The organism is Ancylobacter mangrovi, assembly GCF_024752335.1.
GTDB classification, from domain to species: domain Bacteria; phylum Pseudomonadota; class Alphaproteobacteria; order Rhizobiales; family Xanthobacteraceae; genus Ancylobacter; species Ancylobacter mangrovi.
The window spans coordinates 1-56,080 of sequence record NZ_JANTHY010000010.1; the positions used below are offsets into that span (position 1 = coordinate 1).

The window sequence follows — 56,080 nt, forward strand, 5'->3', positions numbered from 1 at the left end:
AGGAAGCTCGCCAAGCTCCTCCCGGGCGGACCGCAGATCAGCCCGGCATGACCGGAGAAGGCGTCCACCGGCGAAACCCGCCTTCGTGCCGGCGCGCCTCACAGGCCGAGTTTTTCAACGGAATCGGCCCCATACCCGACGTTCAGGCATGCGCTTAGTAAGGTCTGTTCCTGGCGCCGGCATGCCGGATTCGACGTCTCCCTGACGGGCTCTCGAGGCCGTGGGCTAACTGGGGCCTGCTTCTCGGAAGGAGAATGCCATGCGCGCCCATCGAGAGACCCATCTACAGGACGAGCCTTAAGGCGCCGGCCCGAATCGTCGGTCCCACGCCTTCCCTGAAGCCCATGCATATCTGGGCACGGCGCATACGGCTGCAGATTGCCAATCGGGTGGCCTACTTGCCGCTTCCAGGGAAAAAACGGCCACCGCGGGCTGCATGCCGGCAACGCCCCGAGGCGCCAGCGGCTATGCGCCAGCCGGCGCCGGGCCTGTCGCGGGCTTGTCGACCGGGCTGGACGCGCGAGCGCGGATCGCGGCGTCCAGTGCCAAGAGGCGGGCGGCGGACTGCGCGTGCAGTCGCTCCACCATCTGGCCGCCGAGCGTAATCACGCCCTTCTCCGCGTTCTCCGGCCGGGCGAAGGCGTCGACGATGGCACGCGCCTGCGCCACGTCGTCGGGCGCAGGGGCGAACACCCGGTTGGCGGACGTGATCTGCGAGGGGTGGATCAGCGTCTTGCCGTCGAAGCCAAGGCGGCGGCCCTGCGTGCATTCGCGGGTGAAGCCCTCCAGGTCGGAGAAGGCGTTGTAGACGCCGTCGAACACCCGCAGCCCGTAGGCGCGGGCCACCAGCACCGCCTGCAGCAGCCAGGGCACCAGCGCCGCGCGATCGCCGCCGGGCTGCACGCCGGTATCCTTGGCGATGTCGTTGGTGCCGAGCACCAGCGCGGCGAGTCGCCCGCCCGCACCCGCTCCAACGCCCGCCTGCGCGATCTCGCGCAGGTTCAGCAGGCCGAGCGGGGTCTCGATCGTCGCCCACAGGGCGAGGTAGGGCGGGGCGCCGGCGTCGTCGAGACGGCGGGACGCCTCGGCGAGGTCCTCTAGGCTCTCGATCTTGGGGAGCACCACCATGTCAGGCCGCGCGGCGGCGGCTGCCTTCAGATCGTCGGCGAACCACGCCGAGCCGCGCGGGTTCACCCGCAGCGCCAGCTGGCGGAAGCCGTAGCCGCCGGCGGCGATGGTGCGGCAGGCGCTCTCGCGCGCCTGCGGCTTCATCTCCGGAGCGATCGAGTCCTCGAGGTCGATGATCAGCGCGTCGACGTCGAGCCCGCGCGCCTTCTCCAGCGCCCGCGCCTTCTCGCCCGGCACGTACAGCACACTGCGCAAGGGATGGTCCGCGCTCATCGCGAGGCCTCCTCGGACAGGACCGGCGTCTCTCCGGCGGCCGCCCTCCGGCGTCGCCGGCCCAGCAGGGTCTGCACCAGCGGGGCGACGAAGATGATCGCGGCCAGCCCGAGGCAGACCGCCGAGATCGGCTCGCGCAGGAACACCGTCATGTCGTCGCCCGACATGACAAGGCTCCGGCGGAAGTTCGATTCCATCATGTAGCCCAGCACCAGCGCCAGAACGATCGGCGCCGGCTCGATCTCAACCTTGGCGAGTAGATAGCCGACAATGCCGAAGCCGACCGCGACGCCGACGGCGAAGATCTCGTTGGATTCCGAATAGGTGCCGAGCAGGCAGGTCGCCGCCACGATGGCGGTGACCACCGAAGCGGGGATGGTGGTGAGCCGCACCCACATGCGCGAGCCGAACAGACCGAGCATGACCATGAAGGGCATGCCGACCAGCAGCGCGATGTAGATGGAGTACGGGATCTCGGGGTGCTGGGTGAAGATCAGCGGCCCGGGCCGCACGCCCTGGATGGCCAGCGCGCCCACCAGCACGGCGGTGCTCGCCTTGCCGGGGATGCCGAGCGCCAGCATGGGGGCGAGCGCGCCCGGCATGCAGGCGTTGTTGGCGGTCTCCGCGGCCACGACGCCTTCCGGATTGCCCTTGCCGAAGGTCTGGGGCGACTTGGAGAACCGCTTTTGTACCGAATAGGCGGTGATGGAGGCGATGGTCGCCCCGGCCCCGGGGATGACGCCCAGGATGTAGCCGATGAAGGTCGAGCGCAGCATATTGCCGGTGTGCGGCTTGAGTAGTCCGATCTGAGCCGAGAGGCCCGGCAATGCCTTGAGCGGGGTGGTGCGGTTGCCGGGCGTCTCCAGCATCCGCAGCACCTCGGAGAGCGCGAACAGGCCGATCAGCGCGGCGATGAAGGGGAATCCGCCGAGCAGCCCGTCGTTGAAGACGTAGCGCATCACCCCGTCCACCGGGTCAGTGCCCACCGTGGTCAGCAGCAGGCCGAACAGCAGGGCGATGAAGCCGCGCAGCACGGAATGGCCGGCCAGGGTCGAGATCAGGCTGAGGCCGAGCACGGCGAGCGCGAAATACTCGGCCGGGCCGAAAGCCAGCGCGATCTTGGTCATCCAGAGCACGGAGAAGATCAGCAGGACGGTGCTGATCACCGAGCCGACGGCCGAACTGAGGATCGACAGGGTCAGCGCCTCGCCTGCCTCGCCGCGCTCGCGCATCGGGTAGCCGTCGAGCGCGGTGATGGCGGAGGAAGGCTCGCCCGGTGTGTTCATCAGGATCGCCGGAATGGCGCCGGAATACTCGGACGCCATGTAGAGGGTGACCAGCATCACCACCGAGACGACTGGGTCGAGGCCGAAAGTGAAGGGGATGAGCAGCGCCATGCCGACGCCGGCAGATAGGCCGGGCAGCGCGCCGACGATGTAGCCGATGACGACGCCACCGAACAGACCAGCGATGACCTGCCACGAGGAGAAAGCCGAGAGACCGGCGAGAAAACCGTCAATCATGGGAACCTCAGGGCAGCGGGATCGAGAGCAGCATCTCGAAGACGAGCTTGCTGAACAGCAGGAAGCCGGCGACATAGGCGAGGATGAGCAGCGGCCGGCGGCAGTCGGCGACCCACAGCGTCGCGGCGAGATAGACGGCCATGGTCGGGTAATAGCCGACGGCGCGCATGGCCGGCGCGAAGGCCAGCATCAGGGCGATGCCCATCAGTACCCGCAGCGGCCGCCCGATGGTCACCCAATGCCCGCTTGGGCCGGCGGCGAGCTGGCGCAGCCCGTTGGCGAACAGGACAAGAGCGCCAATGCCGAGCAGAAGCGCGATGCCGCGCGGAAAGGTCGCCGCGCCGATACTCCCCTCGCCGCCATCATCGATCTGGGCGCCGAGCACCCAGAAGGTGATGGACAGCGCCAGCAGCGCGGCGCCCACGAGCACGTCGCCCAATTCCAGGCGGAAGGTGAAGTCCTCGTCCTCCTCGACCGCGTGGTCGAGGGCGGATTCCTCATGTTGCGTTGCCATGGTCACGGTCAGGCTCTCATGATGGAAGGCCGAGAAGGGGAGGCCGCGCGCGGCGGCCTCCGGCGGAACGAGGCGGACATCAGCGCGTCAGCCCAAGCCGCTCCATCCATTCCTTGGTGAGCGCGTTCTCCCGGGCCGCGGTGGCGGTGAACTCGGCCGGGGGCTGGAAGGAGGCGATGAGAGACGACTCGTCCATGTAGGCCACCAGCTCCGGCGTCTTCAGCGCCTGCTCGACGGCTGCGGCAAGCTTGGCCTTGATCGGCTCGGGAATGCCCTTGGGGCCGATGATGCCGCGCATCTGCTGCCAGGAGGTGTCGGCGTCGAAGCCCTGCTCCTTCAGCGTCGGCACGTCCGGGAACTGGCGCGCCCGCTCCTCCGACATGATGCCGATGACGCGCAGGCTGCCGGCGTCGACATAGGTCTTGACCAGGTCGACATAGGCGATGGCGGCCTCGGCATGACCGCCGAGAGCGGCGGTCACCGCGTCGCCGACGCTGTCGAACGGCACCCAGCGCACCTTCTTGCTGTCGAGGCCGGCCGACTGGGCCATGATCTCCCAGGCGAAGTGCCCGCCCGAACCACGCACGAAGCCGGCCATCACCACGCTGCCCGGCTTGGCGTTGGCGGCGTCGACAAGATCCTTGAAGGACTTGATCTTGCTGTCCTTGTTGACCACGATCAGATACGGCTCGTTCACCAGCCGCGCGATCCAGTCGAAGCTGTCGACGTTGTACTGCTTCAGGGTCTGGTTGAACGCTCCGATATGGGTCGAGGTGACGGCGCCGATGGTGTAGCCATCCGGCTTGGCGGAAGCCAGATCGGCGAGCTGGGTCGCGCCGCGCCCGCCCGGCTTGTTTTCCACCACCAGCGGAACGCCGAGAGTCTTCTCCATCGCAATCGCGAGCTTACGGGCCATGACGTCGGTCGCGCCGCCCGGCGAGACGTGCAGCAGATAGCGGATCGGCTTTTCGGGATAGTCGGCCATGGCGACGGCCGGAGCCACGAACAGGGAAGCGGCGATAGCCGCAGCCCTCAGCAGGCGTGTGAGCATTTCCATTCTCCCTAGTCTGGCGGCCCTTTGGCGCGGGCTCTGTCGCCAGTTTTGTTCTGGTTCTTCGAGTTCAGGCCATCCAATCCCACGACAGGCAGCACGTCACGGCGTTTCGTTCATCCTCGGGCCTGGGACGAGGGACGAGCAGCAATCGGAAGTCGTGTCCGGGGCCGGCTGAGAGGTGCCGGCTCCTCGGTCCGTTTACGAGCCCCGCGTCCGTCCTGCCGTCCCCCGGAAGGACCGGACCGCACGGCCGGCATGGGATCGAATGATCCACGTTGCGCACTCTAAAAGTTCGTAGTAGCAATAGCAACAACTAATCGAGCGGGGCAGGCGGGCGGCTGGTCGAAGCGGCGCCGCGGCTGGAAACCAGCGCTGCCGCCGCATGCTCTCCCCGGGGGAAACGCCACCATGACGCATCTGCGACGCATACGTCTCAGCCGGCTCCGGCTGCCGCTGATCCGGCCCTACCGCCTGTCCTACCGGACCTTCGACGAGTTCGAGCCGTATCTGGTCGAGGTCGAGGACAGCGACGGACGGACCGGATTCGCCGACGCGCACATCTCGCCGGGCTCCAGCTCGGAAACCCGCGAGGGCGGCTGGGCGTTCTGCCTCGCCAAGATGGACGCCGTCCTCGGCAAGACGCCGGAGGAGGCGAAGGCGATCGTCCTTGCCGACTTCGCCAGCAGCAAGGTGGCCGCCACCGCGCTCACCGCGGCCATCGAAGTGCTGGAAGGCAGCGACCTGCTGGACGTGGGTGATGCGCGCAGCCAGCCGCTGCTAACGCCGATCAACGCGCTGGAGCCCGAGGCGATCGTCGCCGAAGTCGAGGAATGGATCGGCCAGGGTTTCCGCACCTTCAAGGTGAAGGTGGGCAAGGATGTCGAGGCCGATCTCGCCCGCGTTGCGGTGATTCAGAAGGCGGTCGGTGAGCGGGCGACGCTGCGGCTCGACGCCAACCGCGCTTTCAGCCGTGCGCAGGGTATCGCCTTCGCCTCGCGCCTGGACCCCTCCGGCATCGAGCTGTTCGAGCAGCCCTGCGATTCCGACGACTGGGAGGCCAACGCCGCCGTCGCCGCCGCTTCGACCGTGCCTCTGATGCTCGACGAGCCGATCTGCACGCTGGCCGACATCGATCGGGCGGCGGGGATCGAGGGGGTGGGCTTCTGCAAGCTCAAGCTCAAGCGATTCGGCAGCCTGCAGCGGCTCGCCGAGGGTCTGAACGCGGTGCGCGCCAACGGCATGAGCCCGGTGCTGGGCGACGGGCTCGGCAGCGAGGTGCAGGGCTGGCTCGAAGCCTGCGTAGCGCGCGACACGGTCGACAATGCGGGCGAGTTCAACGGCTTCCTCAAGCCCAGGACCGGCCTGTTCGCCAATCCGTTGCCCTTCGTCGACGGCGAGGTGCGCATGCCCGCCGGCTACCGCCCGCAACTCGATCGCGACGCGGTCGCGCGGGCCACCACCGCAACCCACGAACTTGTCGCCTGACGCGCCTCCGACGCGCCAGCCGCTCCCTCCGCCTCACGCAGGATGTCACGATGCCTCACGACGCAATGCTCGCCAAACTCGACGAGCGCCGCACCCGCGCGCAACGCATGGGCGGCCCCGACAAGCTGGCCAAGCGCACCGAGCGCGGCCAGTTCAACGCGCAGGAGCGGGTCGACGCGCTGATCGACCCCGGCACCTTCTTCGAGGTCGGGATGTTGGGCGCCTCCGGCGTGTTCGACGCCGACGTCGACGCCACCCCGCGCGACGGGAAGATCACCGGCTTCGGCAAGATCGAGGGGCGCGAGGTGGGTGTGGTGGTGAACGACTTCACCACCAAGGGCGCTTCCACCAGCGCCACCAACTCGAAGAAGATGGGCTACATACGCCGCACCTGTACCGAGCGCGGCATGCCCTTCGTGCATATCGGCGAGTCCACCGGCGCCCGGCTGCCCGACGCCATGGGTTCCAAGGGCATGGGCACGCTGCTGGGCAACGACACGACCCAGTTCAAGCGCATGCGCGAAACGCCCTGGGTAGCGGCGGCGCTCGACACTTCCTTCGGCTCCTCCGCCTGGCTGTGTTGCTGCGCCGACTTCTCGGTGATGAAGAAGGGCTCGATCATGTCGGTGTCGAGCCCGCGCCTAGTCTCGATGGCGATCGGCGAGAAGGTCGATCTGGAGGAACTGGGTGGCTGGCGGCTGCACGCCGAGCAGACCGGGCTCATCGACCATTTCGTCGATACCGACGCCGAGGCGATGGCAGCGATCCGCCGCTTCCTTTCCTACATGCCGAGCCACAGCGGCGAACTGGCACCGGTCGCGCCGGTCTCCGAGGGCTCGGGCGAGGGGCAGGACCGAATCCTCGACGTGCTGCCGGAGAAGCGCACGCAGGTATACAACATGAAGAAGATCATCGAGGTGATCTTCGATCGCGACAGCTTCTTCGAGATCAAGGCCCGGTTCGGCAAGTCCGCCGTGGTCGGCCTCGCACGTCTCAACGGGCAGGCGGTCGGCGTGGTCGCGAACAATCCACAGGTCGGTGGCGGGGCGCTCTCGGCCGAGGCCTGCCGCAAGATCATCGACCTCACCGTGCTGTGCGACAGCTTCAACCTGCCGATCGTGCGCCTCGTCGACACACCCGGCTTCGTCGTCGGCACCGAGGCGGAGCGGCGCGGGGCGCCCGGCCACATCATGAACTTCATGAACGCCACCTGCCTCACCACCGTGCCCTCGGTCACGGTGCTGTGCCGCAAGGCCTATGGACGCGCCTATGTGGCGATGGGCGGAGGCGCGCACAACGACGCCATGATCGCCTGGCCGAGCGCCGAGGTGAGCTTCATGGACCCGGTGTTCGCCACCAGCATCGTCCACAACCTGACCGCCGGGCAGGAGGGTTTCGAGGACGCGCTGGCACATATCCAGAAGGATCTCGAGATCTGGGACATGGCCCGCATCTTCTCAGCACAGGACGTGGTGAAGCCGCAGGAAACCCGCGCCTGGATCATCCGCATGCTCGAGATCCAGCGCCGCCGACGGTCCGGTGGCGTCGGCCAGCACCTGATGCGCACCTGGCCGACCAGCTACTGAGGAGGCGAGCATGACCGTACAGGACACTCCGGCGCTGCGCGCTGCCAGCGCACAAGCCCTGATCGCGGAGGCGCGCTGCAAGGGACGCGGCAGCCTCGACGAGGCGACCGGCAAGGCGCTTCTGGCCGAGTCCGGCATCCGGGTGCCGCGCTCGCGCTTCGCCGCCGACGCCGCGCAGGCCGCCGCCATGGCGGCCAATCTCGAGGGGCCCTTCGTCGTAAAGGTAGTCTCGCCCGACATCCTGCACAAATCGGACGCCGGCGGCGTGACGCTTCGCCTCGCCGACGCGAAAGCGGTTCGTGAGGCGGTCGACGCCATGGCCGCCAAACCTCTGATCGCCGCCGCCCGCGTCGACGGCTGGCTGGTGGAGGAGATGGTCCCGGTCGGCCGCGAGATGGTGATCGGGGGCTACCGCGATCCCCAGTTCGGGCCAATGATAATGGTCGGGCTCGGCGGCATCTTCGTCGAGGTGCTGCGCGACGTTGCGTTCCGCATCTGCCCGATCGACGCGGGCGACGCCGAAGCCATGCTGGGCGAGCTGAAGGGCCGCGCCCTGCTCAAGGGCGCGCGCGGCGAGGCGGGCGTGGACGAGGCGGCGCTGGTCGATGTCATGCTGCGCATCGGCGGGGCCGACGGCCTGCTGATGCGCCACCAGGCCGACATCGCCGAACTGGATCTCAACCCGGTCATCGTCTCCTCGCACGGCGCGGTGGCGGTCGACGCACGGGTGATCCTGTCGCCGACTCCGGAGAGCGTCGACGCCGGCACGGACTCGTCGGCCTCTCCCCTCGACACGTTCCGGCCGCTGTTCGAGCCGCGCACCGTGGCGGTGCTGGGAGCGTCGACCAAGGACGTCGCCATCGCCAATACCTTCATCCGCCGCATGAAGGCGTTCGGCTATGCCGGGCAGATCTATCCGATCCATCCGGCGGCCGAGGAGATCGAGGGGCTGAAGGCCTATCCCAGCCTCGCCGACACCCCCGAGCCGGTGGACTATGCCTATATCGCCGTCGGCGCCGAGCGCATTCCCGGCATCCTTGCCAAGGCGGGCGGGCGCTGCCGGATCGCGCAGGTCATCTCCTCCGGCTTCGGCGAGCTGGAGGAGGGCAAGGCCCTTCAGGAGGCGCTGATCGAAGGCGCGCGGGCCGGCGGGGTGCGGGTGCTGGGGCCGAACTGCCTCGGCACCTATTCGCCGCGTGGCGGGCTCACCTTCCCCTCCGACGCGCCGAAGGAGGTCGGCACGGTCGGCATCGTCTCGCAGTCGGGTGGTCTGACCACGGATATCATCAAGCGCGGCGAATGGCGTGGGCTGCGCTTCAGCGGTGCGGTGACGATCGGCAACAGCGCCGACGTTAAGCCGCACGAACTGCTGGCCTATTACCTTGCGGACCCGCAGACCCGCGCGATCGGCCTCTATCTGGAGGACGTGAAGCAGGGGCGTGCCTTCTTCGAGATGCTGAAGGGCGCGAGCAAGCCGGTGGTCATCCTCAAGGGCGGGCGCTCCGCGCTCGGCCGGCTGGCTGCGGCCTCGCACACCGGGGCGCTGGCCGGCGACGAAAAGGGCTGGGAGGCCTTGGGCAAGCAGACGCCGGTCAGCATCGTCGCCACAGTCGACGAGTTCATCGACATGCTGCTGGCGCTCCAGCACTTCACGCTGCGCCCGGACAAGCCGACCTACGCGGTCACGTTGTTCGGCAATGGCGGGGGATCGAGCGTGCTCGGCACCGACGCCTTCGCCGCCGCTGGGCTGGAGGTCGCGCCTTACGCACCGGAGGCACGGGACCGGCTGGAGGCGATGAAGTTGCCGCCGGGCACCAGCGTGGCCAACCCGATCGACACGCCGGTGCGCACGCTGCAGGAGAAGGACGGCTTCGTCGCCGGCGAGATCCTCGACATCGTCTACGGCCACGCCGATCCGGACGCGGTGCTGATGCACCTCAACCTGTCCGCATTTGTCGGTCGTGGCTCGGTCGACCCGATCGACAACCTGTTCGTGGTGGTCGAGCAGACCAAGGCGAAATGGCCGGGCGGCGCGCATTTCGCGCTGGCGCTGCGCACCGACGGCTCGGCGGCGCTTGATGAGCGGCGGCGCCACTACCGCGAGAAAGCCCGGGCGATCGGGGTGCCGGTGTTCGACGAGATTGCCCCGGCGGCGCGCGCGCTGGCCGGGATCGGGCATATCGAGCGCCAGCTCGGCCGGCGGTGAGCAGGAAGGGTGGGGCTCCCCGCCCTTTTCCCATTGGGGCCGATTAGTCGAGGCCGGTGCGGTGCTTGAAGGAGGCCGCCTGCTCGGGCGAGAAGCAGGCGAGGCGCAGGTCGCGCAGATAGGGGCCGAATTCCTCTTCGATCTGTGGCCCGAGCCGGGCGAATATCTCGGCCATGTAATAATCGTGGCGAACCAGCGACTCGGCGAGGTTCACGATCGGGCCGTTGCGCGTGTAGGAGGCGATCACCTCGCCTTCCACTGCGGCGGTGAGCGTCTCAACATGGTCGATCGACACCGTGAACAGGTTGTCGGTCGTGCCCATGCGCACGCCATTGCCTTCATGGATATAAACCCGGCAGGTCGGGCCGAAGCGGAATTCCTCGGCGTCCGGCCCGAACAGCACGATGAAGATGTCGAGTCCGCGCGCCGCCGCCTCGCGCAGTACGTCGGTGTGCCGGCGCAGCACGGTGTCGCTGGCCTTGATCCAGATTGAGACGCGGCTCTCCTTGATCAACGTCTCGATCTTGGAATGGACGCTCGATTCCCCACGCAGCATCCACACGTACTGGTCGTTCGGGGCGGGGGCGACGGAGGTGAGGCGCTTGGAGAGGTCCTCGCACAGCGCCTGCGTCTGGTTGGAGAGCGCGGCCAGGAACTCGTCCGGCGGGGCCGCCACGTAGCGCACCGGATTCTCGCTCACCGGAAGCACCGCGCCGCGCTGGGCGAGGGCTTCCAGCGAGTGATAGGTATTGGGCCGCGGCACGTTGGCGCCCTTGGAGATCTCGTAGGCCGTCGAGAGCGGCGTGCGCAGCAGCTGGACGTAGATCTTCGCCTCGTACTCGGTGAAGCCGAGCCGCTTCAGGTCGGTGAGAAGAGGGTCGGATTCATTTGCCTCAACGGCCAGCTTGCCTGCCACTATCGTCTCCGTCGTGCCCCGCGGGGCGCCAGTTCAGGCCGCGAGCAACCGGCCGCGATTGGCGTCTATGAAGCCGGTGTGGACGTCGCCGGCGGCGAAGTCGTCATCGGCCAGACACGCCAGCAGGAAATGGCGATTGTTGCGTATGCCGTCAATGGAGAAGGCCCGCAGCGCATCCATGGCGCGCAGCCGTGCCACCTCCCTGCTTTCGCCCCAGACCACGATCTTGGCGACCATGGGGTCGTAGAACGGAGTTACCGCGTCGCCTTCGCGATAGCCGCTGTCGACCCGCAGATGCGCCATGCCCGGCGGCGGCCGGAAAGTGGTAAGCGGGCCGGGGGAGGGCATGAACATCTTGGCCGGGTCCTCGGCATAGAGCCGGCACTCGATGGCGTGGCCGCGCGCGGCGACCTCGTCCTGCGGCACGAAACCAAGCGTGCCGCGCGCCAGTTCGATCTGCATGGCCACAAGGTCGCGGCCGGTGATCATCTCGGTGACGGGATGCTCGACCTGGATGCGGGTGTTCATCTCGAGGAAAAAGAACTCGAAGCTCTCCGCGTCGACGATGAACTCGACCGTGCCCGCGCCGCTGTAGGCCGTCGCCTCGCACAGCCGCACCGCGGCCGCCGCCATGGCGTCCGCCACCTCGGCGGGCAGGCCGGGGGCACGCGCTTCCTCGATCACCTTCTGGAAGCGGCGTTGCAGCGAGCAGTCGCGCTCGAACAGATGGATCGCCCGCCCGTCGCCGAAGCCGAACACCTGCATCTCGACATGGCGGGCCTTGGGCACGAAACGCTCGAGGAAAACGGCGCCATTGTTGAAGGACTTCTGCGCCATGGACTGGGTGGCGACCACCACGTCGATGAGCTTCTCGGGGCCGTCGACCCGGCGCATGCCGATGCCTCCACCCCCGCCCGCCGCCTTGACCAGCAGCGGATAGCCCACCGCCTCGGCGGCCTGCGCCAACCCTTCGATCTCGCCCGGCTCGAAGCGGGCGCTGCCGGGAACCACCGGCACGCCTGCCTCCGCGGCGATCTGGCGGGCGCGCTGCTTGTCGCCCATCTGGCGGATGGTGTGCGGAGAAGGGCCGATCCAGGTCAGCCCGGCGTCGAGCACGCTCTGGGCGAACTCGGCGTTCTCCGAGAGGAAGCCGTAGCCGGGATGGATGGCGTCGGCGCCGGCCTCGCGGGCCGCCTCCAGCACCTTCTCGACGCGCAGATAGCTCTCGCGCGCGGGCGCCGGGCCGACGCCGACCGCGCGGTCGGCGGCCTCGACATGGGCGGCGCGGGCGTCGGCGTCGGAATAGATCGCCACCGTGGACAGGCCGAGCGCGCGGGCCGAGCGGAACACCCGGCAGGCGATTTCGCCGCGATTGGCAACGAGGACGCTTTTCATCGTCACACCTCGATGCGCGCGACGACCGAACCCTCGGTCACGGTTTCGCCCTCGGCGACGAGGATTTCGAGAATCACCCCGTCCTCGGAGGCGGAGACCGGGATTTCCATCTTCATCGATTCGAGGATGAGGATGACTTCCTCTTCAGCGACGTTGTCGCCAACGGCCTTCTCGATCTTCCAGACGTTGCCGGTGATTTCTGTCTTGATGTCGACCTTAGCCACTGCTTCCTCCGTGATGCCTCGTTCGGCATTGACGCGCACTGTAAAGCGCCGCATTAGTAGTTGCAATGACAACTACGATAAGGGGAGGTGTAATGACAGGCTTCGATGGGTGGATCGGCCGCATCGAAACGGCGGTCGCGCAGCTGGACGGTTGGCCGCTGGCGGGCCTGTACGCGGCGCTCGATCAGGCCGGCACCGTCGAGATCGGCACCGCGTTGCCGCCGACGGGCCAGTGGCTCTATTTCCAGCCGCTGGTGCCTCAGGCCGGGCTAGGACCGGACGGGCACCCAGAGCGCGGCGGCTTTCTGCCGCCGATCGAACTGCCGCGCCGCATGTGGGCGGCGAGCGAGATCACCTTCCACCGGCCGATGTGCGTGGGCGACACGGTGGAGAAGCGCTCGCGGATCGCCGGAGTGTCGGTCAAGAACGGGCGCACCGGCACGCTTGCCTTCGTCACGGTCAACCATTCCTATCTCAAGGGGGGCCTGTTGATGCTGACCGAGGTCCAGACCCTCGTCTATCGCGAGGCTCCCGCACCCGGCGAGCCGGCGCCGCCGCCCCAGCCCGCGCCCGGCGGCGCCCTGTGGTCGCATCGCGTGGTGCCCGACACGCGGCTGCTGTTCCGCTATTCGGCCGTCACCTTCAACGCCCACCGCATCCACTACGATGAGCCCTATGCCCGTGAGGTCGAGGGCTATCCCGGTCTCGTGGTCCACGGCCAGCTGACCGCGACGCTGCTGGTGGATGCCTTCCGCCAAGAGCGCCCGACGATGGCGATCGGCGGCTTCTCTTTCCGCGCCATGCGGCCGGTCTTCGCCGGCACGCCTGTCCATCTCGAAGGCGCCGAGGACGGCAAGGGCTACGCGCTCTGGGCCCGCGACCAGGCGGGAGCTGTCGTCGTCGAGGCAAAAATCCGCCCCTGATGCCGAGGGAGTGGCACCAAATGGATGCCGCAGAGGCGCGCCGTTTCATCGAGGCCGCCGATGCGCGGGCCGAGCACGCCGTCACCGGGTCGGAGGGCGGCCGCGTGGTCTGGCGGCTCTTCGGCGCCGGTCCGCCCCTGGTACTGCTACACGGGGGCTTCGGTAGCTGGCTGCACTGGCTGCCGATGGTGGAGCGGCTGGAAGGCCGATTCCGGCTGCTGCTGCCCGACATGCCGGGCTTAGGCGATTCCGATCCCGTGCCGCCGGACGCCACGCCGGCACTGTTGGCCGACCGGTTGGCGGCCGGCCTCGCTGAACTCGCGCCCGCGCCGGCTCCCATCCACGTCGCCGGCTTCTCCTTCGGAGGGCTGGTGGCGGTCCACCTCGCCCGACGTCTGGACGCGCAACTGGCCGGATTGGTTCTGGTCGCCGGCGGCGGGCTGGGCGAGGAACGCGACGCGGTCGACCTGCGCAGCCGCCGTCCCGGCATGAGCGAGGGGGAGATGCGCTCGGTCGCCGCCCACAATCTCAAGGTCTTTATGATCGCCGACCCGGCACGCGTCGACGCGCTGGCGGTCGAGATCCAGCACTGCAACACCCGGCGCCGGCCAGAACTGAACAGCCGCGTGTTCTCGCGCACCCGCGACGCGCTGGGCATGCTGAAGGCGGTCAAGGCGCCGGTCGGCGCCGTCTGGGGCACGCGTGACCCGACCGTGGGCGAGCATCTGGCCGAGCGCCGCCGCGCGGTCGAGGCGGCCTGCCCCGGCGCGCTCACCGCTGCCCTGCCGGGCTGCGGCCACTGGATCATGCAGGAGCGGCCCGTCGAGCTGGCGGCCTTTCTTATGCGGACATTTGAGCCCGGAACATTCGGGCCGGCAACGGGAGGAAAGCATGGCGGACAGCCGGGACCTTGAGGGCCACACCGCGCTCGTGACGGGCGCGGCCCGCAATGTGGGGCGCTCCATCGCGCTCGAACTCGCCCGCGCCGGCGCGCGGGTGGTGGTTCATGCCCGGAGCTCGGTCGAGGCCGCCCAGGAGACGGTGGCTCTGTGCAGGGAAGCGGGCGGCGGCGAGGCGGCGGCCTTCGCCCATTTTGCCGATCTCACGGATCCGGCGGCGGTCGATGCGATGTTCGGCGAGGTGGAGGCGCGCTTCGGTCGGCTCGACCTGCTGGTGCACAACGCTGCCGAGCGCGCGGACGGCCCGTTCGAGACGATCGGCTACGACGAGTGGCGCCGCATCGTCGGCAGCATCCTCGACAGCGCCTTCCTGTGCGATCAGGCGGCGCTGCCGCTGCTGCGGCGGAGCGCGGCGGCAAGCATCGTCCATATCGGCGGCGTCGCCGCCCATGTCGGGGTGCGCCACCGTGCCCATGTCTCGGCGGCCAAGGCGGGGATTGCCGGGCTGACGCGCGCGCTGGCCGCCGAGTTCGCCGCCGAGAACATCACGGTGAACTGCATCTCGCCAGCGCAGATGGCGACCGAGCGCAAGGGCCCGTTGCCCGAGCACTTCGTCCAGCGCCCGGTGCCGATGGGGCGCCCGGGCGAGCCGGTGGAGCTGGCGAAGCTGGTGTGCTTCCTCGCCGGCCCCTTCGGGCGCTTCATCACCGGTCAGACGCTGCACCTGAACGGCGGCTGGTACACGGGATAGGCGAAGCCGCGCTCCGTGCCGATTGATCATTCGGCGAGATCATCCCGATCTCAAACCAATATTAGACGCAATCCAAACTGGACCGCACAGTCGCCGCATGATCACAGGTAAGGTCCGGGGTGCCAACGCCGCCCCCACGCAGCAGCCGCTTCACGTGTCGCGCGCTCCCGCGGAAGGCGATGGGGTCGAGACGTCTTGCCCGGTGGGCGACAGCGTCGCAAAGACCACCTGCTACATGTGCGCCTGCCGCTGCGGCATCGAGGTGCATCTGCGCGACGGGCAGGTCCGCTACATCAACGGCAACAAGGACCACCCGGTCAATCGCGGCGTGCTGTGCGGCAAGGGCAGCGCCGGCATCATGCAGCACTACAGCCCGGGCCGGCTGCGCAAGCCACTGCTGCGCACCGGGCCCCGCGGCTCCGGCCAGTTCCGCGAGATCGAGTGGGAGGAGGCGCTGTCGATCGCCGCCGATCGGCTGTCCCGCATCCGGTCCACCGATCCGAAGCGGCTCGCCTTCTTCACCGGCCGCGATCAGTCGCAGTCGCTTACCGGCTGGTGGGCCTCGAAGTTCGGCACCCCCAATTTCGCGGCTCATGGCGGCTTCTGCTCGGTAAACATGGCGACCGCCGGCCTCTACACGGTGGGCGGCGCGTTCTGGGAGTTCGGTGAGCCGGACTGGGACCGCGCCAAATACTTCCTGCTTTTCGGCGTCGCCGAGGACCATGATTCCAACCCGATCAAGATCGGGCTCGGCAAGCTGAAGGGGCGCGGAGGCAAGTTCGTCTCCATCAACCCGTGCCGCACCGGCTACAACGCCATCGCCGACGAGTGGATCGCCATCCGCCCGGGCACGGACGGGCTGTTCGTGCTCGCCCTGATCCACGAACTGCTGCGAGCCGGGCGGGTCGATATCGACTATCTGGCGCGCTTCACCAACGCCCCGGTGCTGGTAGTGAAGGCGCCCGGCGAAGCGGACGACGGGCTGTTTCTGCGCGACGCCGAGGGCCGCCCGCTAGCCTGGGATCGGCTGCGCGCACGCGCCATGCCGCTCGACGACCCCGAACTCGCCCCGGCGCTGACCGGTGCCTTCACCGTCGAGGGGCGGGCCTGCGTGCCGGTGTTCCAGCTGCTCGCCGAGCGCTATCTCGACGCCTCGTACGGGCCGGAGGCCGTGGCCGAGCGCTGCGGCGTGCCCGCGGAGGTGATCCGCCGCATCGCCGCGGAGCTGGCCCATGTCGCCTTCGACGAGGCGATCGAGCTGCCGGTGCCGTGGACCGACCTGCAGGGGCGGCGCCACGAGACCATGCGCGGGCGGCCGGTGGCGATGCACGCCATGCGCGGCATCTCCGCCCATTCCAACGGCTTCCAGACCTGCCGCGCCATCCATCTGCTGCAGGTGCTGCTCGGCACGGTCGACGTGCCCGGCGGCTGGCGCTTCAAGCCGCCTTTCCCGAAGCCGCCGCCGCCCGGTCCCAAGCCGGCCGGCAAGGATGGCGGGCGCCCCGACACGCCGCTGGCTGGCATGCCGCTGGGCTTCGTGCACGCGCCCGAGGACCTTCTGGTCGATGGCGAGGGCAACCCGGTGCGCATCGACAAGGCCTATTCCTGGGAGGCGCCGCTCGCCTCCCACGGCATGATGCACATGGTCATCCGCAACGCGTGGGCAGGCGATCCGTACCCGATCGACACGCTGATGATGTACATGGCCAACATGGCCTGGAACTCGTCGATGAACACCGACGAGACCATGAAGATGCTCACCGACACGGATGAGGAGGGGAACTACCGCATCCCCTACATCATCTATGCGGACGCTTATGCGTCCGAGACGGTGGCCTATGCCGACCTGGTGCTGCCCGACACCACCTATCTCGAACGCCACGACTGCATCAGCCTGCTCGACCGCCCGATCAGCCATGCCGACGGCCCGGGCGACGCCATCCGCCATCCCGTGGTGCCGCCGGACCGCGACGTGCGCCCGTTCCAGAGTGTGCTGATCGAGCTCGGTGCGCGGCTCGGCCTGCCCGGCTTCGTCAATGAGGACGGCGGCGCCAAGTACCGCGACTATGCCGACTACATCGTCAACCACGAGCGCACGCCGGGCATCGGGCCGCTGGCCGGCTGGCGGGGCGAGGACGGCGAGGCGATCGGGCGGGGCGCGCCGAACCCCTCGCAGCTCGAGCGCTACATCGCCCATGGCGGCTTCTGGCACCACACGCTCGACGCCGACCAGCGCTTCTACAAGATGGCCAACCGCGCCTATCTCGACTTCGCCCAGCAGATGGGCTTCGTGCCGAAGGTGGAGCCGGTGGTGTTTCAGCTCTATTCCGAGCCGCTGCAGCGTTTCCGTCTCGCCGCGCGCGGCCATGGCGCGGTGCAGCCGCCCGAGAGCGAGCGCGCCCGCATCGAAGCGCATATGGACCCGCTGCCCTTCTGGTATCCGCCCTTCGAGCAGACGCTGGTGGACGACCGGGAGTTCCCGCTGGCGGCGATCACCCAGCGACCGATGCACATGTACCATTCCTGGGGATCGCAAAACGCGTGGCTGCGCCAGATCACCAGCCAGAACCGGCTGTTCGTGCATCGCGACCTCGCCGCCGAGCTGGGTCTCGTCGATGACGACTGGGTATGGATCGAGAGCGTCAACGGCCAGGTGAAGGGGCAGATCCGCCTGGTCGACGGGGTGGAGCGCAACACCGTCTGGACCTGGAACGCCATCGGCAAGCGGCGGGGTGCCTGGGGGCTGAAGGACGATGCCGGCGAGAGCAATCGCGGCTTCCTGCTCAACCATGCCATCGGCGACCTCCTGCCGCCGGACGTCGCCGGCAAGCGCTATTCCAACTCCGACCCTGTGACGGGGCAGGCGGCATGGTTCGACCTGCGGGTGCGGCTGCGCCGCTGCGCACCGGCGGAGTTCGGTTTCACCCAGCCGGCTTTCGAGCGCCTGCCGCTTCCACCCTCGATCCCGCCCGCGCCGCAGACGCTGAGCTTCGGCGCCCAGTTCCGCAAGGCGTTCGGACGATGACCTGCTTTCCCGCTTCGACCGACAAGAGCCTTGGGCTCGTCATCGACCTCGACACCTGTGTCGGCTGCCAGGCCTGCGTCACCTCCTGTAAGGAGTGGAACACCGGCGGTCATATGGCCCCGCTCACCGACGTGAAGCCCTATGGCGGAGGTGTCGACGGAGTGTGGTTCAACCGGGTGCACACCTTCGAGCACATCACGCAGGAGGGAGGACGCACGGTGCATTTCCCGCGCTCCTGCCTGCACTGTGCGGAGCCGGCCTGCGTCACCGTCTGCCCAACCGGCGCCTCCTACAAGCGTGCCCGCGACGGCATCGTGCTCGTCGACGAGGAGAAGTGTATCGGCTGCAAGCTGTGCAGCTGGGCCTGCCCCTATGGGGCGCGCGAGTTCGACGTCGAGGTCGGCGTGATGAAGAAGTGCACGCTGTGCGTCGACCGCATCTACAATGAGCACATCCCGCCCGAGGACCGCGTGCCGGCCTGCGTCTCTGCCTGCCCGACGGGTGCACGCCATTTCGGCGACCTCGGTGACCCGGCATCGCCGATCTCGCGGCTAGTCGAGGAGCGCGGCGGCGTGCCGCTGATGCCCGAGCTGGGGTACGAACCGACCAACCGCTACCTGCCGCCCCGCGCCCGATCCGAGCGCGCGCCGACGGTCGCGGCGGCACCGCTGGAGGACGCCGCGCCGGAGGGCGGTTTCCTGGGCTGGGTCGACCGCATGCTGTCGAGGTAGCCGATGCATCCCGCTTATTCCGTCATCCTCTTCACCACCGCCACCGGCGCGGGCTACGGCCTGCTGGCCCTGCTCGGGCTGATGGCGCTCGCCGGCATGGCGCCTCCAGGTCTTTGGCCCGGTCTGTTCGGCCTCGGCCTGGCGCTGGTCCTGATCACCGGTGGGCTGCTCTCCTCCGCCGGCCATCTCGGCCGGCCCGAGCGGGCGTGGCGGGCGTTCTCGCAGTGGCGCTCCTCCTGGCTCTCACGCGAGGGCATCAGTGCGGTAGCGACCTTCGTGCCGGCCGGACTGTTCGGGCTCGGCTGGCTGCTGACCGGCCGCGCCGAGGGCTGGGTGGCGCTCGCAGGGGCCCTCGCCGCGCTGGGCGCGGTGGTGACGGTGTGCTGTACCGCCATGATCTACGCTTCGCTCACGCCGATCGCGCAGTGGCGGAGCCGGTTCACCCTGCCGGGCTACCTGCTCTATGCGGCGATGAGCGGGCTGACCCTGCTCAATGCGCTGCTGGCGGCCTCCGGTGATGGCGGGAGCGTGCTCGCCGGCGCGGCCGCTGCGCTGACGCTGGCCGGCTGGGCATGGAAGCGGGCAAGCTGGCGGCACGACGACACGGCCGGCCTTCCGGCCACGGTCAACTCCGCCACCGGCCTGCCCGGTGGCAGGGTGCTGAGCATCGAGTGGCCTCATTCGGAGGAGAATTACCTCCTCAAGGAGATGGGCTACCGGGTCGCGCGCAAGCATCGCGACCGGCTTCGGCTGATCGCCCAGTTCCTCGGCTTCCTCGCGCCGGCGGTGCTGCTTGTGCTGGCCGCGCTGACGCCGGCCGGAGCGGTGGCGGTGGGAGCCAGCTTGCTCGCCGCGCTGTCCCAGCTCGCGGGGCTGCTGGTCGAACGCTGGCTGTTCTTCGCCGAGGCCCGGCACACGGTGATGCTGTACTACGGACGATGATGACGGCTCCCCGCCTCGCTGTGCTGGTGTCGCCGCGCACCCTGCCGGCCGACGCCCTCGCAGGCTTTCTCGGCGCGGTGCTGGCGCTGCCGCAGGGCATCGCTTTCGCCACCCTCGCGGGGATGCCCCCCGAATACGGCATCTACACCGCGATCGTGCCCTGCATCGTGGCAGCGCTGTTCGGGTCGAGCCGCTATGTGGTCTCGGGGCCGACCAACGCCAATTCGCTGGCGCTGCTCGCCGCGCTGGCGCCGCTTGCGGTACCGGGAACCCCCGGCTTCATCGCCGCCGCGCTGGCGGTGACGGCCATGGTCGGGCTCATCCAGCTTGCGCTCGGCCTTTGCAGGCTCGGCTGGGTGACGGATTTCGTTGCGCCACCGGTGCTGGCGGGCTTCATGAGCGGGGCGGCGCTGCTGATCGGGCTCTACGCGCTGCCGGATGCGCTGGGGATCGCGCCCGGCGCCGCGCATGGGGTGGCGGCCACGCTGTCGGCGGTGGCCGGCGGCTTCATGGAGGCCAATCCGAGCGCGGTCATCGTCGCCGCCTGCACGCTGGTCGTCACCATTGTCGCCGGCCGCCTCTCGCGTCGGCTGCCCTATATGCTGATCGGCGTGCTCGCCGGCTATGGCGCGAGCGAGCTTCTGGTGCGTTACCTCGGCCTGCCGGAGATGGCGCGGGCAGGGACCATCCCCTCGGTGCTGCCGCCGCTCTCGGTGCCCGTGGTGCCGCTGAAGCAGCTGGAGCAGCTCGCCCCGATCGCCGCCGCGCTTTCCATCGTCGCGCTCGGGCAGTCGGTGTCGATTGCCAAGGCGCTGGCGCGCCGCTCCGGCGAGTATGTCGACGTCGACCGCGAGTTCGTCGGCCAGGGCCTGTCGAACATTGCCGGAGCGTTCTTCTCCTCCTACGTGTCCTGCGGTTCGCTGAACCGCTCCCTGCCGAACTATCTCGCCGGCGCCCGCACCCCCATGGCGGCGGTGCTCTCGGCACTGTTCCTTGTCGTGCTTGCCTTTGTCAGCCGCCCGCTGCTGGAGCGGCTGCCGCTGCCGGCGATCGCGGCGCTGCTGCTCTACATCGCCGCCGGCCTCATCGACCTCAAGCGCTTCGCCTGGCTTTGGCGGGTCGGGCGGGCGGATTTCGCGGTCGCCGTGGCGACGCTGGCCGGAATGCTGGCGCTGCCCTTCCAGCATGCGATCCTGATCGGCAGCGGACTGGCGCTTGCCGCCTATCTCCACCGTACAGCGCACCCGGCGGTGCGTGCGCTGGTGCCCGATGAACGGGTTCCGGAGCGCACGCTGACCGCGGTCGAGGATCTGCCGGGGGAAGTTGTCGAGTGCCCGCAGCTCAAGCTTCTGCGCATCGAGGGCTCGCTTTATTTCGGCGCTGCCAGCCATGTGGCGCGGCGTCTGCAGCAGTTGCGCGCGCGCTCCGACCAGAAACACCTGCTGGTGATGGTCAAGAGCATGAACTTCATCGACCTCGCCGGCGTCGAGCTGTGGACGCACGAGCTGGCGCAGCGCCGCGCCGCGGGCGGCGACCTGAATTTCCACCGCCCCCGCGCCGCGGTTTTGGCGGTCTGGGAACGGACCGGCTTCGTCGACGAGCTGGGTGCCGATCACATCTTCGGCTCGAAGCGCGAGGCGATCGCGGCGATCTATCCGCGTCTGGACGCCACCATCTGCGCCCGCTGCACCGCCCGCATCTTCCGCGAATGCCGCGCCTGCGCGGACGGGCAGGCGCCCGGTGCGGCGGCCGACCAGAGCGGCGATGCCACGCCTCCGAGATCGGCGCTTTCGAACGATGCCTCCCGCGCACTATGATCGCGCGAAGGGTATGGCATGACACTTGATCAGCTGCGGATCTTCGTGGCGGTGGCGGAGCGCCAGCACGTCACTAAGGCCGCGCAGGCGCTCAATCTCGCTCAATCGGCGGCCAGCCACGCCATCGCGGCGCTGGAGGCGCGGCACGACACCCGGCTTTTCAACCGTATCGGCCGCCACATCGAGCTGACCGAGGCGGGCGCCGCCTTCCTTCTGGAAGCGCGTGCCGTGCTGGCGCGGGTGGAGCGGGCCGAGCTGACGCTGGCCGAATACGGCACCCTGCTGCGCGGCACGCTGGCGGTGCAGGCGAGCCAGACCATCGCCAGCTACTGGCTGCCGCGCCATCTGGTGGCGTTCCGCCGCGCCTATCCGGGCATCGACATCCATCTGGCGGTCGGCAACACGACGCAGGTGGCCGCGGCGGTGGACAGCGGGGCGGCGGAGATCGGCTTCGTGGAGGCGGCGGTGCCGAATGAGCGGTTCACCCTGGTGCCGGTGGCGCGTGACCAACTCATCGTTCTGGTGCCGCCGGGCCACCCCTGGGACGGACGGGGCGACGTGACGATCGCCGAGATGATGACGGCCGAATGGGTGCTGCGCGAACCCGGCTCGGGCACCCGCTCGGTGTTCGAGGAGGCGATGCGGCCGCATCTGCGCAGCGGCTCCGGGCTGCGGGTGGTGCTGGAGCTGCCCTCGAATGAGGCTGTGCGCGCCGCCGTCGAGGCCGGGATGGGGGCAACGGCGCTCTCGGCCTCGGTCGCCGCGCCGAGCCTCGAGGCCGGATTGCTGAGGCAGGTGCCGTTTCCGCTGCCCGAACGCGAGTTCTACCTGTTGCTGAACCGTGAGCGGGCGCCGAGCCGGGCTGCGGAGGCTCTGGTCAACATCGTCACCGACGCCTATCCGGAACTGCTGGCGCAGGGCGCCTGAGCCTGCGCTGTCGCCGACGGCGTTCTCTGGCGGCGCGCCGTGCGACGGCCGGATCGGTCGGGCCTCAGATGATTTGGTCGTGCTGGCGCGCCAGGCAGGATTCCAACTATCTGACGGCTGTGAGTCAGTTGGAGTTAGATCCGTCCGCTTTTTGGGGGGCGTTGATTAGAGGCATGAACGTCCGGCCTGGGCGCGCAAAGGTGCCGACGTTTCCCAACTCGCTGATGTCCGCTTTTGGGCCTCGGCCGTTGCCAGATCAATGACCGAGGTAGGGGCGCAAAGCAGACGACTCTGAATGGGCGATCGTGGGGCTATCTTGGGTCACTTTCGGCATCGGAGATACCTCCGCTTCTCGTTTGAAGCCTCCAATAGCGGACAGTATGCCAACGACCTCATACCGGACGCTCAGACACGCACTTGACAAGGCTCGTTTCTGGCTTGATGCGGAAGGATAACCGCTGACGATCTTCATGGCAGACAGGCGCCGGGAATACGTTACAGCACGTTCCCAACTGCCAATATCATCGTATTGATTTCCGCCTAGAGAACGCTGGAGACACGTATCCAAATGGTCGGCCGGCCAAGGATTTTGCGGGGTTGATGGTCAGGCCGCGAAGCCACCATCGATCGTGTGCATGGCCCCCGTGATCCCGCGCGCCTGCGGGCCGGCAAGATACAGTGCCAAATTCGCCACTTCATCGGCTGTGCCGTAGCGCTTGATAGACATCGGCCCAAGCATGGAAGTCGCCCGCGGCCCCGCCGCCGGGTTCATGTCAGTGTCGGTCGGACCGGGCTGGATCACATTGACCGTGATGTCGCGTGCGCCCATGTCGCGCGACAATCCGCGCGCCATGCCCTGCACTGCGGCTTTGGTCATCACATAAGCCGAGAGCCCGGAGAACGGCATATTATCGGCGGTGTTGGATCCGATGACGATTATACGCCCCCCATCAGGCATCTTTCGCGAGGCCTCGACGCTGCCGAAATACGCACCGTTGACGTTGACGTCGATCATGCGTTCGACGTCGTCGGCGTCGAGCGTCAGCGGGTTACCGAAGACGAGCAGGCCGGCATTGTAGACGAATATGTCTATCGGCCCGGCATCGCGGATCGCCGCTATCAGCTCTTCGCGTTCACCAGCATCCGCCTGGATCGCCTCTGCGCCAGTTTCAGCGGCGAGCGCGATGGCCGCGTCAGCAGAGGCCGCATAGGTAAACGAAACTGTCGCGCCTGCTGCGGAAAAGCGGCGCACGATTGCAGCACCTATGCCGCGGCTGCCACCGGCGACGAATACATTGCGATCAGAAAGTTCCATCGGGATTGACCTTTGAATGAAGAAGGGAGTTCGTCTGTCGATGTTCGATCAGAGCGGGTCTTGCTAGCCGCGGTAGCCGACGTGGTCAGAGCGGCGTGCCGAGCGTGCGGGACACGGTGGCGTCCGTGAAACGGGGGACATCGTCCATCACTGTCTCGATCTCGGACGAGGCGAGCGCCGCATGCAGCGCAGCCTCGTCGCGGAACTGGTAGATCCCCACGGAGACAACATCCGAAGCGCCGACATCGCGGGGAAAGAAGGCGGTGGCGCTTTCCAGTCCGTACCGCTGCCAGCACGCGAGTGCTAACGGCAGGTGAACGTCGACATAGTAGTCCTTGTCGAAAAACGTGCCGCCGCTGCAGGTCACTATCATGATTGCGTTTGTCATGGAGCGGCATTTGGATCGATTGAAAATGATCCTCAACTTACAGGGTTGAACATCGTCCGTTCAGTTATGTGAGTAGATGCGCAGCCGCATCCGCCGCACGACTTGGCGAGATGTCGGCATCACTTCGTTAGGCTCGTTGGAAGACGGAGTTTTCGCCCCGTCTCTCGAAGCGCCAGATTTCTGCCTGTACGACCGAGGCTGCGTCTAATCTGACGCTCGCTCCTGCGGTGTTGCCGGTTGGATGCCTAACTTCGCGATATGAGAAGTCCCAACGGCGATGAAGGCCCGCAGCCGCTGAAGCCGCCGCATATCCCGGTGATAGCCCATCCAGATTTCTCGTGAGGGCGGCTCTACCGGCAGATCGAGCTTGCGAAGACCCACTATCTGTCCTCCTACCACTTGCGGCAGGACAGCGATGCCAATGCCCTGGCGGCTCATCCGCCCCTGCACGTTCCTATTGTTCGACCTCAGAAGTGGCCGCGCATTTGGGAAGCTCTGGGTGAGCCAGGCAATATCCGGGAACTGGCCGGTAGAGGTGTCGTGGGTGATGAGCCGGAAGCCGGTGCCGTCGCCATAGACCGGGTCTGGTGCATCGACCGCGACGTATACGCCATAGAGCAGATCGACCAGTCGTCGCTGCACGACATCTGGATTGTCGAATGGGACGATCCGGAAGGCGATGTCGGCCTCCCGCTGGGCGAGGCTGAACAGGCGGGTGCCGGTGAGGATTTCCAGATCTACGTGCGGATAGGCCTTCGCATAATCTTCGATGATCGGCGGCAGGACATAGGCGCCGAACCAGTCGGCGGAAGATATCCGCAACGTTCCCTGAAGGGCCTGCTCCTGCCCGGCGAGCCGGCGCTCGATGGCCAGAGCGCCTTCTTCCATCTGCTCTGCCAGAGCGATGATGGCGTTGCCTTCTTCCGTCGGAATGAAGCCGTCGGCTGTTCTCTGAAACAGCGTGTGGCCGGTGGCTTGTTCGAGAGCCCGAAGGCGGCGGCCGACCGTGGGATGGCTCAGATGAAGCGCACGAGCGGCAGCGCCCAGCGTGCCGGTGCGGGCTATGGCCAGAAAAATCCTGACGTCACTCCACTCCATGTCTTCACCAACAAAAATGAACGGAGACTGTACGATACTGTCAGTTATCGAACAAATCCATTCACCTATATCCGCCGCATCCCGTTGAGGATTGCAGCGCGCTGGCGGCCCAACCGGGACGGCCCAGGCAGCGTTCGGTCCTAACGCTGAAGGAGGACATCGTGAAAACCTGGCTTATCACAGGATGCTCGTCGGGCCTGGGCCGGCAACTTGCCGAGGCTGTAGCCGCGCGAGGCGATCGTCTCGTCGCCACCGCCCGTTCGACGGATAGTCTGAAATCGCTATCTGAACGCTACCCAGAGACGGTGCGTAGCCTTTCGCTGGACGTCACCCGCACCGGCGACGCTGCAAAGGCCGTGGCCTTGGCCGAGAGCGCGTTTGGCAGTCTGGACGTCCTCGTTAACAACGCGGGCTTCGGCTTCATCGGCGCGATCGAAGAGGGCGAGCCCGATGAGTATCGACCGATGTTCGAGGTGAACGTGTTCGGCCTGCTCGAGACGACCCGGGCCGCCCTGCCGGTGCTACGCAAACGTGCTGGATCCCGCATCGTCAATCTCTCCTCCGGTGCCGGGATCGCTGGCTCGGCGGGTTTTGGATTTTACAATGCGAGCAAGTTCGCCGTCGAAGGATTGTCTGAAGCGCTAGCACAGGAGCTTCATCCGCTTGGCGTGCACGTGATCATCGTCGAGCCCGGTCCCTTCCGCACCGAGTTCCTTGGGCGTTCGATGGCCACAGCGGCCCGAGAGATCGCCGCTTATGCCGAGACGGTGCCGGCGAGACGGTATTACCGCGAGACCAACAACGGCCGGCAGGCGGGTGACCCGGTCAAAGCCGTCGCCGTAATGCTGCAGGCCGTCGATGCCGAGCATCCGCCGTTGCACCTTCCGATCGGGCCACGCGCCCACGCGATCGCGGAGCAGAAGCTGGACGCCTTCCGCGCCGACATTGCTGCCTGGCGCGACATCTCCATCGCGACCGATTTCGACCCGCTCAACTAGGCCCCGCTCGCGCGGGTCACTGGTGCTTGAGCTGGCCCATGCCCGCTTGGCTGCGGCAGTCGGCGCCTGACAGGACCGCCTGAATTGATCGGCGAAAGCGACATTCAGGCTCAAGAACGGAAATACGCTAATGAGCGCGACAACATGTGAAGCTGCGGCCCTCAAGGCTGCTTTGGCCGGGGACCGTGACGCCCTCCTTGAGCCGCGGCGCTGGACGATGTTTGTGATCCTGCTGGTCGGCGCATTCCTGCCGCCACTCGACTTCTTCATCGTCAATGTGGCGCTCCCCTCGATCCGGGGGGAGTTGGGCGCCTCCTCCTCGGCCGAGCAACTCGTCATTTCTTCGTATGCCGCGCTTTATGCCGTGACGCTGACGACCGGTGGGCGGCTTGGCGATCTGTTCGGCCGCGGCCGGATTTTCTTTCTCGGCCTCATTGGCTTTGCCGCCGCCTCGACGCTATGCGGCTTCGCATGGTCACCCTGGGTGCTAGTCGCCGGACGTGCACTGCAGGGCATCACCGCCGCCGTGATGGCGCCCCAAGCGCTCGCTTCGGTGCAGGCGATTTTCCCGGAGAAGGAGAAGTCGCTCGCACTCGGCGTCTATGGTGCGGTCTTCGGCCTGGCCGCAGTAGTCGGCCAAGCATTTGGCGGCCTCCTGATCGCGCTGGACCTTATGGGGCTGGGTTGGCGGTCGATCTTCCTCGTCAATCTGCCGGTGGCATTGCTCGTCCTTGTGTTTGGCATCCCTCTGCTGAGAGAGACACGGGCGCGCGACGCACGTCGGCTGGATCTCGGCGGCATGGCGCTGTCGATGCTGACGCTCGGTGCTTTGATCGTGCCGCTGATCGAGGGGCGCGAAGCTGGCTGGCCGCTGTGGTCCTGGCTGTCGCTCGGTGGCGTGCCGCTGCTGGCCTGGCTCTTCTGGCGTTATGAGACCCAACTCGCACGAGCAGGCGGTGCCCCTCTGCTCGATCCGGTCGCCTTGCGGGCGCTGGGGCTGGGCCGCACGCTGCTGATCGCACTGTTGTTCTATTCGATCGGCAGTTTTTTCCTGTTGTTCTCAATCTATTTGCAGGAGGCGCTGCATGTGACTGCGTTCAAGGCGGGTCTCGTCTTCCTGCCGTTTGGTGCCGGTTTCCTGCTCGGGCCGCTGTCGACGCCCATTCTGCGACGGCTCTGCGGCGCCTATGTCAATCCAATCGGCATGGGGCTGGAGTTTGTCGCATTCTTAGGTCTCGCCGGCCTCATCGCGTCGACACTCACCGGCGTGCGTCCCGCACCATTGCCGCTTGCCGCTCTCCTGTTCTTCATCGGTTTTGGTCAGGGGATCGCGCTGCCGACCTTGATGCGGATGGTGATAGGCCAGGTCGCGCCGGCGTTCTCCGGAATGATCCCCGGCATTGCTAGCTCGACGCTCCAGGTCAGCACAGCGCTCAGCGTCGCCATAATCGGTGGCATCTTCTACCAGGTGCTGGGCGCGCGAACCGATCCAGCCGCCATCACGCAGGCGCTCGTCGTCGCGGTCCTTTGCATTGCCTTCTGTCTCGCCGGAAGCGTAGCTCTGAGCCTCACTCTCGTCAGGCGGATGCCTCCTCCGCAAGACGAGGCCGATGGAGAGGCTTGAGATCCCCTTCCACGACAGATGCCTAGACGCACCCAGCACCAATGACGCGGCTCTATCGGAGCCGACAACCGTCACGCCCGCATAAGCCGCGAACCGCGTCGACCGGGTATATCCATCGCACCAGATCAGAAAACAGGACAACCTATATGTTTGGTATTTCGCCACTTGGATGGTTCATACGCTTGGCAGCCTGCCTGCCATTCCGCTCGCCATTTACATGTTCGCCCGACACGGCAGGATCGTGCCTCGATCTGTGCCCGGCGCGGCCTATTTTCTCTCAATGCTCATCGGCGCGACAACGGTGTTTCTGGTTGCCCGAGAGCCAATAAGCTACGGCATCGGCGCGGCGACGATCCTGCTGCTGCTCGCCGGCTATGGCATCGGTCACATTCCGCAGTTCGGCCGCGCTGGCGTGTACATCGAGACGATTTTCCTCACCCTGACGGCGTTTCTCTTGATGGTGCCGAGCGTCAGCGAAACGCTTCGTCGCGTCCCGGATGGCCATCCTTTGGTGACCGATCCGAAGTCACCGCTCCTCCTGGGCGCCCTGGCAGCCCAGATCATTTATTTGCGCAGACAGGGCTGGATCGGGTCCGGCACCTCACTAAACAAGCTGGCCGCCAGGTGAATAGACAAACGGCAGATGTGCCGGCAGCGGCGCGCTGGAAGTTTTCGCGAGCAATCCCGGTTCGTCTGAAGGTATGTCCCCTCGTCACAAACCACTCGGTCGGAGCAGTAGCACGTCAAGCGACATCATCCGATCTTGGGCGATGTACCAACGCCGGAAATGGCAAAAAGCGCCGGCGTGCCCCAGAATGCTGATGTCCGCTTTTGGGCTGCGGCAGTTGAAGGATCAATGACAGAGATGAGGGCGCGTAGCCGCCTGTCGGCTTCCAGCCCCCAACGTCCGCAAAGGTCAACATATTTCATAGGCCTATAGCGTACACATTGTTCTTTTCTCGAGCGCTTGCGGCCCGCCTTTTTAATTGCATTATCTATCATTTTTATGCAAAATTTTTAGCATTTCTATGAAGATACCACCATTTCACCCCACATTATTCCAGTGGTGAATGTGCAAGCCGTAGGCCGAAGAGAAGTAAGTTCACCAGCCTGCTTAACCGCTATGAGGCCCCGAACCGCAAATTTACGACGTACAGAGAGCGCGAGATCAAATCGCTGCTCTCCAGCTTACGAGCGCCTGAATGGGGTCCCTGGAGCGGTAGCAATGTACTGGATGGCGAGGCGCACAAGTTCCGGCAACGTTTCCGCACCGAGTTTGACCCGGAGTTGCGACGACGTGTTGGCCACGGTCTTGTAGCTGATGCCGAGTTCTTCGGCGATCCGCGTATAGTCCTTTCCTTCGGCGAGAAGAGCGAGGGTTTGAAGTTCGCGCGGGGTGATATCCGCCAGAGGTGCAGCCCGCGACGTGCCGAGCATGGCGACCTGCATGGCCAGGTCATGACTCATATAGGGCAGACCGCGACGTACGCGCTCGAAGGCCTCGAGAAACGTGCCGGACGCTGTGTCCTTGAGGACATAGCCATTCGCTCCTGCCTCCAATGCGCGGCTGGCGATGATGGGGTCTCCGTGCATGGAGAAGACGAGTATCGGCGTTCGCGCGCTGTATCGTCTCAGACGCCGCACCAGCAGAAGCCCGCTCAGGCCGCTGCCTTGAAGCGCGAGATCGACGATGACGATATCGGGCCGCTCGCGACGAAACAGGCGATAGCCGGACAGGATGCTGCCGGCCTCGAGCACGCGCTCGACGCCCGCATCCTCCAGAAGCCGACGGCACCCCTGGAGGACGATGGGATGGTCGTCGATCACCAAGACGCTCGTCATTGGATCACCGTCCGCTCCGCCGACTCTGCTTGAACGTTCGCCGGCGGCAGGGGAATGAGGATGTCTATCCGGGTGCCCTTCGGATCGGTCGACCCGATATGCCATCGGCCGCCCAAGGCTCCTATGCGCTCCTCGATGCCGATCAGGCCGAGCCCGGGCAGGGCGTTCGCCCGCATGCCGCTTCCATCGTCCGACACCGCCATTTTCAGCATGCCCGAGGCCGCATCGTGGCGCAGCTCTATGGAGATATGCCGGGCGCCGCCATGGCGCAGCGCGTTGGTCACAGTCTCCTGCACGCAGCGAAACACGGTAATTTCGATGCTGTCTCCATAGTGTTCGGCAAGCCCCTCGCTGACGAAGTCGAACCGACGCCCCGCGGAATGGGCTTCGAAGTCCGCCACTAGATCGGCGATCACCGCAGCGAAGGGCACGTGACCGAGCGACATGGGCCGTATCCGGCGCAGCAGGCGGCGATTGAGCCCCTGGATGCGGTCGAGAATGTCGACCATCGTCGCCACCCGTTCGGCCGCGGAAGCGACCGGGGCGTACGCAGTCATGCGCTCCAGCGATTCGAGATTGGCGCGCAGGCCGAACAGGCACGGGCCAAGCTCGTCATGCAGCTCCGACGCGATCTGGCGCCGCTCGTCGTCCTGCACCTGAACGAGGCGTTCGTTGAGCCGCCGGTTGTCGTCGCGGGCAAGCCGAAGTGCGGCCCCGAGGGCATTGAAACGCTCGGCGAGGAGCGCCAGCTCGCGGAACGCCGGTGGCGGCAGGCGATGATCGAAACGTCCTTCCTCCAGCTCCTGCAGCCCCTGCGACAGTGTCTTGAGCGGGCGTAGCAGCCGGCCGAGAACGAGGTAGAGCGCAGCGAGGATGGCAATGTTCACGATGAGCGCCAGCACCGCGAGGGACGTCATGTCCTCCCAGACCTCGGCGATCTCGTCGGACGCCTCGCCCGCCACCCGGACCTCTCCGATGCGACGGCCGTTCTCCACGACCGGAATGTCGCGCTCGGCGGGCGGTACCGTGATCAGCGCCGTGAACCAGTCCGGCACCTCGTCCGCATCCCCGTCCGCCTCGTCGTGAGAGGCCGGGGCGAGGTCGATGCCATTGCCCTGCGCGTCCTCGATGCGGATGCGCACATGGCGCAGACCGTTGATGTGCAGCGGAAGCTGGGCGAGCGAAGCCGTGCCCCCCTGCTCATCGGCAATTCGCTCGACCGTCTCCTGGACGAATCGTGCGCCAATGGCGAGGGAGGATAGCATCTCTATCTCCGTCGCCCGTCGGGCATTGGCGATGATCACCACCAGGGCGGCCAGAGCGGCGCACAGATTGATGGCGATCACGGCGGCCATGACCTGCCAGCGCAGCGAGCGCGGACGCCACGAGGTGCGGGTGGGCGCGAAGGCGTTCATGAAAGCGTGCCCGCGAGCGGGTGGACGCTGGGGCGGGCGGGAGGCGTGCTCATGGGGCGTTCTCCCGTCGCGCCGGCTGGTGGGCAGGCTCGGCGCGCAGCGTCGCCAGCGCCTCCTTGCGCGATTTCCCCTGGGAGCGCAGGTTGAAATAGTGCTGGCAGATGTCGCTGAAGCCGCTGCGTGATCCGGTCGCCGCCAGCGGCGCGAAATTCGCCAGGATCTCCTCGGCCGTCTCCTCGATACCGATCTCGGACAGCATGGTGGAGAGCTGCACCGCACGATTGGCGATCATCCGCTCGGTCTCGCTGAAGCGTTGGTCGGCGTCGTCGAGCCGGGCGCGCCAGATCGCGACTTCAGGCGCGCTCTCGGCCAGGTCCTCTCCCGCTTCCCGGCTCGCCAGCCAGAGCGCCGGCGGTGTGGCATCCGTGGGGGTCAGCCAGCTCTTGCGGGCCACTGGATCCGTGGCGTTGGCCTCGACCTTCTCGCCGCGCTCCGGCGTACCGCCCTCCGGACACCCGGCGAGCGCGAGGGCTGCGGCCACGGGCAGCAAGGTGCGAAGAAAAAGACGGGCTGTCGCTGTCATCTATACTTATGAGAAACTTATAGTTCGATCTTGAAGATAATGTTCCAGCTGCGCTTCTGACATCGCCACCCGTGCCGGGCGGAGGCAATGACCTATTGTTCGTACCACACCAAGATATTGGCAAGAAACAAATTTCGGAACTCTGAGGCAGTCATCGGTCGCGCCATGGGTACTTTTCCTGTTCGCTTCGAGGAAAAGTTCCCGACCAGAATTTCCCAACTGCCTAGAGACATAAATTAGCGTCCCGGCAAACAATAACGTCACGACAAAATAGAAACTAAGACGTTCATAAGAATACATCTTCATTCAGGGTGATCAGGCCTGCGGGGGCGCCAAGTCCCGCTGTCCCGGCGCTCCCGCCGCGCCCGGTGGAGATGGAAGAGCGATCGCCGTACCTGCCGCGCAAGCGGCCGGGCGGGCGGAGCGGCCTGGGATTAGGAAACGCGAGGAAAAGTCCAATGAGTCGACTGCACTCTTCGGTGTCGGTGCTCACCGTCGCCACTGCTCTGGTGGCCACGGTCGGACTGGCAGACATGACGCCTGCGGCGGCGAACGACAAGCTCGTCGAGTTGTCCGAGAGCACCGACAACTGGCCGATGACGGGCAAGAACTACAGCGCCAACAATTACAGCGAGGCGAAACAGATCACCAAGGACAACGTCAAGCAGCTCAAGGCGGCCTGGTCGTTCTCCACCGGCGTGCTGAGCGGTCACGAGGGCACTCCCCTCGTTGTCGACGGGGTGATGTTCATCCACTCGCCGTTCCCCAACACCACCTTCGCGGTCTCGCTCGACGAGCCCGGCAAGATCCTGTGGCAGCACAAGCCCAAGCAGAATGCCACGGCGCGCGCCGTCGCCTGCTGCGACGTCGTCAATCGCGGCCTGGCCTACTGGCCGGGCAACAGCGAAGTCGGGCCGCTCATCATCAAGACCCAGCTCGACGGGCACGTCGTCGCGCTCAATGCCAAGACCGGCGAGGAATACTGGAAGCTCGAGAACTCCGACATCAAGGTCGGATCGACCCTCACCATCGCGCCCTATGTCGTCAAGGACACGGTGCTGATCGGCTCGTCCGGCGCCGAGCTCGGCGTGCGTGGCTACGTGACCGCCTACGACATCCCGACCGGCGCCCAGAAATGGCGCGCCTATGCGACCGGGCCGGACGGCGACGTGATGCTGGCCGACGACTTCAACAGCGCCAATCCGCATTACGGCCAGAAGGGCCTCGGCCAGGCGACCTGGGAAGGCGAGGCGTGGAAGATCGGCGGCGGCACCAACTGGGGCTGGTACGCCTTCGATCCCGACACCAACCTGTTCTACTACGGCTCGGGCAACCCGGCGCCGTGGAACGAGACCATGCGTCCGGGCGACAACAAGTGGACCATGACCATCTGGGGCCGGGACATCGACACCGGCATGGCCAAGTTCGGCTACCAGAAGACCCCGCACGACGAATGGGACTATGCCGGCGTCAACGTCATGATGCTCTCCGAGCAGCAGGACAAATCCGGCCACATGCGCAAGCTGCTGACCCATCCGGACCGCAACGGCATCGTCTACACGCTCGATCGCACCAATGGCGACCTGATCTCGGCCGACAAGATCGACGACACGGTGAACTGGGTGAAGCAGGTCGACCTCAAGACCGGCCTGCCGCAGCGCGACCCCGAATATGCGACGCGCATGGACCACAAGGGGCGGGACATCTGCCCCTCGGCCATGGGCTACCACAATCAGGGGCACGACTCCTACGATCCGGAGCGCAAGTCCTTCTTCATGGGCATCAACCATATCTGCATGGATTGGGAGCCCTTCATGCTGCCCTACCGGGCCGGCCAGTTCTTCGTCGGCGCGACGCTGAACATGTATCCCGGCCCCAAGGGCGACCGGCAGAAGTATGAGGGTCTCGGCCAGGTCAAGGCCTACGACGCCATCAACAACAAGTACAAGTGGGAAGTGATGGAGCGCTTCGCCGCGTGGGGCGGCACGCTCGCCACGGCCGGCGGCGTGATGTTCTACGGTACGCTCGACGGCTTCATCAAGGCACGCGACAGCGACACCGGCGAGCTGCTGTGGAAGTTCAAGCTGCCCTCCGGCGTGATCGGTCACCCCATGACCTACACCCATAACGGCACCCAGTACGTCGCCATCTACTACGGCGTCGGCGGCTGGCCGGGCGTGGGCCTGGTGTTCGACCTGAACGACCCGACCGCCGGCCTCGGCTCGGTGGGCGCGTTCAAGCAGCTCCAGCACTACACCCAGATGGGTGGCGGCGTGATGGTGTTCTCGCTCGACGGCAAGGGTCCCTATGACGATCCGAACCTCGGCGAATACTCCACCGAGATCATCCGCACCGGCGGCTGACGACGCCTGAGGAAAGGCCGCCCGGCGCCTCGCCCCACAGGGGACGCCGGGTCCGCGCCGGGATCCCTCGCGGGCCTGCGCGCCGGGCGGCCGCCCTTCCATCCCTTTCCGCCGAACCCGCTGCCGGGTCGGCCTGTGTCAGGAGATAACCCGATGTCCAACCGCAAGGCCGTGAGCCATCTCGCTCTCGCCGCCGCCGGCATTGTGGCCGCCGGCGTCTCCTTCGCCGGCCTGGCCGGCGCCGCGGGCAATGCCGACAAGAAGCTACGCATCTGCGCCTCAAATGTCGAAGCCCCCTTCTCGGAGAAGGATTCCACCGGCTTCGAGGACCGCATCGCCAAGGTGCTCGCCGAGACCATGGGCCGCGAGGCGGTATTCGTGCGCACCGACCGTCCCGGCATCTATCTGGTGCGCGACCAGCTCGACCAGAAGAACTGCGACCTCGTGATGGGCGTCGATGTCGGCGACGAGCGGGTGCTCACCTCCAAGCCCTATTACCGCACCGGCTATGTGATGGTGACCAAGCGGGATCGCGGCATCACCTCCGCGCGCTGGGACGATCCGCAGGTGACGGACCAGACGCGTTTCGCCGTCCGCTTCTATTCGCCGGCCGAGACCCTGCTGAAGCGCATCGGACGCTTCGAGGACAACGCCGCCTACATGTACTCGCTGGTGAACTTCAAGTCGCGGCGCAACCAGTGGATTCAGGTGCCGGGTGACCGGCTGGTGAGTGAGGTGGCGAGCGGCGAGGCGGACGTCGCCGTGGCCTTCGCGCCGGAGGTCGCCCGCTATGTGAAGGAATCGCCGACGCCGCTGCGGATGACGGTGATCGCCAACGACATCGACCAGCCCGACGCCGCCCCCATCCCCATGCACTACGACCAGGCGCTGGGCGTGCGCAAGGACGAGGCGGCGCTGCTCGTCGAGCTCAACGCGGCGCTGGAGAAGGCACAGCCGCGGATCGAGCAGATCCTCACCGAGGAAGGCATCCCGCTGCTCAAGCCGAACACCTGACGCCGTGCCCGGACCCGGCGCGAGCGCCGCGGGGTCTCTTCATCACCTGACGCGAAAAGGTCCGATGCGAACGACAACCCTTCTGAAGACGGCAGCGGCACTCATCACCGTCGGCTCCCTCGTCTGGGGCGCCCACGCCGCCATCATGCTGACCAACACGGTCACCGGTCAGCCTCTCGACCTGTCGGAGGCGCCGGAGGAAGGCCGCGACACCGAGGCGGTGAAGACCTTCCTGCAGACCGGCGTGAACATCTACAACGAGAAGGCCGCGTGCCTCCCCAAGGGGCACGAGTTGTTCCTCTCCATGTGCTCGGGCTGCCACGGCCATTACGCCGAAGGGAAGATCGGACCCGGGCTCAACGATTCCTACTGGACCTATCCGAAGAACGAAACCGATCAGGGCCTGTTCGAGACGATTTTCGGGGGCGCGCAGGGGCAGATGGGACCCATGTACGGCACCCTGACCATGAACGAGATGCTGCTCGTCATGGCCTGGATCCGCCACCTCTACAAGGAGGATCCGAAGGGTGCGGTGTGGCTGACATCCGAGCAGCGCAGCCGGTTCAAGTCCTTTGACGAAAACGCCAAGCACATCGAACCCTCTGAGGAGATGCCTCCTCAGTGCGGCGGACCGGCGGGTTGAACCGGCGGCCGATCAACAGGTGGAAACGACGAGGAAACGATCATGAGCATCATCGACAGAAGTGTGAAGTTCTCGCTCATCCTGGCCGGCGCCGGCGCGCTCTGCCTCGCCATGGTGGTCGGCGCCGCCGCCTATGACGGCACCAACTGCAAGGCCCCGGGCAATTGCTGGGAGCCGAAGCCCGGCTATCCGGAAAAGGTCGCGGGCTCGAAATACGATCCCAAGCACAATCCGAAGGAACTGAACAAGCAGCAGGAATCCATCCAGGGGATGGAGGCGCGCAACGCGGAGCGCGTCGCGAACTTTAAGAAGACCGGCCAGTTCGTCTACGACACCAAGAAGATACCGAGCGCGAACTGAACGCTCCCGTCTCACGGCTTTCGAGAACCCACTTGCGGGCGGACGTCAATCTCCTGTCCGCCCCGCGATCCTCCGGGCATACCGTCCGGCGTGTGGGCAACTGGCGCGGTCGACACGGAGCGGAGAGTCCGCCCGGTGTCGACCGCGTCTTTTCCGGCAGACGGCGAGAGCCCGGCGGAAACGCCGTGAGGGCGAGTCATGCCGCTGTCTTCAGAAAGGCTTCGCGATGCGCCTCGTTCGCGAGACGGATGCCCTGCTGTCGGACTGGCGCAGTAGCGCGCTGAAGTTCGAAGGCGAGATCGCCAAGGTCGTGCTCGGCCAGGAGCGGATCATCCGGCTGCTCACCATCGCCACCTTCGCGCGCGGCCATGTGCTGCTCGAAGGTGATGTCGGCGTGGGCAAGACCACGCTTCTGCGAGCCATGGCACGCGCGATCGGCGGCGCGTTCGAGCGCATCGAGGGCACGATCGACCTAATGCCCGCCGATCTCGTCTACCACGCCCATCTGGGTGAGGACGGCAAGCCGCGGATCGAGCCCGGCCCTCTGCTGAAGCAGGGCGAGGACCTCTCCGTGTTCTTCTTCAACGAGATCAATCGCGCCCGCCCGCAGGTGCATTCACTGCTGCTGCGCCTCATGGCCGAGCGCTCAGTGACGGCCTTCAACCGCGACTTTCGCTTCCCCCACGTCCAGGTCTTCGCCGACCGGAACCGGGTGGAGCGCGAGGAGACATTCGAGCTTCCCGCCGCCGCGCGCGACCGCTTCCTGATGGAAGTGCAGGTCGCGATGCCGGCGGAGCGGGCAGCGCGCCGCCAGCTCGTCTTCGATCCGCGCTTTCACGACGTGGATGAACTGCTGAGGGATGTGGAGCCCGGCCTGTTCGACCTCGATGCGCTGGAGATCGTAGCCCGTGCCATCCAGACCGGCGTCGGCGCGAGCCCGGCGCTCGAAACCTATGTGTTGGCGCTTTGGGAGGCCGTGCGCGATCCGGCCGCCGCCGGCATAGACGTCGCGGGGGTTGATATGGAGCGTCTCGTGCTGGGAGGCGCCAGCCCGCGCGGCCTGTCCTATCTCATCCGGGCGGCTCGCGTTCGTGCCTGGCTCGAAGGGCGCGACATGATCGTGCCGGAGGATGTGCGTGCCGTCTTCCCCGAGGTCGTGGCGCACCGGATATTCGTCGACCCGGTCTACGAGATCGACCGCGAGCGCATCGTCGCGGTTCTGATCGCGGAGCTGTTCATGCGGGTGCCGGCGCCATGACTGCAGGTACGAAGATCGGCGATACGGCGCTTCAACCCATCCCCTACCGATTGCGCTGGCGGCCGGAAAGCGTCTTTCCCGGTGCTCATCCCGGTCCCGGTGAAGGCGTGGAAGGCGAGTTTCGCCGCCACGTTTCGCTGCTGCGCCGCTCCGATCCGCGCCGGATCGACCTGCGTGCGTCGCTGCGCGACCCGTTCCAGGATCTGAGGGTCCGTGAATTCGCCCCGCGCCGTTCGGTGCCGGTGGCGATGCTGATCGACCTGTCGGGCTCGATGGGATTTGGCGGGGCGGTCGCGGAACAGGTCGCCCGACTGGGCGCACTGATCGCCCTTTCGGCCCGGCGCAGCGGCGACAGCTTCGCGCTGTTCGGCTGCGATGCGCGGATGCGCGAGGATGTCCATCTGCCCTTCACGCGCCGGGCGGGCATCGAGGATGAGGTGCGCCGCCTGCTCGAGGGCGCGCGGATGGAAGGAGAGGGAACGGAAGGTCTTCTCGAAGCCGCCCGGCGATTGCCGGCAAGGCGTTCGCTGGTCTTCCTCGTCTCCGATTTCCTGATGCCCCGCGCACGCGTCGCGGCCCTGCTTGACCGGCTCTGGCGCCATGACGTGGTACCGGTGGTGGCGCGCCATAGCGCCGTGGAGGAGGGACTGCCGCGCTGGGGCCTGATCGAGACGGTCGATCTGGAGACCCGCGCACACCGCCTCGTGCTCATGCGTCCATCGCTGCGTACCCGCTGGCTGGAGGTGTCTCGTGCGCGCAGGCAGGCGCTGGAGGAACTATTCCGCCAGCGAGGGTGCCGCAGCTTCGATCTCGTCGACCGGTTGGACACCGAAGCGCTGGCGCGCCGGCTGATGGCAGGCTGAGCCATGGCAACCCGGCGATTCCTGCCCGCTCTCGTGCTGGTTGTCACCGTCCTGGCAAGGACAGGACCATCGGCGGCGCAGGAGGACGTGGTCACTCTCTACGCGCCGCGTTCCTTCGGCTACGTCATCGGCGACACGATCGCGCTCAGCGCCGACATCGCCCTCGATCCGGCGCTGATGCTCGATCCCGCCTCGCTGCCGCAGCCGCGCGCGATCGACTACTGGCTCGACCTCGATGAAGTTCGCCTGACGGACCACGGTATGCGCGACGGCGCCCGCCGTTACACGCTCGACCTCGTCTACCAGACCTTCTACGCGCCGCTGCAGCCCCGGCGCCTCGCCATTCCACCGTTGCCGTTCGCCGCCATTGGCGAAGAGAGGCGGATGGAACTCGCCGTGCCCGCCTGGTCCTTCGTCATGTCGCCGCTGCGCGAGGTGTCCGGTGGCGGCGGCGAAGCCATGGTGCCGCGTCCCGACATCGCTCCCCATCCGATCCCGACCCGACGCGAGCTGTCATGGGTGGCGGCCGGCCTTGTCCTGGCGCTGATCGGCGCCGTGCCGATCGCGCGGCAGCGCGGCTGGTGGCCCTTCCATGCGCGACGCGACCGGCCTTTCCTGCGCGCGGTGCGGACGGTGCGGGGAGCCCTCGCCCAATCGCCGCCGGGCTACGCCGCCGCCCTGATGGCGCTGCATCGGGCTTTCGATGCCACCGCCGGGCGAAGCGTCTTCGCCGAGGACCTGCCGGCCTTCTTCGAGAACCATCCGCGCTACCGCGCGGCGAAGGGCGACATAGATCGTCTGTTCGGTGCATCACGGCGCATCTTCTTCGCCGCCGACCTGGCTGGGGCGCAGAGCGAACTGCCGGTCCAGCAACTCACCGTCCTCGCCCGGGACCTGCGCGCGATCGAGCGGGAGGCCGCATGAACCCGCTCGACGTCTCCTTCACCGCACACCTTGCCAAGATAGCGCTCCCCGCCGGCCTCGCGCTCGACCATCCGCTGATGCTGCTGGCGCTCCCGCTCGCGCTTCTACCTCTTTGCGTCAGCGTTCTCGCGGGTGGTGGGGTGCCCTCTTCGGCGCTCGTACCGCCTGACGCCGTCTCGCGCGCCATGGCGGTCGCCCTCCGCCTGGCCGGGGCACTCGCCATCGTGGCGATCCTGCTGGGGCTTGCCGGGCTGCACCGGCGTGCCGAGCGCGTATCGCGGGTGGGCACCGGCGCCCATCTCGTCCTGCTGCTCGATCGCTCGTCCAGCATGGACAACAATTTCGCCGGCCGTGCCCCGAGCGGCGACCAGGAATCGAAATCGGCGGCCGCCAAGCGCTTGCTCACGGCGTTCGTCCAGCGTCGCCCGCTCGACCGGATCGGCGTCGCGGCGTTCTCCACGTCTCCGATGTCGGTCCTGCCGCTGACCGACCATCACGCCGCGGTGGAGGGCGCGATCGCCGCCATCGACCGGCCGGGCCTTGCCTTCACGGATGTCGGAAGAGGGCTTGCCCTCGCTTTGTCGAGCTTCGCCGACGACACCAGCGAGGCCTCGCGCGCCGTCGTGCTCGTATCCGACGGCGCGGGGCTGATCGACCGCCGTGTGCAGGACGCCCTGCGCGACGGCGTGGCGCGCACCCCGGTCCACATCTATTGGCTGTTCCTGCGCTCGCGCGGCGCGGCGGGGATATTTGAAAAGCCGCCTCAGGGAGAAGACACGCCTCAGGCTCATCCCGAGCGACACCTGCATCTGTTTCTGGAGAGTCTCGGCGTGCCGTACCGCGCCTTCGAGGCCGGCGATCCGCAGGCGGTGGAGCAGGCCATCGACGAGATCGACCGGCAGGAGACCCGACCGATCGTCTATGAGGAAACGGTGCCGCGGCGCGATCTCGCACGTGCGGCGTTCGCCTTCGCCGGCCTGTGCGTCGCCGGCCTTCTCGTCGCCAAGCTCGCGGAACGACGTCTTGACCGGCGGACTCCGGAGACAGTGCGCGAGAAACGAGCTTCGCGCGTGGCGCGCCCAGTTGAAGCGAGGCGCGCGGCATGAGGGGTTCGTGGCGCGTTATCTCGTCCAACGCCCGCCGGGTCATTCCGCTCCTCGCGGTTTTCCTGATGCTTTCCGGGCTCGTGCTCGCCGTCTGGCAGGGCGCGCGACTGCTGGACCGGCGGGCGGCCAACCAGCTCATCGCGATGATGGCCGCCGGCCGGGACGTGGACGTCGATGCGAAGGCGGCTGCGGAGGTGCAGTTCGCGCGGCTGCACTTCCTGACGTTTCGCGAGCGGTTCGACGAGGCACAGCCCATCGCCACCCGGCTCGCGGCCGGCGACGACTCGCGGCTCGCCTCGGCCGCGCTCTACGATCTCGCAAATGCACGGCTTCGCGCGGCGCTCGACCATCTCGCGGTCAACGACATAGACCCGGCAATCCCGCTGGTGCGCCTCGCCAAGGAGGGCTATCGGCGCGCGCTCGGTCGCGACCCGGCTTTCTGGGATGCCAAATATAATCTCGACATCACCATGAGGCTGGTACGCGACTTCCCGCAGATCGAGGTGTCCGGCGAGGAACTGCCGCCCGAAGCGACCAAGCGGCTCTGGACCGATCTCCCCGGTCTTCCAAGGGGGCTGCCATGAATCGGGGGCTGCCATGAATCGGCACCTTCCCATCGGCGGGCTGCCGGCGCGCGCGATTTGGAGCGCCTTGGCCCGCCGCTGGCGGGCGCTGCTGTTGGGCCTGGCGCTCGCCGCCCTTGCCGCCGCGCTCGTCGCGCCGCGGGTGGCCATAACGCGTCCAGTGCGCGACGTGCTCGCGATCGTGGACGTCACCGGCAGCATGAATGTGCGCGACTACGTGCTGGAGGGGCGATCGGCCTCGCGCCTCGAGGTCGCCAGGAGAAGCCTGCGCGCGCTTCTCGCCGACCTGCCCTGCGGCTCCCGGCTCGGGCTCGGCATCTTTACGGAGCGGCGCAGCTTTCTGCTGTTCGAGCCCGTGGAGATCTGCGGCAATTTTAGCGCGCTGGACGGGGCCGTCGCCGCGCTCGACTGGCGCATGGCGTGGGAAGGCGACAGCTATGTCGCGCGTGGCGTGCATTCGGCGATCGCGCTTGCCGCGGGTGTCGATGCCGATCTTCTCTTTCTGACCGACGGGCACGAGGCGCCGCCGCTCGGGGGCGGCAACCTCCCGGCGTTCGACGGCGAGCCGGGAAAGGTGCGCGGGCTGATCGGCGGCGTGGGTGGCGCGACCCCCGTACCGATCCCGAAATTCAACGAGGACGGACGCGAGGTCGGCTTCTACGGGGAGATGGATGTCCCCCAGGAGAATCGTAGCGGTCCGCCACCGGCCGACGCGCATCTGCGCGAAGGCTGGAATCCGCGCAACGCTCCTTGGGGCGGGGAGGCCGCGCGCGGCAACGAGCACTTGAGTGCCCTGCGCGCCGATCACCTGAAGAACCTCGCCGCCCAGACCAGGCTCGCCTATGCGCCTCTCGACGCCTCCCATGGTCTGGCCGCCGACATCGTGCGCGCCACGCGCGAGCGCCCGGTCGAGACGCAGGTTGATACGGCCGGCATTCCCGCGACCCTGGCGTTGGCTGCTCTTGTCGCGCTCTACGCCATTCCGGTCTGCCGGCCGATGTTCCGCCGACGCATTCCCGCAACCCACGACCGGAAACCCGTCATGATCCTGCGCCAACACGTCCTCGCCACGCTGTTCGTTCTCCTCGCCATGGCATTCGCCGCGTCGCCGCTCCTAGCTCACGGTCCCACGCCGCAGAAGGTGGACGAGAGTGTCGAAATCGCCGCGCCTCCCGAGAGCGTGTGGGCCATCGTGAGCGCGTTCGGCAGCATTGGCGATTGGCATCCGATGGTGAAGAAGGTCGAGGCCACAGGGGGCGACGCGGCGGGGGCCGAGCGCACGCTCACGCTCGAGAAGGGCACGCTGACGGAGGGTCTGGACGAAAGCGATGTAGGCGAGCGCCGGCTTTCCTGGCGTCTGCTGAACGAGAATGTCGAGGCATTCCCGGTGAGCTTCTACACCTCGACGATCGAGGTGAAGCCCGCCGGAAAGAACAGCGAGGTGGCATGGAGCGCGCGCTTTTATCGGGGTGACACGAGCAACTATCCGCCCGAGGAGCTCAATGATGAGGCGGCCATCGCCGCCATGAACGCGTTCGTCGAACAAGGGTTGGACGGCCTCAAGGCGAAGGCCGAGGCGAAGTGACGAGGGTAATTCGGCATTTGGCCGCGATGGGCATCAAGGTGCTGGCCCCGGCCGCTGGCGCCGTCCTGCTCCTGCAGACCGCCGCCGCCGCGGCGGAGCCGGCAATGCGAGCCGCCGTCGTCTCCCAGCAGGAGAACACCGTTGCCATCATCGATGCCACCCGCGGCGCCGTGGAGCGCACCATCCCCCTGCCCCGCGCTCCTGCATCATTGGCCGTTGTGCCCGACGGGAGCCGTCTGTTCGTCTCCCACCCTGATATCGGGCGGCTCTCCCGCGTTGATCTTCCCTCTGGCGAGGTAACGACCTTCGCCGTCGGCGGCGAGCCATTCGGGCTGGCGGTGGCGAATGGCGGGGCGACGTTGCTCGTTACCGACTGGGACGAGGACGTGCTGATCCGCCTCGACGCTGCCACCGGACGTGAGATGGGGCGCGCGCTGGTCGGGCGCGCACCGGCCCACGTCGTCGTCGACGATGCGCGCGCCCTCGCCTACGTCGCGGACCGCGAGAGCAACGATGTCACCGTGGTGGACATCTCGACGATGGCGCGGCTCGCGAGCATTCCGGTCGGTACGGCGCCCTTCGCTTTGGCGCTTTCTCGTGAAGGTGGGCGGCTCTATGTGCCCAATGTCCGAAGCAATGACCTTTCTGTCATCGACACCTCCGCGCGCAAGGAATTCGCCCGCGTGAAGATCGATCTCATGCCGTACGGTGTCGCGGTCACGCCCGATGACGGGCAGATCATTGTCACGTGCCAGCAGAGCGGACGGCTGGGCGTCGTCGATAGCCGTTCGCTGAGCATTGAACGCACGCTCCGCGTCGGTTCCTTTCCGGAAGGCGCGGCGGCAACCGGCAACTCCGTCCTGGTGGCCAATTGGGCCGACGATACCGTTGCCGTGTTCGACCTTCAGAACAGGGCCATCGACCGGACGATAGATGTCGGTGGCGGCCCGCGGATGATCGTCCTCTTGCCTTAATCTTACCGACCTCAGGCGGAGCCATACCGACAGAAGCGCTTCGGGCGGCGCGTTGATGGAACTGCCGAGTTGGCTGCCTCGCCGCTTGAGGGGTGGGTGACCTGGACCTCCGATTGCGTGGTCCGATGTGGCGAATTCGTCGTCCGGACTTGCCCAATCATCCGGCCACAGCGAGCATGCCCCGATAGGTGCTTCGGAACGACAGACTGAATGTCTCCTCGGATTTTGTCCAACCTTCCAAGGCAAACATGCGTTAGAGCGAGGCGCCGGTAATGTACGTGAGCATCCGATCGGAGAATGAACGTGTCCGTGCCTGACATTGCTATCTACGGCGCTTCGGGCCAGGCCCTGGCGATGACCAGCATGCTGGAAGGCGTCTATCAAGTGCTCGGGTAATTGCCTATATCGACGATATTGACGGCGGCGGCCTCGACGTCGAAGCCATTCCGGTGATCACGTGCGACGATTGGCAGGCAATGACACCGCTGCCCGATGTAGTCGTGTCCGTCGGAAATCCGGCCCTCCGGCGCATCATGGCCGACAAAGTGCAGGCTGCGGGCGGGCGCCTGCTCGACATCCGTCAGATATATCCTAGGCTCTTTCCCCGGATTGAGGTCGGCGTCGGAACGATCATCGCGACGCCTTCCTATGTCGGGCCCAAATCTGTCATCGGCGACAACGTCCAGCTCATGCCGCTGTGTTCCCTCGGTCACGACGTTATCGTGGGTCACCATTGCAGTCTTTGCCCATCGGCCACGATCTCGGGCTATGTCAAAGTCGAGGACGACGTGTAGGTGGGGGCAGGCGCGACCATCACGAATGGGCGTCGCGATCGCTGGCTGGTGATCGGGCGAGGAGCGACCATCGCCGTGGGCGCCACAGTGACGAAATCGGTTCAGCCGGGCGAGACGGTCATGGGCAACCCCGCGCGCGCGATGCGGGAAATTGCTCGGAAGGTTCGTTGATAAGTTGCGCCAATCGCAGCTGAATAACCCACCGCCCGTGGCGAGGAGCAAGCTGGTCGCCTTCAATCGCTCCGGCGCACGCCGGTGATGGCCCGCAGGGTCCACCGCCGGCCGTCGCTCCGCAGGTCGGTGATGCTCAACGGCGGGACGTCGATGCGCCAGAACGCCTGCGTCGGCGCTTCGAGGACATGGAGCATGGCGCAACGTATCACCGCCGCATGCGTCACCGCGGCGGTCCGCCCTGGCTCCTGAGCGCATGTGTTCAGCCAACGTCCGGTCCGCAGCCGGAGTGCGGCGATCGGCTCGCCGTCGTGGGGACAAACTTCCGGATCGCGCAGCCAAGACTGAAGCGCTTCAGGTTCTTCGGCCTGCAGATCCGCCAGCCGGCGGCCGACCCAGCGCCCGGCATCGAGATCACCCAGTTCCGGTTCTTCCCGGACGGCAGAATCAGGCCAGAGCAGCGCGGCAGTCTGGCGCGCCCGCAGAGAGGGGCTGGTGAGCACGCGCCCGATACGCGGCAGGCACCGCGAAGCCGCGCGCGCGGCAGTGATCCCTGCTTCGATGAGGGGTTCGTCGAGGGGGAAAGCTCCCTGCCGGGTCGCCTCGGTGGCTGCGTGACAGATCAGGATCAGACGATGTGACATCAACGGAATACTTGAATGCCTGACGTTAGGTACTTCATTGACACGGACGTGATCACCGGAATAGCGTTGTCTGCTCTCGGATCGGAAGCCGGTGAAATTCCGGCGCGGTCGCGCCGCTGTGAACGTCTTTCTTCTGGACGTAAGTCAGACCCGCTCCGTGAGCCAGCCTTTCATCCAGCGGGACGCGCTATCCCGGGAGAGCACCATGTCAGATATCAGCCTTGCACCCGACATCCGCCCGGCGCCCATTCCGGTAGGCGAGATTTTGCCATGGGCGATCTTCGGCGGCCTGCTGCTTCTGCTTGCCATCTATTTCGTGGGAGCGGAAGAGGGCGCAACCTCCCTGATTTCGGGGATGTACGTGCACGAATTCGTGCATGACGGCCGTCATCTCCTCGGCTTTCCGTGCCACTGAGGAGGCGGACATGGTCAGATCTCTTCTGCTGCGGGGAATGCTCGTCGGCCTCTTCGCCGGTCTACTTGCCTTCGGCTTCGCCAGGACGTTCGGCGAGCCGCAGGTCGATCGCGCCATCGCCTTCGAAGAACAGATGAGCCACGCGGCGGGCGAGGTTCCAGAACCTGAACTCGTCAGCCGCACGACGCAGGCCGGCCTCGGCCTGTTCACCGGCATCGTCGTCTACAGCGCCGCGATCGGTGGTCTGTTCGCCCTGGTGTTCGCGTTCGTGCAGGGACGGGTCGGATCACTTGGCCCGCGCGCGACTGCGGCGCTGCTGGCGCTCGCGGCGTTCATCGCCGTCGTCGCCGTGCCATTCCTGAAATATCCGGCAAATCCGCCTTCGGTCGGCTCGCCGGAAACCATCCGCGCGCGCACGGAGCTGTACTTCATCATGCTGGCATTCTCGCTCGCCTTCATGTTGGCTGCGGTCCTACTGGCGCGCGGGCTGTGGGAACGCTACGGCGGCTGGCAGGCGACGATCCTCGCCTGTCTCGTCTTCGTGGTTCTGACAGTGATCGCAAACTACGCCCTGCCGGACATCAACGAAGTGCCGGAGCAGTTCTCGGCAACGCTACTCTGGCAGTTCCGCCTCGCATCGCTGGGCATTCAGGCAATCCTGTGGACCACGCTCGGCCTGCTGTTCGGCTACGTTGCCGAGCGTGCTGGGGCCGGCTCCTCCCGGACGAGACCGGCCGCCGCGCTAGGTCGCTAGGGCCCGTGTTGGCCGCCACGTTCCTTCGTGAAGGTGCCCGCGATCCGCACCCCGCGGCGCGGGCATTCGTCGTAGCCTGCGCCGCGCTCGCCCTGCTGGCGTGTCTCGCGCTGCCGGCCGCTGCCCACCATCGGCGTACGGGTTCAGAGGCTTCCGGCCTGCCGATCCCCAACCTCACCCATGGCGAGATGGCGGTCGTTGCCCGCTATGCGGGTGCGATCCGCGATCTGGCAGGCTCTCCGATCCGTACCGATCCCACCTTCTGGCGGCTGAACAATTTCGTTGAGCTGCAGCGGACCTTCTGTCTCTGGCTGATGGTGCCAGGCAGCATCGACGACGAAGCGAGCCCGTTCAATGAATGCGCCCATGCTTATCTTGCCGGGCTGCGCGCGCTGCTTGGTCACATGGAGGGGCTGCCGGGAGCCAAGGCTGCGGCACAAGCGCTGACGAGCACGATGCAGATCGAGATGATACGAAACGGGGCTCTCTTTCAGCTGTGCCAGTACAGCGAGGAAGGCTTCCGCACCGGCGAGATCATCAAGCCTGATTGGAGTGCCGTGCCCCTTCATTTCGCGAGCATGGTCACGATCGGGGGCATTGGGATTCTTATGGCTTCAGGCGTTGGCTTGCTCTGGCCGAGGCGGCGCGGATGAGAACATAATAATATAAAGATGTCTTTATATTATCATTGACATTTTCTGTCTGGCTTCCCATCGTATAGCCGTCGTGGTTCTCCGGCGCCGAGCCGGAGCTAAGAGGGAATTCGGTGCGCCGATGTTCCGAAAGGAACAGGTCATGCCGGAGCTGCCCCCGCAACTGTGAGCGGCGAGCCGACGTCCATTCAGCGTCACTGGGGCGAGAGCCTCGGGAAGGCCGGGCGGAAGCTGTGACCCGCGAGCCAGGAGACCTGCCGCGGCAACATAATCGTCCCTGGGCGGGGTGTCCCGGTGGTGCGTTCGCGCGTCCGCCGGCTGTCGCCGCCCGCATGCGCTTATGCGTCCGCTCGGCCTTTGCCCCCATTCGCAATGGGGTTAGCCGATGAACTTCCCTCACTCTTCCGGCACGGTGCCGGTTTCCACCCTCGGCACGCCGCGGATTGGTCCGCGCCGTGAGCTGAAAGCCGCGCTCGAAGCCTATTGGTCCGGCAAGACCGACGCGAGCGCGCTGCTCGACACGGCCGCGCGGCTGCGCGCCGCCAACTGGGCGCGGCAGAAGGCGCTCGGCGTCACCAACATCCCGTCGAACGACTTCTCGCTCTACGACCACGTGCTCGACACCGTGGTGATGGTCGGAGCGATCCCGCAAGCCTATGGCTGGACCGGCGGGCCGGTGCCGCTCGACACCTATTTCGCCATGGCGCGCGGCAGCCAAGGCGGCGAGCCGGACGCTTGTGCGCATGGCCATGGCCACAGCCAAGGCGTGCCGGCGCTGGAGATGACCAAGTGGTTCGACACCAATTACCACTACATGGTGCCGGAATTCGCCGCCGGGCAGCGCTTCGCGCTCGCCTCCACCAAGCCGGTCGACGAATATCGCGAGGCGAAGGCGCTAGGCTACCAGACCCGCCCCGTTCTGCTCGGCCCGGTCACCTTCCTCAAGCTTGGCAAGGCCAAGGACCCGTCGCTCGATCCGCTCTCGCTGCTCGGCAACCTTCTGCCGGTCTATGGCGAGGTGCTGCGCCGGCTCTCCGCCAGCGGGGCGGAATGGATACAGATGGACGAGCCCTGCCTCGTGCTCGACCTCGACGCGGCGACGCATGCGGCGCTCAAGGAAACTTATGGCTTCTTCGCCCACGCGCTGCCGAAGTTGAAGCTCATGCTGACGAGCTATTTCGGCGGGCTCGGCGACAATCTCGACGCGGCGCTGACGCTGCCGGTCGCCGGGCTGCATCTCGACCTCGTCCGCGCACCCAACCAATTGCGCGAGGTGTCGGAGAGGGCACGAGCAGGCCTCGTGCTGTCGCTCGGCGTCATCGACGGGCGCAATGTCTGGCGCGCCAACCTGCCGAAGCTGCTCGACGCGCTGGAGCCGGTGGTACGCCGGCGCGGCACCGACCATGTCGAGATCGCGCCGTCCTGCTCGCTGCTGCATGTGCCGATCGACCTCGAACTGGAGACCGGCCTCGATCCGGACGTGAAGAGCTGGCTCGCCTTCGCGGTGCAGAAGATGGACGAGCTCTCCATCCTCGCCACGGCGCTGGCCGGCGGACGCGAGGTGGTGATGGGCAAGTTGATGGTCTCCGGCGCGGCAGCGGACGCGCGCGGCGCCTCGGCCAAGGTGCATCGCCCGGATGTCGCCATGCGGCTCGGTGCGGTGACGCCGGACATGGTGCGACGGCAGAGCCCATTCGAGGTGCGGCGCGCCGCTCAGCATGAAAAGCTCGGATTGCCGGCGTTGCCGACGACGACCATCGGCTCGTTTCCGCAGACCACGGACGTGCGCAAGGCCCGCGCCGCGCATGCCAAGGGCGAACTGAGCGACGCCGCCTACGAGGCGTTCGTAAAGGAGGAGACCACCCGCACGATCCACTGGCAGGAGGAGATCGGTCTCGACGTGCTCGTCCATGGCGAATTCGAGCGCAATGACATGGTGCAGTATTTCGGCGAGCAGCTCTCGGGCTTCGCCTTCACCAGGTATGGCTGGGTGCAGAGCTATGGCTCGCGCTATGTCCGTCCGCCGATCCTGTTCGGCGACGTGGCGCGACCGAAGCCGATGACGGTCGACTGGTGGCGCTACGCCCAGTCGGTCACGCAAAAGCCGATGAAGGGCATGATCACCGGCCCGGTCACCATCCTCAATTGGTCCTTCGTGCGCGACGATGTGCCCCGCAGCCTCGCCTGCCGGCAGATTGCGCTGGCCATACGCGATGAGGTGGCGGACCTGGAGGCCGCTGGCGCGGCGATGATCCAGATCGACGAGGCGGCGCTGCGCGAGGGACTGCCGCTGCGCAAGGCTGAATGGACGACCTATCTCGACTGGGCGGTGTCGAGTTTCCGGCTGTGTGCCTCGGGCGTTGCGGACGCGACGCAGATTCACACCCATATGTGCTACTCGGAGTTCAACGACATCATCGACGCCATCGGGGCCATGGACGCCGACGTCATCTCCATCGAGACCTCGCGCTCGAAGATGGAACTGCTCGACGCCTTCAAGACCTACAAATATCCCAACGAGATCGGCCCCGGTGTCTACGACATCCACTCGCCGCGTGTGCCAAGCGTCGAGGAGATGATCGACCTGCTGGCGAAGGCGACGCAGCGCCTCGCGCCGGAGCAGCTCTGGGTCAATCCTGATTGCGGCCTGAAGACGAGGCAATGGGAAGAGGTGCGCCCGGCGCTGGTCAACATGGTGGCCGCAGCGAGGCGGCTGCGCAGTGATCTCGCTGAGGCTGCCGAATGAGCCAGGCCAGCATCCCGGGAACGACCCGTCTCATCGACATCGTCTTCCCGGGCGCCACCAACCATCACGGCACGCTGTTCGGCGGCGCGGGGCTGGCGCATATGGACCGAGTCGCCTTCATCGCGGCGGCCCGGCACGCGCGCGCCGATTTCGTCACCGCCTCCTGCGAGCGGATCGACTTCGTCGCGCCAGCGAAGCTCGGCGAGATCATCGAGCTGACGGGGCGCGTCGTGCGTGTCGGGCGCCGCTCGCTCGGTATCGAGGTCGAGCTCGTTGCCGAGGCGCTCTCCGGCGAGCGGCGGCGCTGCACGAGCGGCGTCTTCAACATGGTGTCGGTCGTCACTCCCGCCGCCATGCCACCGCCGCCGGACCATACGCCGGAGGAACCGGGTGTGCTGCGCATGGCCGATCTCGTCATGCCGGAGCAGACCAGCCACTATGGCAGCCTCTATGGCGGCAGCGCGCTTTCCACGATGGCCAAGGCCGCCTTCGTGGAGGCGACCCGCCGCGCGCACCGTGCCGTTGTCATGGCGGCCTCGCGGTACGTCGCGTTCACCCGCCAGCTTCGGCCGGGCGAGGTAGCCGAGATCGAGGCGCGACTGGTCGAGGTCGGTCGGAGCTCGATGACCATCGCAACGCACCTCTGGTCGGAGAACCTCGCGACCGGCGAGCGGCATGAATGCGGTGCGGGCGAGTTCGTGATGGTTGCCGTCGGCGCCGACCACCGACCGGTCACGATCGACCCTCCTGCCGATCGCTGAGGCGCCAGACCTCGATGATGTCCGGCCGCTCGATAAGCTTCCTCACCATGTCGATCGGATAGAGGGGAAAGAAGATCGCGCGCTTTCCCAGGCCGAACGAACCGGCTCCCGTCCGCGGGAGCCGGCCATCCTTTGTCCAGCGGGACCGCTCAAGCGCGGTGATGCCAAGTGCCTCCTCGACGATCTTCGGATGCAGCGGAGCGGTTGCCAGAGTGGTCGCATAGGTCCGCAAGCGCGCGGTGATCTTCCGCACGGCTTCGGCCTTATCGACCTCAAAGTGACCCACGATGCCGTCGCTGTCGGCAACCAAAGTCAACGGGCGGCCGCGCTTAAGCATGGCAGCGGCGCGCGAGCTGATCTGATTCGCACGCTGCTGCGAGCCGAGCGTCAGGCTTTTGGTCAAGCGGAACGTCAGGATCAACCGGTCAGGGCTGGTACTCAGCTCGATAGGATCGCGACCCGGGCTCCGTGCCACCTTCATCGTCGCGCACCTGCCTCAGTCCCAGGCCAGCGCACCGCCGTTCTGATACTCGATGACGCGGGTCTCGAAGAAGTTCTTCTCCTTCTTGAGATCCATCGCCTCGCTCATCCACGGGAACGGGTTGTCCGCTTCCGCGAACACCGGGGCGAGCCCGAGCTGGGCGCAGCGGCGGTTGGCGATGAAGTGCATGTACTGCTCGCACAGCGCCGCGTTCAGCCCGAGGAAGCCGCGGGGCATGGTGTCCCCCCCATAGGCCGCTTCCAGCTCGGCGGCGTCCTTCAGCATGGCGCGCACCTCGTCCTGGAAGGCGTGCGTCCACAGATGCGGGTTTTCGATCTTGATCTGGTTGATCACGTCGATGCCGAAGTTCAGGTGGATGCTCTCGTCGCGCAGGATGTACTGGTACTGCTCGGCGATGCCGACCATCTTGTTGCGCCGGCCGAGCGAGAGGATCTGCGCGAAGCCGGTGTAGAACCACATCCCCTCGAACACGACGTAGAAGGCGACGAGGTCGCGGAGGAACGCCTGGTCAGTCTCTGGCGTGCCGGTGTGGAACGCCGGGTCGTCGAGGCTCTGCGTGTGCCTGAGCGCCCAGGCCGCCTTGTCGGTGATCGAGGGCACTTCGCGGTACATGTTGAACAATTCGCCCTCGTCGAGGCCGAGGCTTTCGACGATGTACTGGAAGGTGTGGGTGTGCACCGCCTCCTCGAAGGCCTGCCGGAGCAGGTACTGCCGGCATTCGGGATTGGTGAGATGGCGGTAGATCGCCAGCACGATGTTGTTGGCGACCAGACTCTCCGAGGCGGCGAAGAAGCCGAGATTGCGCTTGAGCATGCGCCGTTCGTCCTCGGTCAGGCCGTCGCGCGACTTCCACAGCGCGATGTCGGCCTGCATGGAGACCTCGGTCGGCATCCAGTGATTGTTGCAGCCGGACAGGTACTTCTCCCACGCCCATTTGTACTTGAGCGGGAGAAGCTGGTTCACGTCGGCGCGGGCGTTGATCATCCGCTTCTCGTCGACCGTGACGCGGGCGGCGCCGCGCTCGATGGCCCCGAGGCCGGTGGCGTCTCCGGCCGGCGGGCCGAAGGCGGGGTGGATCGGGGCGGGAGAGGGCTTGGTTTCGGACCAGTCGAGCATGTGCATGTCTCCTTCTTCTCTGCTCACTGGCAGGCTTCGCAGGTGGGATCGTCGATGGCGCAGGCTTTGCCGAAGGCGCTCTCGGGCACGGAAATCGGCGCTGCCGTGACCACGGCAGATACGGCGTTCAGCTTGCCGTCCGTACCCTTCAGCGTCGATTTCTCGACATGGGTGGCCGAGCGCGAGCGCAGGTAATAGGTCGTCTTCAAGCCGCGCTTCCAGGCCAGCCGGTAGGTCTCGTCGAGCTTCCTACCCGAGGGGTTGGCTACGTAGAGGTTGAGCGACTGCGACTGGTCGATCCATTTCTGCCGCCGCGCCGCCGCCTCGATCAGCCAGGACGCGTCGATCTCGAAGGCGGTGGCATAGAGCGCCTTGAGGTCGTCCGGGATGCGGTCGATCTGGCCGACGCTGCCGTCGTAATATTTGAGGTCGGAGACCATCACCTCGTCCCACAGGCCGCGGGCCTTGAGGTCGCGCACGAGTGCGGCGTTCACAACGGTGAAGTCGCCGGACATGTTCGATTTGACGAAGAGGTTCTGGTAGGCCGGCTCGATCGACTGCGACACGCCGCAGATGTTGGAGATGGTCGCGGTCGGGGCGATGGCCATGGTGTTGGAATTGCGCATGCCGGTGGACTTCACCTTGGCGCGCAACCCTTCCCAATCCAGCGTCGTTGAGCGGTCGAGGTCGAGCGAACCGCGAGCCTCTGCCAGCAGCTCGATGCTGTCGATTGGCAATATGCCCTTCGACCACAGCGACCCCTCGAAGCTCGGATAACGCCCGCGCTCGGCGGCGAGGTCGCAGGAGGCGGCGATGGCGTGGAAGCTCACAACTTCCATGCTCGCATCCGCGAAGCGCACAGCGTCATCGGAGCCGTAGGGAATGCGCAGCGCCTGCAGCGCGTCCTGGAAGCCCATGATGCCGAGGCCGACCGGACGGTGGCGCAGGTTCGAGCGGCGGGCTTCCGGGATGGTGTAGAAATTGATGTCGATGACGTTGTCGAGCATCCGCATCGCCGTCTTCACGGTGCGCGCCAGCCGCTCACGGTCGAGCCCGTCGGGCGTGACATGCGCCAGCAGGTTCACCGAGCCGAGATTGCACACCGCCACCTCGTCGGACGACGTGTTCAGCGTGATCTCGGTGCACAGGTTCGAGGAATGCACGACGCCGACATGCTGCTGCGGCGAGCGCAGGTTGCACGGGTCCTTGAAGGTAACCCAGGGGTGGCCGGTCTCGAACAGCATGGTCAGCATGCGCCGCCACAGGTCGAGCGCACGCACCGTGCGATGGACCTTCATCTTGCCCCGCGCGGCTCTTGCCTCGTAGGCCTCGTAGGCGGTCCTGAAGGCGGCGCCGGTGAGATCGTGCAGATCCGGTGTCTCGTCGGGCGAGAACAGCGTCCACGGCCCGTCGCTCTGGACGCGTTCCATGAACAAGTCCGGCACCCAGTTGGCGGTGTTCATGTCGTGAGTGCGCCGGCGGTCGTCGCCGGTGTTCTTCCTCAGGTCGAGGAATTCCTCGATGTCGACGTGCCAGGTCTCCAGATAGGCGCAGACCGCCCCCTTGCGCTTGCCGCCCTGGTTCACCGCGATGGCGGTATCGTTGGCCACTTTCAGGAACGGCACCACGCCCTGGCTCTCGCCATTGGTGCCCTTGATGTGGGCGCCGAGGCCGCGTACCCGCGTCCAGTCATTGCCGAGGCCGCCGGAATATTTGGCGAGCAGCGCGTTGTCCTTGATCGCCTTGAAGATGCCGTCGAGATCGTCGGCCACGGTGGTGAGGAAGCAGGAGGAAAGCTGCGGACGCAGCGTACCGGCATTGAACAGGGTCGGCGTCGAGGCCATGAAATCGAAGGAGGAGAGCAGCCGGTAGAATTCGATGGCCCGCGCCTCGCGGTCGACCTCGCGCAGGGTAAGCCCCATTGCGACGCGCATGAAGAAGGCCTGCGGCAGCTCGAAGCGGATGCCGCGCGCGTGCAGTAAATAGCGGTCGTAGAGCGTCTGCAGGCCGAGATAGTCGAACTGCAAATCGCGTTCGGGCAGCAGGGCGCCCGCCACCCGCTCGAGGTCGAAGCGGGCAAGCTCGGGGTCGATCAGCTCCTCGTCGATGCCGCGCGCGATGTAGGCGTGGAAGTACTCGCCATAGCGTTCCGCGATCTCCGCCTGCGTTGCCTGCTCAGGCTGTCCGGCAATGAAGGACAGTGCCTCGCGGCGCAGCTTGTCGAGCAGGAGCCGGGCGGAGACGCGGGAGTAGTTCGGCTCGGTCTCGATCAGCGTGCGCGCGGCGAGGATGGGGGCGAGCGCCAGCTCGTCCTCGGCGATGCCGTCATAGAGGTTGCGGTGGGTCTCGGTGAGGATCGCCTCGCCCGAGACGTCGGCGAGGCTGGATGTCGCCTCCTCGACGAGCGTGGCGAGTCGCGCCTCGTCGAGCGGAACCAGCGCGCCGTCAGTCCCCTTCATGCGCAGCGCCGGCGCGGCGGCCGGCACAGCCTTCGCCACCGCCCGCTCCTTCGCCCGTTCCTCACGATAGAGCACATAGGCGCGGGCGACCTTGTGGTGCTCGCCGCGCATCAGGGCGAGCTCCACCTGGTCCTGCACGTCCTCGATATGGAAGGTGCGCCCGGCATCGGCGCGCCGCGTCAGACCGGCGACGATCTGCTCGGTGAGCCCGGCGACGATGTCGTGCACGCGGCGCGAGGCGGCAGCGCTGGAGCCTTCCACGGCGAGAAACGCCTTGGTCAGCGCCACTGCGATCTTCGCGGCGTCGAACGGCGTGACGGCGCCGTTGCGCCGGATCACCTGGTAGGCGGGCATGGCGGCGACGGCCCCCGCGGGCGCGTGGGGCAGGGGCGCCCGGACGAGCGGGCGTTCGGTTTCGAGACTGGGAGACATCGGCTGCAGACCCCGTTGCATGGGGCAAGGGCCGAGCGGAGACGACATGGAGCGTGAAGCGGAAGCAGACCGGCGCACGACCAATGCGTTCCACCGGGACACCCCGCCCGAGGACGTTTCATCGGTGTCGCGGCAGGTCTCCTGGCTCGCGGGTCCGTGCCTCCATCCGTCTTCCCAAGGCTCGTCGCCTCAGTGACCCCCTGTGCCGTCTGGAGCAGGGCTGGATATCGGCTCGCCGCTTACAGTTGCGGGGGCAGCGCCGGCGTCACACCGGCTTCCCTCTTAGCCCTCTCATCTCGCGATTCGAGGGACCGTGACGTCCATATTTAGCGCCTTATCGTCTCATGAGGTCAATATCTGGATCAGTTTATTCCGGATATGACGAGCGCAGGGCTTGATCCGGCTTCATTCTCCATGAAAATGGTACGCTGCATCAGCATGCAAGAGTAGCGTGCATATATGCGCGGAACCTCGCCTTCCGGTCGCGGCGCTTTCCGGCTGTCTCGGCGCCGGCAAGACCGCCCTTCTTAACCATGTGCTGGCCAACGGCGAGGGGAGACCCGGCGCGACGGCTCGCGGCGTGGATTTCACGACGCGGCGCGCCGCATAGTCGAGGCGCGCGAGAATTAGGCGACGCGGGCTGGCCGCCGCGGCTGGTGCCGGAAATGTGTAGAGCATGTGCCGCGTCTATATTTCCATATTCTTGAAATGTTGAAACGTTCGGCTAGAAGAACTCATGGTCCGCACGTTCCATCATCCCCCGGCCGGTGAACTCACGCTCGATGGCATTCTGCACGCTTTGTCGGATGCCTCCCGGCGGGACATCGTCAAGAAGCTGCTGGCCAAAGGCAGCATGAACTGCAGCGAGGCGTGCGAGGCGCTGCCGCCATCTACCGTTTCACATCATCACCGCATCCTGCGCGAGGCGGGGCTCATCCGTTCGGAGCGCAGAGGGGTCGAGGTCGTCAACAGCGTCCGCCGACACGACGTCAATCTTCGGTTCCCGGGACTTCTCGATGCCATTCTCGGCCAGCACAACACCTGAGGAGATTTGTTCATGGAATACCGGCAACTCGGACGTTCCGGCTTTAAGGTGCCCGTGCTCAGCCTCGGCACCGGCACGTTCGGCGGCTCCAACGAATTCTTCCAGCGCTGGGGGCAGACCGACGTCGCCGAAGCGACGCGCCTCGTCGATCTCTGCCTCGATGCCGGCGTGAACTTCTTCGACACCGCGGACGTCTATTCGCAGGGCGTGTCGGAGGAGATCCTCGGCCAGGCCATCAAGGGCCGGCGCGACAAGGTGCTCATCTCCACCAAGGCGACCTTCCCGACCGGCGACGGACCGAACGAGAAGGGCTCCTCGCGCTACCACATCGT

The 56,080-nt window shown here is 66.6% G+C and carries 50 protein-coding genes, 2 pseudogenes and 3 riboswitches (1 of these 55 cut by a window edge); of the genes and pseudogenes, 34 read left to right on the plus strand and 18 right to left on the minus strand.

Going from position 1 to position 56,080, the window contains the following annotated elements; genetic code table 11:
• Positions 1–465: 465 nt before the first annotated feature.
• The 4 genes from NVS83_RS20040 to NVS83_RS20055 all read right to left on the minus strand — a co-directional run bounded on the left by NVS83_RS20040 (position 466) and on the right by NVS83_RS20055 (position 4,489).
• On the minus strand, positions 466–1,401 hold the full coding sequence (locus NVS83_RS20040; RefSeq protein ID WP_258740894.1) for an HpcH/HpaI aldolase/citrate lyase family protein: 936 nt from the start codon (positions 1,399–1,401) through the stop codon (positions 466–468).
• Positions 1,398–2,924, minus strand: a complete 1,527-nt coding sequence (locus NVS83_RS20045) for a tripartite tricarboxylate transporter permease (RefSeq protein WP_258740895.1) — start codon at positions 2,922–2,924, stop codon at positions 1,398–1,400. The genes NVS83_RS20040 and NVS83_RS20045 overlap by 4 nt, the downstream gene beginning before the upstream one ends.
• Before the next feature lie 7 nt (positions 2,925–2,931).
• On the minus strand, positions 2,932–3,438 hold the full coding sequence (locus NVS83_RS20050) for a tripartite tricarboxylate transporter TctB family protein (RefSeq protein ID WP_258740897.1): 507 nt from the start codon (positions 3,436–3,438) through the stop codon (positions 2,932–2,934).
• Positions 3,439–3,517: 79 nt separating this feature from the next.
• Complete coding sequence (locus NVS83_RS20055; protein ID WP_258740899.1) at positions 3,518–4,489, minus strand: Bug family tripartite tricarboxylate transporter substrate binding protein; 972 nt, start codon at positions 4,487–4,489, stop codon at positions 3,518–3,520.
• A gap of 411 nt (positions 4,490–4,900) precedes the next feature.
• Between NVS83_RS20055 and NVS83_RS20060 the strand changes: the two genes are divergently transcribed.
• From NVS83_RS20060 to NVS83_RS20070, 3 genes are read left to right on the plus strand one after another with little or no spacing between them, the layout of a single operon-like run.
• Positions 4,901–5,977, plus strand: a complete 1,077-nt coding sequence (locus tag NVS83_RS20060; protein WP_258734048.1) for a mandelate racemase/muconate lactonizing enzyme family protein — start codon at positions 4,901–4,903, stop codon at positions 5,975–5,977.
• A gap of 50 nt (positions 5,978–6,027) precedes the next feature.
• A complete protein-coding gene (locus NVS83_RS20065) occupies positions 6,028–7,563 on the plus strand; it encodes an acyl-CoA carboxylase subunit beta (protein ID WP_258740900.1) in 1,536 nt (511 codons plus the stop codon).
• 10 nt (positions 7,564–7,573) lie between these two features.
• Positions 7,574–9,769, plus strand: a complete 2,196-nt coding sequence (locus NVS83_RS20070; RefSeq protein WP_258740901.1) for an acetate--CoA ligase family protein — start codon at positions 7,574–7,576, stop codon at positions 9,767–9,769.
• 43 nt (positions 9,770–9,812) lie between these two features.
• Here NVS83_RS20070 and NVS83_RS20075 read toward each other — a convergent pair whose 3' ends face one another.
• Genes NVS83_RS20075 through NVS83_RS20085 form a run of 3 tightly spaced genes read right to left on the minus strand, consistent with a single transcriptional unit; the run spans position 9,813 to position 12,304 of the window.
• On the minus strand, positions 9,813–10,685 hold the full coding sequence (locus tag NVS83_RS20075) for a TrmB family transcriptional regulator (RefSeq protein WP_258740902.1): 873 nt from the start codon (positions 10,683–10,685) through the stop codon (positions 9,813–9,815).
• A 33-nt stretch (positions 10,686–10,718) separates the two neighbouring features.
• A complete protein-coding gene (locus NVS83_RS20080) occupies positions 10,719–12,080 on the minus strand; it encodes an acetyl-CoA carboxylase biotin carboxylase subunit (protein ID WP_258740903.1) in 1,362 nt (453 codons plus the stop codon).
• Between the two features lie 2 nt (positions 12,081–12,082).
• Positions 12,083–12,304 (minus strand): acyl-CoA carboxylase biotin carboxyl carrier protein subunit, encoded by a 222-nt coding sequence (locus NVS83_RS20085; protein ID WP_258734053.1) that lies wholly within the window; start codon positions 12,302–12,304, stop codon positions 12,083–12,085.
• A gap of 92 nt (positions 12,305–12,396) precedes the next feature.
• Between NVS83_RS20085 and NVS83_RS20090 the strand changes: the two genes are divergently transcribed.
• The 8 genes from NVS83_RS20090 (at position 12,397) to NVS83_RS20125 (ending at position 22,319) form a co-directional block, all read left to right on the plus strand.
• Positions 12,397–13,227, plus strand: coding sequence for an HTD2 family dehydratase (locus NVS83_RS20090; RefSeq protein WP_258740904.1), 831 nt, complete (start codon positions 12,397–12,399; stop codon positions 13,225–13,227).
• Between the two features lie 20 nt (positions 13,228–13,247).
• On the plus strand, positions 13,248–14,141 hold the full coding sequence (locus NVS83_RS20095) for an alpha/beta fold hydrolase (protein WP_258740905.1): 894 nt from the start codon (positions 13,248–13,250) through the stop codon (positions 14,139–14,141).
• Positions 14,119–14,877: an SDR family NAD(P)-dependent oxidoreductase gene (locus NVS83_RS20100; RefSeq protein ID WP_258740907.1), complete on the plus strand. Its 759-nt coding sequence runs from the start codon at positions 14,119–14,121 to the stop codon at positions 14,875–14,877. The genes NVS83_RS20095 and NVS83_RS20100 overlap by 23 nt, the downstream gene beginning before the upstream one ends.
• 97 nt (positions 14,878–14,974) lie before the next feature.
• A complete protein-coding gene (locus NVS83_RS20105) occupies positions 14,975–17,902 on the plus strand; it encodes a molybdopterin oxidoreductase family protein (RefSeq protein ID WP_258740908.1) in 2,928 nt (975 codons plus the stop codon).
• A complete protein-coding gene (locus NVS83_RS20110; RefSeq protein WP_258740909.1) occupies positions 17,899–18,633 on the plus strand; it encodes a 4Fe-4S dicluster domain-containing protein in 735 nt (244 codons plus the stop codon). The genes NVS83_RS20105 and NVS83_RS20110 overlap by 4 nt, the downstream gene beginning before the upstream one ends.
• Before the next feature lie 3 nt (positions 18,634–18,636).
• Positions 18,637–19,575, plus strand: a complete 939-nt coding sequence (locus NVS83_RS20115; RefSeq protein WP_258740910.1) for a dimethyl sulfoxide reductase anchor subunit family protein — start codon at positions 18,637–18,639, stop codon at positions 19,573–19,575.
• Complete coding sequence (locus NVS83_RS20120) at positions 19,575–21,392, plus strand: SulP family inorganic anion transporter (RefSeq protein WP_258740911.1); 1,818 nt, start codon at positions 19,575–19,577, stop codon at positions 21,390–21,392. The genes NVS83_RS20115 and NVS83_RS20120 overlap by 1 nt, the downstream gene beginning before the upstream one ends.
• Before the next feature lie 18 nt (positions 21,393–21,410).
• Positions 21,411–22,319, plus strand: a complete 909-nt coding sequence (locus tag NVS83_RS20125; RefSeq protein ID WP_258740912.1) for a LysR family transcriptional regulator — start codon at positions 21,411–21,413, stop codon at positions 22,317–22,319.
• A 604-nt stretch (positions 22,320–22,923) separates the two neighbouring features.
• Here NVS83_RS20125 and bdcA read toward each other — a convergent pair.
• The 3 genes from bdcA to NVS83_RS20140 all read right to left on the minus strand — a co-directional run bounded on the left by bdcA (position 22,924) and on the right by NVS83_RS20140 (position 25,120).
• A complete protein-coding gene (gene bdcA / locus NVS83_RS20130; protein ID WP_258740913.1) occupies positions 22,924–23,634 on the minus strand; it encodes an SDR family oxidoreductase in 711 nt (236 codons plus the stop codon).
• A gap of 85 nt (positions 23,635–23,719) precedes the next feature.
• Positions 23,720–24,007: an EthD domain-containing protein gene (locus NVS83_RS20135; protein WP_258740916.1), complete on the minus strand. Its 288-nt coding sequence runs from the start codon at positions 24,005–24,007 to the stop codon at positions 23,720–23,722.
• Between the two features lie 219 nt (positions 24,008–24,226).
• The gene (locus NVS83_RS20140; protein ID WP_258740917.1) at positions 24,227–25,120 is read right to left on the minus strand and encodes a LysR family transcriptional regulator; all 894 of its coding nucleotides are present in this window, start codon (positions 25,118–25,120) and stop codon (positions 24,227–24,229) included.
• A gap of 161 nt (positions 25,121–25,281) precedes the next feature.
• Between NVS83_RS20140 and NVS83_RS20145 the strand changes: the two genes are divergently transcribed.
• The 3 genes and pseudogenes from NVS83_RS20145 to NVS83_RS20155 all read left to right on the plus strand — a co-directional run bounded on the left by NVS83_RS20145 (position 25,282) and on the right by NVS83_RS20155 (position 28,370).
• Positions 25,282–26,118 (plus strand): oxidoreductase, encoded by an 837-nt coding sequence (locus NVS83_RS20145; RefSeq protein WP_258740919.1) that lies wholly within the window; start codon positions 25,282–25,284, stop codon positions 26,116–26,118.
• 130 nt (positions 26,119–26,248) lie between these two features.
• Complete coding sequence (locus tag NVS83_RS20150; protein WP_258740920.1) at positions 26,249–27,742, plus strand: MFS transporter; 1,494 nt, start codon at positions 26,249–26,251, stop codon at positions 27,740–27,742.
• 146 nt (positions 27,743–27,888) lie between these two features.
• A pseudogene (locus NVS83_RS20155) lies at positions 27,889–28,370 on the plus strand (hypothetical protein).
• Positions 28,371–28,930: 560 nt separating this feature from the next.
• Here the strand turns inward: NVS83_RS20155 and NVS83_RS20160 are convergent.
• The 3 genes from NVS83_RS20160 to NVS83_RS20170 are packed head-to-tail and all read right to left on the minus strand — an operon-like array spanning position 28,931 to position 31,582.
• Complete coding sequence (locus NVS83_RS20160) at positions 28,931–29,584, minus strand: response regulator transcription factor (protein ID WP_258740921.1); 654 nt, start codon at positions 29,582–29,584, stop codon at positions 28,931–28,933.
• Positions 29,581–30,999 (minus strand): ATP-binding protein, encoded by a 1,419-nt coding sequence (locus NVS83_RS20165; protein ID WP_258740922.1) that lies wholly within the window; start codon positions 30,997–30,999, stop codon positions 29,581–29,583. The genes NVS83_RS20160 and NVS83_RS20165 overlap by 4 nt, the downstream gene beginning before the upstream one ends.
• Before the next feature lie 49 nt (positions 31,000–31,048).
• Positions 31,049–31,582 (minus strand): exo-alpha-sialidase, encoded by a 534-nt coding sequence (locus NVS83_RS20170; protein WP_258740924.1) that lies wholly within the window; start codon positions 31,580–31,582, stop codon positions 31,049–31,051.
• A 458-nt stretch (positions 31,583–32,040) separates the two neighbouring features.
• Between NVS83_RS20170 and NVS83_RS20175 the strand changes: the two genes are divergently transcribed.
• The 11 genes from NVS83_RS20175 (at position 32,041) to NVS83_RS20230 (ending at position 43,256) form a co-directional block, all read left to right on the plus strand.
• The gene (locus tag NVS83_RS20175; protein WP_258740925.1) at positions 32,041–33,945 is read left to right on the plus strand and encodes a methanol/ethanol family PQQ-dependent dehydrogenase; all 1,905 of its coding nucleotides are present in this window, start codon (positions 32,041–32,043) and stop codon (positions 33,943–33,945) included.
• A gap of 153 nt (positions 33,946–34,098) precedes the next feature.
• Positions 34,099–34,959, plus strand: a complete 861-nt coding sequence (moxJ, locus tag NVS83_RS20180) for a methanol oxidation system protein MoxJ (RefSeq protein WP_258740926.1) — start codon at positions 34,099–34,101, stop codon at positions 34,957–34,959.
• Between the two features lie 64 nt (positions 34,960–35,023).
• Positions 35,024–35,602 carry a cytochrome c(L), periplasmic gene (moxG, locus tag NVS83_RS20185; protein WP_258740928.1) on the plus strand — a complete coding sequence of 193 codons (579 nt, stop codon included), beginning with the start codon at positions 35,024–35,026 and terminating at the stop codon, positions 35,600–35,602.
• A 42-nt stretch (positions 35,603–35,644) separates the two neighbouring features.
• On the plus strand, positions 35,645–35,962 hold the full coding sequence (locus NVS83_RS20190) for a methanol dehydrogenase [cytochrome c] subunit (protein ID WP_258740929.1): 318 nt from the start codon (positions 35,645–35,647) through the stop codon (positions 35,960–35,962).
• A 226-nt stretch (positions 35,963–36,188) separates the two neighbouring features.
• Positions 36,189–37,220, plus strand: a complete 1,032-nt coding sequence (locus NVS83_RS20195; protein WP_258740931.1) for an AAA family ATPase — start codon at positions 36,189–36,191, stop codon at positions 37,218–37,220.
• Positions 37,217–38,083, plus strand: coding sequence for a DUF58 domain-containing protein (locus NVS83_RS20200; protein WP_258740934.1), 867 nt, complete (start codon positions 37,217–37,219; stop codon positions 38,081–38,083). The genes NVS83_RS20195 and NVS83_RS20200 overlap by 4 nt, the downstream gene beginning before the upstream one ends.
• Before the next feature lie 33 nt (positions 38,084–38,116).
• A complete protein-coding gene (locus NVS83_RS20205) occupies positions 38,117–39,007 on the plus strand; it encodes a nonribosomal peptide synthetase MxaA (protein ID WP_258740935.1) in 891 nt (296 codons plus the stop codon).
• On the plus strand, positions 39,004–40,113 hold the full coding sequence (locus NVS83_RS20210) for a vWA domain-containing protein (protein ID WP_258740936.1): 1,110 nt from the start codon (positions 39,004–39,006) through the stop codon (positions 40,111–40,113). Before NVS83_RS20205 ends, NVS83_RS20210 begins: the two co-directional genes overlap by 4 nt.
• A 65-nt stretch (positions 40,114–40,178) precedes the next feature.
• On the plus strand, positions 40,179–40,697 hold the full coding sequence (locus NVS83_RS20215) for a hypothetical protein (RefSeq protein ID WP_258740937.1): 519 nt from the start codon (positions 40,179–40,181) through the stop codon (positions 40,695–40,697).
• Between the two features lie 13 nt (positions 40,698–40,710).
• A complete protein-coding gene (locus NVS83_RS23495) occupies positions 40,711–42,282 on the plus strand; it encodes an SRPBCC family protein (RefSeq protein WP_309486226.1) in 1,572 nt (523 codons plus the stop codon).
• A 26-nt stretch (positions 42,283–42,308) separates the two neighbouring features.
• Positions 42,309–43,256: a YncE family protein gene (locus NVS83_RS20230; RefSeq protein ID WP_258740938.1), complete on the plus strand. Its 948-nt coding sequence runs from the start codon at positions 42,309–42,311 to the stop codon at positions 43,254–43,256.
• Positions 43,257–43,636: 380 nt separating this feature from the next.
• Here the strand turns inward: NVS83_RS20230 and NVS83_RS20235 are convergent, their stop codons facing one another.
• The gene (locus NVS83_RS20235) at positions 43,637–43,990 is read right to left on the minus strand and encodes a hypothetical protein (protein WP_258740939.1); all 354 of its coding nucleotides are present in this window, start codon (positions 43,988–43,990) and stop codon (positions 43,637–43,639) included.
• Between NVS83_RS20235 and NVS83_RS23575 the strand changes: the two genes are divergently transcribed.
• On the plus strand, positions 43,946–44,050 hold the full coding sequence (locus tag NVS83_RS23575) for a hypothetical protein (protein ID WP_374115098.1): 105 nt from the start codon (positions 43,946–43,948) through the stop codon (positions 44,048–44,050). The genes NVS83_RS20235 and NVS83_RS23575 overlap by 45 nt on opposite strands.
• Positions 44,051–44,283: 233 nt before the next feature.
• Here the strand turns inward: NVS83_RS23575 and NVS83_RS20240 are convergent, their stop codons facing one another.
• A complete protein-coding gene (locus NVS83_RS20240) occupies positions 44,284–44,865 on the minus strand; it encodes a histidine phosphatase family protein (protein ID WP_258740944.1) in 582 nt (193 codons plus the stop codon).
• A gap of 72 nt (positions 44,866–44,937) precedes the next feature.
• Positions 44,938–45,028, plus strand: a riboswitch (adenosylcobalamin (AdoCbl) riboswitch).
• Between the two features lie 42 nt (positions 45,029–45,070).
• Here NVS83_RS20240 and NVS83_RS20245 point away from each other — a divergent pair.
• The 5 genes from NVS83_RS20245 to NVS83_RS20265 all read left to right on the plus strand — a co-directional run bounded on the left by NVS83_RS20245 (position 45,071) and on the right by NVS83_RS20265 (position 50,194).
• Complete coding sequence (locus NVS83_RS20245; RefSeq protein WP_258740945.1) at positions 45,071–45,280, plus strand: CbtB domain-containing protein; 210 nt, start codon at positions 45,071–45,073, stop codon at positions 45,278–45,280.
• A gap of 10 nt (positions 45,281–45,290) precedes the next feature.
• Positions 45,291–46,034, plus strand: a complete 744-nt coding sequence (locus NVS83_RS20250) for a CbtA family protein (RefSeq protein ID WP_258741181.1) — start codon at positions 45,291–45,293, stop codon at positions 46,032–46,034.
• A gap of 8 nt (positions 46,035–46,042) precedes the next feature.
• Positions 46,043–46,687, plus strand: coding sequence for a hypothetical protein (locus NVS83_RS20255; RefSeq protein ID WP_258740947.1), 645 nt, complete (start codon positions 46,043–46,045; stop codon positions 46,685–46,687).
• Positions 46,688–46,744: 57 nt separating this feature from the next.
• Positions 46,745–46,963, plus strand: a riboswitch (cobalamin riboswitch).
• 109 nt (positions 46,964–47,072) lie between these two features.
• Positions 47,073–49,433 (plus strand): 5-methyltetrahydropteroyltriglutamate--homocysteine S-methyltransferase, encoded by a 2,361-nt coding sequence (metE, locus tag NVS83_RS20260; protein WP_258740950.1) that lies wholly within the window; start codon positions 47,073–47,075, stop codon positions 49,431–49,433.
• Positions 49,430–50,194, plus strand: a complete 765-nt coding sequence (locus tag NVS83_RS20265) for an acyl-CoA thioesterase (protein WP_258740952.1) — start codon at positions 49,430–49,432, stop codon at positions 50,192–50,194. Before metE ends, NVS83_RS20265 begins: the two co-directional genes overlap by 4 nt.
• On the opposite strand, the gene NVS83_RS20270 is transcribed toward NVS83_RS20265, so the two are convergent.
• From NVS83_RS20270 to NVS83_RS20280, 3 genes are read right to left on the minus strand one after another with little or no spacing between them, the layout of a single operon-like run.
• Positions 50,166–50,675 (minus strand): hypothetical protein, encoded by a 510-nt coding sequence (locus NVS83_RS20270; RefSeq protein ID WP_258740953.1) that lies wholly within the window; start codon positions 50,673–50,675, stop codon positions 50,166–50,168. The genes NVS83_RS20265 and NVS83_RS20270 overlap by 29 nt on opposite strands.
• A 15-nt stretch (positions 50,676–50,690) precedes the next feature.
• Positions 50,691–51,812, minus strand: a complete 1,122-nt coding sequence (locus NVS83_RS20275; protein ID WP_258740954.1) for a ribonucleotide-diphosphate reductase subunit beta — start codon at positions 51,810–51,812, stop codon at positions 50,691–50,693.
• A 23-nt stretch (positions 51,813–51,835) separates the two neighbouring features.
• A complete protein-coding gene (locus NVS83_RS20280) occupies positions 51,836–54,703 on the minus strand; it encodes a ribonucleoside-diphosphate reductase subunit alpha (protein ID WP_258740957.1) in 2,868 nt (955 codons plus the stop codon).
• A gap of 114 nt (positions 54,704–54,817) precedes the next feature.
• Positions 54,818–55,034: riboswitch (cobalamin riboswitch) on the minus strand.
• A 126-nt stretch (positions 55,035–55,160) separates the two neighbouring features.
• Between NVS83_RS20280 and NVS83_RS20285 the strand changes: the two are divergent.
• From NVS83_RS20285 to NVS83_RS20295, 3 genes and pseudogenes are all read left to right on the plus strand, one after another.
• Positions 55,161–55,259, plus strand: a pseudogene (locus NVS83_RS20285) (GTP-binding protein); the annotation flags it as partial.
• 180 nt (positions 55,260–55,439) lie between these two features.
• Positions 55,440–55,748, plus strand: a complete 309-nt coding sequence (locus NVS83_RS20290) for an ArsR/SmtB family transcription factor (protein ID WP_258740960.1) — start codon at positions 55,440–55,442, stop codon at positions 55,746–55,748.
• 12 nt (positions 55,749–55,760) lie between these two features.
• A protein-coding gene (locus NVS83_RS20295) for an aldo/keto reductase (protein WP_258740969.1) crosses the window boundary here: on the plus strand, positions 55,761–56,080 show its start. Its footprint extends 712 nt past the window's final position; only the first 320 of its 1,032 coding nucleotides appear in the window; its start codon is at positions 55,761–55,763; its stop codon lies off the right edge, out of view.

What these genes read in the sequence shown, in the direction of transcription:
- NVS83_RS20240 (WP_258740944.1), bottom strand. Translation starts at nt 44,865, where the DNA reads ATGTCACATCGTCTGATCCTGATCTGTCACGCAGCCACCGAGGCGACC.
- NVS83_RS20060 (WP_258734048.1), top strand. Translation starts at nt 4,901, where the DNA reads ATGACGCATCTGCGACGCATACGTCTCAGCCGGCTCCGGCTGCCGCTG.
- NVS83_RS20040 (WP_258740894.1), bottom strand. Translation starts at nt 1,401, where the DNA reads ATGAGCGCGGACCATCCCTTGCGCAGTGTGCTGTACGTGCCGGGCGAG.
- moxG (WP_258740928.1), top strand. Translation starts at nt 35,024, where the DNA reads ATGCGAACGACAACCCTTCTGAAGACGGCAGCGGCACTCATCACCGTC.
- NVS83_RS20135 (WP_258740916.1), bottom strand. Translation starts at nt 24,007, where the DNA reads ATGATAGTGACCTGCAGCGGCGGCACGTTTTTCGACAAGGACTACTAT.
- NVS83_RS20200 (WP_258740934.1), top strand. Translation starts at nt 37,217, where the DNA reads ATGACTGCAGGTACGAAGATCGGCGATACGGCGCTTCAACCCATCCCC.
- NVS83_RS20110 (WP_258740909.1), top strand. Translation starts at nt 17,899, where the DNA reads ATGACCTGCTTTCCCGCTTCGACCGACAAGAGCCTTGGGCTCGTCATC.
- NVS83_RS20195 (WP_258740931.1), top strand. Translation starts at nt 36,189, where the DNA reads ATGCGCCTCGTTCGCGAGACGGATGCCCTGCTGTCGGACTGGCGCAGT.
- NVS83_RS20140 (WP_258740917.1), bottom strand. Translation starts at nt 25,120, where the DNA reads ATGGAGTGGAGTGACGTCAGGATTTTTCTGGCCATAGCCCGCACCGGC.
- NVS83_RS20050 (WP_258740897.1), bottom strand. Translation starts at nt 3,438, where the DNA reads ATGGCAACGCAACATGAGGAATCCGCCCTCGACCACGCGGTCGAGGAG.
- NVS83_RS20265 (WP_258740952.1), top strand. Translation starts at nt 49,430, where the DNA reads ATGAGCCAGGCCAGCATCCCGGGAACGACCCGTCTCATCGACATCGTC.
- NVS83_RS20250 (WP_258741181.1), top strand. Translation starts at nt 45,291, where the DNA reads ATGGTCAGATCTCTTCTGCTGCGGGGAATGCTCGTCGGCCTCTTCGCC.
- NVS83_RS23575 (WP_374115098.1), top strand. Translation starts at nt 43,946, where the DNA reads ATGCCGCTGTGTTCCCTCGGTCACGACGTTATCGTGGGTCACCATTGC.
- NVS83_RS20120 (WP_258740911.1), top strand. Translation starts at nt 19,575, where the DNA reads ATGACGGCTCCCCGCCTCGCTGTGCTGGTGTCGCCGCGCACCCTGCCG.
- NVS83_RS20280 (WP_258740957.1), bottom strand. Translation starts at nt 54,703, where the DNA reads ATGTCTCCCAGTCTCGAAACCGAACGCCCGCTCGTCCGGGCGCCCCTG.
- NVS83_RS20175 (WP_258740925.1), top strand. Translation starts at nt 32,041, where the DNA reads ATGAGTCGACTGCACTCTTCGGTGTCGGTGCTCACCGTCGCCACTGCT.
- NVS83_RS20055 (WP_258740899.1), bottom strand. Translation starts at nt 4,489, where the DNA reads ATGCTCACACGCCTGCTGAGGGCTGCGGCTATCGCCGCTTCCCTGTTC.
- NVS83_RS20270 (WP_258740953.1), bottom strand. Translation starts at nt 50,675, where the DNA reads ATGAAGGTGGCACGGAGCCCGGGTCGCGATCCTATCGAGCTGAGTACC.
- NVS83_RS20230 (WP_258740938.1), top strand. Translation starts at nt 42,309, where the DNA reads ATGGGCATCAAGGTGCTGGCCCCGGCCGCTGGCGCCGTCCTGCTCCTG.
- NVS83_RS20115 (WP_258740910.1), top strand. Translation starts at nt 18,637, where the DNA reads ATGCATCCCGCTTATTCCGTCATCCTCTTCACCACCGCCACCGGCGCG.
- NVS83_RS20065 (WP_258740900.1), top strand. Translation starts at nt 6,028, where the DNA reads ATGCCTCACGACGCAATGCTCGCCAAACTCGACGAGCGCCGCACCCGC.
- NVS83_RS20170 (WP_258740924.1), bottom strand. Translation starts at nt 31,582, where the DNA reads ATGACAGCGACAGCCCGTCTTTTTCTTCGCACCTTGCTGCCCGTGGCC.
- NVS83_RS20090 (WP_258740904.1), top strand. Translation starts at nt 12,397, where the DNA reads ATGACAGGCTTCGATGGGTGGATCGGCCGCATCGAAACGGCGGTCGCG.
- NVS83_RS20160 (WP_258740921.1), bottom strand. Translation starts at nt 29,584, where the DNA reads ATGACGAGCGTCTTGGTGATCGACGACCATCCCATCGTCCTCCAGGGG.
- moxJ (WP_258740926.1), top strand. Translation starts at nt 34,099, where the DNA reads ATGTCCAACCGCAAGGCCGTGAGCCATCTCGCTCTCGCCGCCGCCGGC.
- NVS83_RS20150 (WP_258740920.1), top strand. Translation starts at nt 26,249, where the DNA reads ATGAGCGCGACAACATGTGAAGCTGCGGCCCTCAAGGCTGCTTTGGCC.
- NVS83_RS20095 (WP_258740905.1), top strand. Translation starts at nt 13,248, where the DNA reads ATGGATGCCGCAGAGGCGCGCCGTTTCATCGAGGCCGCCGATGCGCGG.
- NVS83_RS20235 (WP_258740939.1), bottom strand. Translation starts at nt 43,990, where the DNA reads ATGGTGACCCACGATAACGTCGTGACCGAGGGAACACAGCGGCATGAG.
- NVS83_RS20080 (WP_258740903.1), bottom strand. Translation starts at nt 12,080, where the DNA reads ATGAAAAGCGTCCTCGTTGCCAATCGCGGCGAAATCGCCTGCCGGGTG.
- NVS83_RS20275 (WP_258740954.1), bottom strand. Translation starts at nt 51,812, where the DNA reads ATGCTCGACTGGTCCGAAACCAAGCCCTCTCCCGCCCCGATCCACCCC.
- bdcA (WP_258740913.1), bottom strand. Translation starts at nt 23,634, where the DNA reads ATGGAACTTTCTGATCGCAATGTATTCGTCGCCGGTGGCAGCCGCGGC.
- NVS83_RS20290 (WP_258740960.1), top strand. Translation starts at nt 55,440, where the DNA reads ATGGTCCGCACGTTCCATCATCCCCCGGCCGGTGAACTCACGCTCGAT.
- NVS83_RS20210 (WP_258740936.1), top strand. Translation starts at nt 39,004, where the DNA reads ATGAACCCGCTCGACGTCTCCTTCACCGCACACCTTGCCAAGATAGCG.
- NVS83_RS23495 (WP_309486226.1), top strand. Translation starts at nt 40,711, where the DNA reads ATGAATCGGCACCTTCCCATCGGCGGGCTGCCGGCGCGCGCGATTTGG.
- metE (WP_258740950.1), top strand. Translation starts at nt 47,073, where the DNA reads ATGAACTTCCCTCACTCTTCCGGCACGGTGCCGGTTTCCACCCTCGGC.
- NVS83_RS20045 (WP_258740895.1), bottom strand. Translation starts at nt 2,924, where the DNA reads ATGATTGACGGTTTTCTCGCCGGTCTCTCGGCTTTCTCCTCGTGGCAG.
- NVS83_RS20190 (WP_258740929.1), top strand. Translation starts at nt 35,645, where the DNA reads ATGAGCATCATCGACAGAAGTGTGAAGTTCTCGCTCATCCTGGCCGGC.
- NVS83_RS20215 (WP_258740937.1), top strand. Translation starts at nt 40,179, where the DNA reads ATGCTTTCCGGGCTCGTGCTCGCCGTCTGGCAGGGCGCGCGACTGCTG.
- NVS83_RS20165 (WP_258740922.1), bottom strand. Translation starts at nt 30,999, where the DNA reads ATGAACGCCTTCGCGCCCACCCGCACCTCGTGGCGTCCGCGCTCGCTG.
- NVS83_RS20245 (WP_258740945.1), top strand. Translation starts at nt 45,071, where the DNA reads ATGTCAGATATCAGCCTTGCACCCGACATCCGCCCGGCGCCCATTCCG.
- NVS83_RS20105 (WP_258740908.1), top strand. Translation starts at nt 14,975, where the DNA reads ATGATCACAGGTAAGGTCCGGGGTGCCAACGCCGCCCCCACGCAGCAG.
- NVS83_RS20125 (WP_258740912.1), top strand. Translation starts at nt 21,411, where the DNA reads ATGACACTTGATCAGCTGCGGATCTTCGTGGCGGTGGCGGAGCGCCAG.
- NVS83_RS20100 (WP_258740907.1), top strand. Translation starts at nt 14,119, where the DNA reads ATGGCGGACAGCCGGGACCTTGAGGGCCACACCGCGCTCGTGACGGGC.
- NVS83_RS20070 (WP_258740901.1), top strand. Translation starts at nt 7,574, where the DNA reads ATGACCGTACAGGACACTCCGGCGCTGCGCGCTGCCAGCGCACAAGCC.